The organism is Dyadobacter sandarakinus, assembly GCF_016894445.1.
In the GTDB taxonomy this organism is placed as follows: domain Bacteria; phylum Bacteroidota; class Bacteroidia; order Cytophagales; family Spirosomataceae; genus Dyadobacter; species Dyadobacter sandarakinus.
In genome coordinates this window covers 3,118,276-3,175,946 of the sequence record NZ_CP056775.1, presented here as the reverse complement: position 1 = coordinate 3,175,946, position 57,671 = coordinate 3,118,276, and the positions used below count along the sequence as shown (strand labels likewise).

Annotated in this window: 50 protein-coding genes (2 of these 50 only partly in view); 18 read left to right on the top strand and 32 right to left on the bottom strand. The window is 49.3% G+C overall.

All coding sequences use genetic code 11. The features are described 5' to 3' along the window. The 4 genes in view from HWI92_RS12785 to HWI92_RS12770 are tightly spaced (at most 16 nt apart) and all read left to right on the top strand, a layout consistent with a single transcriptional unit that may run on beyond the window. Positions 1-171, top strand: partial view of a DUF4905 domain-containing protein gene (locus HWI92_RS12785; RefSeq protein ID WP_204655629.1) — the final stretch only. The gene continues 573 nt to the left of window position 1, outside the view; only the last 171 of its 744 coding nucleotides appear in the window; its start codon lies off the left edge, out of view; its stop codon occupies positions 169-171. Beyond that, positions 172-1,155, top strand: a complete 984-nt coding sequence (locus HWI92_RS12780; protein ID WP_204655627.1) for a LysM peptidoglycan-binding domain-containing protein — start codon at positions 172-174, stop codon at positions 1,153-1,155. A gap of 16 nt (positions 1,156-1,171) precedes the next feature. After that, positions 1,172-1,378 (top strand): hypothetical protein, encoded by a 207-nt coding sequence (locus HWI92_RS12775; RefSeq protein ID WP_204655625.1) that lies wholly within the window; start codon positions 1,172-1,174, stop codon positions 1,376-1,378. Further along, on the top strand, positions 1,371-2,183 hold the full coding sequence (locus HWI92_RS12770; RefSeq protein ID WP_204655623.1) for a TIGR02757 family protein: 813 nt from the start codon (positions 1,371-1,373) through the stop codon (positions 2,181-2,183). Before HWI92_RS12775 ends, HWI92_RS12770 begins: the two co-directional genes overlap by 8 nt. An 83-nt stretch (positions 2,184-2,266) precedes the next feature. Here HWI92_RS12770 and HWI92_RS12765 read toward each other — a convergent pair whose 3' ends face one another. The 5 genes from HWI92_RS12765 to HWI92_RS12745 all read right to left on the bottom strand — a co-directional run bounded on the left by HWI92_RS12765 (position 2,267) and on the right by HWI92_RS12745 (position 9,678). Further along, positions 2,267-5,677, bottom strand: a complete 3,411-nt coding sequence (locus HWI92_RS12765; protein WP_204655621.1) for a ThuA domain-containing protein — start codon at positions 5,675-5,677, stop codon at positions 2,267-2,269. 93 nt (positions 5,678-5,770) lie between these two features. After that, positions 5,771-6,823, bottom strand: a complete 1,053-nt coding sequence (locus tag HWI92_RS12760; protein WP_204655619.1) for a sugar phosphate isomerase/epimerase family protein — start codon at positions 6,821-6,823, stop codon at positions 5,771-5,773. A gap of 66 nt (positions 6,824-6,889) precedes the next feature. After that, positions 6,890-7,255, bottom strand: coding sequence for a four helix bundle protein (locus HWI92_RS12755; protein WP_204655617.1), 366 nt, complete (start codon positions 7,253-7,255; stop codon positions 6,890-6,892). Positions 7,256-7,324: 69 nt separating this feature from the next. Then, positions 7,325-8,470: a Gfo/Idh/MocA family protein gene (locus HWI92_RS12750; RefSeq protein WP_204655615.1), complete on the bottom strand. Its 1,146-nt coding sequence runs from the start codon at positions 8,468-8,470 to the stop codon at positions 7,325-7,327. 74 nt (positions 8,471-8,544) lie between these two features. Further along, complete coding sequence (locus HWI92_RS12745; protein WP_204664516.1) at positions 8,545-9,678, bottom strand: Gfo/Idh/MocA family protein; 1,134 nt, start codon at positions 9,676-9,678, stop codon at positions 8,545-8,547. 239 nt (positions 9,679-9,917) lie between these two features. Here HWI92_RS12745 and HWI92_RS12740 point away from each other — a divergent pair, with 239 nt between their 5' ends. Next, positions 9,918-11,168, top strand: a complete 1,251-nt coding sequence (locus HWI92_RS12740; RefSeq protein WP_204655613.1) for an MFS transporter — start codon at positions 9,918-9,920, stop codon at positions 11,166-11,168. A 62-nt stretch (positions 11,169-11,230) separates the two neighbouring features. Here HWI92_RS12740 and HWI92_RS12735 read toward each other — a convergent pair whose 3' ends face one another. Together HWI92_RS12735 and HWI92_RS12730 are read right to left on the bottom strand one after the other, a co-directional pair. Then, a complete protein-coding gene (locus HWI92_RS12735) occupies positions 11,231-13,639 on the bottom strand; it encodes an endonuclease MutS2 (RefSeq protein ID WP_204655611.1) in 2,409 nt (802 codons plus the stop codon). A gap of 17 nt (positions 13,640-13,656) precedes the next feature. Next, positions 13,657-14,175, bottom strand: a complete 519-nt coding sequence (locus HWI92_RS12730; protein WP_204655609.1) for a DUF7935 family protein — start codon at positions 14,173-14,175, stop codon at positions 13,657-13,659. Between the two features lie 147 nt (positions 14,176-14,322). Here HWI92_RS12730 and HWI92_RS12725 point away from each other — a divergent pair, with 147 nt between their 5' ends. Next, positions 14,323-14,619 (top strand): HesB/IscA family protein, encoded by a 297-nt coding sequence (locus tag HWI92_RS12725; RefSeq protein ID WP_204655606.1) that lies wholly within the window; start codon positions 14,323-14,325, stop codon positions 14,617-14,619. 6 nt (positions 14,620-14,625) lie between these two features. Here HWI92_RS12725 and HWI92_RS12720 read toward each other — a convergent pair whose 3' ends face one another. Further along, positions 14,626-15,198 carry an NUMOD4 domain-containing protein gene (locus tag HWI92_RS12720; protein WP_204655604.1) on the bottom strand — a complete coding sequence of 191 codons (573 nt, stop codon included), beginning with the start codon at positions 15,196-15,198 and terminating at the stop codon, positions 14,626-14,628. A 158-nt stretch (positions 15,199-15,356) separates the two neighbouring features. On the opposite strand from HWI92_RS12720, the gene HWI92_RS12715 reads away from it, so the two are divergent. Beyond that, a complete protein-coding gene (locus HWI92_RS12715) occupies positions 15,357-15,716 on the top strand; it encodes a CoA-binding protein (RefSeq protein ID WP_204655602.1) in 360 nt (119 codons plus the stop codon). 53 nt (positions 15,717-15,769) lie between these two features. Here the strand turns inward: HWI92_RS12715 and HWI92_RS12710 are convergent, their stop codons facing one another. From HWI92_RS12710 to HWI92_RS12690, 5 genes are all read right to left on the bottom strand, one after another. Next, on the bottom strand, positions 15,770-16,771 hold the full coding sequence (locus HWI92_RS12710) for a beta-ketoacyl-ACP synthase III (protein ID WP_204655600.1): 1,002 nt from the start codon (positions 16,769-16,771) through the stop codon (positions 15,770-15,772). An 86-nt stretch (positions 16,772-16,857) separates the two neighbouring features. Continuing rightward, positions 16,858-17,556, bottom strand: a complete 699-nt coding sequence (pssA, locus tag HWI92_RS12705) for a CDP-diacylglycerol--serine O-phosphatidyltransferase (RefSeq protein WP_204655598.1) — start codon at positions 17,554-17,556, stop codon at positions 16,858-16,860. A gap of 3 nt (positions 17,557-17,559) precedes the next feature. Beyond that, the gene (locus tag HWI92_RS12700) at positions 17,560-18,198 is read right to left on the bottom strand and encodes an MBL fold metallo-hydrolase (RefSeq protein WP_204655596.1); all 639 of its coding nucleotides are present in this window, start codon (positions 18,196-18,198) and stop codon (positions 17,560-17,562) included. A 92-nt stretch (positions 18,199-18,290) separates the two neighbouring features. Beyond that, positions 18,291-19,004 carry a hypothetical protein gene (locus HWI92_RS12695; protein ID WP_204655593.1) on the bottom strand — a complete coding sequence of 238 codons (714 nt, stop codon included), beginning with the start codon at positions 19,002-19,004 and terminating at the stop codon, positions 18,291-18,293. A gap of 125 nt (positions 19,005-19,129) precedes the next feature. Next, entirely contained in the window at positions 19,130-19,834 is a 705-nt protein-coding gene (locus HWI92_RS12690) for an SAM-dependent methyltransferase (protein WP_204655591.1), read from the bottom strand. Positions 19,835-19,910: 76 nt separating this feature from the next. Here HWI92_RS12690 and HWI92_RS12685 point away from each other — a divergent pair, with 76 nt between their 5' ends. Then, positions 19,911-20,339 carry a hypothetical protein gene (locus HWI92_RS12685; protein WP_204655589.1) on the top strand — a complete coding sequence of 143 codons (429 nt, stop codon included), beginning with the start codon at positions 19,911-19,913 and terminating at the stop codon, positions 20,337-20,339. Here HWI92_RS12685 and HWI92_RS12680 read toward each other — a convergent pair. After that, on the bottom strand, positions 20,332-21,108 hold the full coding sequence (locus HWI92_RS12680) for an alpha/beta fold hydrolase (RefSeq protein ID WP_204655587.1): 777 nt from the start codon (positions 21,106-21,108) through the stop codon (positions 20,332-20,334). The genes HWI92_RS12685 and HWI92_RS12680 overlap by 8 nt on opposite strands. Positions 21,109-21,559: 451 nt before the next feature. Between HWI92_RS12680 and HWI92_RS12675 the strand changes: the two genes are divergently transcribed. Continuing rightward, positions 21,560-24,910, top strand: a complete 3,351-nt coding sequence (locus tag HWI92_RS12675) for a TonB-dependent receptor (RefSeq protein ID WP_204655585.1) — start codon at positions 21,560-21,562, stop codon at positions 24,908-24,910. A gap of 50 nt (positions 24,911-24,960) precedes the next feature. On the opposite strand, the gene HWI92_RS12670 is transcribed toward HWI92_RS12675, so the two are convergent. Next, on the bottom strand, positions 24,961-25,836 hold the full coding sequence (locus tag HWI92_RS12670; protein WP_204655583.1) for a glycerophosphodiester phosphodiesterase family protein: 876 nt from the start codon (positions 25,834-25,836) through the stop codon (positions 24,961-24,963). Between the two features lie 327 nt (positions 25,837-26,163). Between HWI92_RS12670 and HWI92_RS12665 the strand changes: the two genes are divergently transcribed. Then, complete coding sequence (locus HWI92_RS12665; protein WP_204655581.1) at positions 26,164-27,138, top strand: polyprenyl synthetase family protein; 975 nt, start codon at positions 26,164-26,166, stop codon at positions 27,136-27,138. A gap of 116 nt (positions 27,139-27,254) precedes the next feature. Further along, a complete protein-coding gene (locus HWI92_RS12660; protein ID WP_204655579.1) occupies positions 27,255-28,649 on the top strand; it encodes a leucine-rich repeat domain-containing protein in 1,395 nt (464 codons plus the stop codon). Positions 28,650-28,652: 3 nt separating this feature from the next. On the opposite strand, the gene HWI92_RS12655 is transcribed toward HWI92_RS12660, so the two are convergent. After that, positions 28,653-30,827: a DUF5916 domain-containing protein gene (locus HWI92_RS12655; protein WP_204655577.1), complete on the bottom strand. Its 2,175-nt coding sequence runs from the start codon at positions 30,825-30,827 to the stop codon at positions 28,653-28,655. A gap of 32 nt (positions 30,828-30,859) precedes the next feature. Continuing rightward, positions 30,860-31,165: a DUF3817 domain-containing protein gene (locus HWI92_RS12650; RefSeq protein WP_204655575.1), complete on the bottom strand. Its 306-nt coding sequence runs from the start codon at positions 31,163-31,165 to the stop codon at positions 30,860-30,862. A gap of 156 nt (positions 31,166-31,321) precedes the next feature. Between HWI92_RS12650 and HWI92_RS12645 the strand changes: the two genes are divergently transcribed. Then, the gene (locus HWI92_RS12645; protein WP_204655573.1) at positions 31,322-33,874 is read left to right on the top strand and encodes a TonB-dependent receptor; all 2,553 of its coding nucleotides are present in this window, start codon (positions 31,322-31,324) and stop codon (positions 33,872-33,874) included. 121 nt (positions 33,875-33,995) lie between these two features. On the opposite strand, the gene ccsA (HWI92_RS12640) is transcribed toward HWI92_RS12645, so the two are convergent. The 5 genes from ccsA (HWI92_RS12640) to HWI92_RS12620 all read right to left on the bottom strand — a co-directional run bounded on the left by ccsA (HWI92_RS12640) (position 33,996) and on the right by HWI92_RS12620 (position 38,765). Then, positions 33,996-36,602: a cytochrome c biogenesis protein CcsA gene (ccsA, locus tag HWI92_RS12640; protein WP_204655571.1), complete on the bottom strand. Its 2,607-nt coding sequence runs from the start codon at positions 36,600-36,602 to the stop codon at positions 33,996-33,998. Continuing rightward, positions 36,599-37,033, bottom strand: a complete 435-nt coding sequence (locus HWI92_RS12635) for a cytochrome c maturation protein CcmE domain-containing protein (RefSeq protein WP_204655563.1) — start codon at positions 37,031-37,033, stop codon at positions 36,599-36,601. The genes ccsA (HWI92_RS12640) and HWI92_RS12635 overlap by 4 nt, the downstream gene beginning before the upstream one ends. A 9-nt stretch (positions 37,034-37,042) precedes the next feature. After that, positions 37,043-37,267, bottom strand: a complete 225-nt coding sequence (locus HWI92_RS12630; RefSeq protein WP_204655554.1) for a CcmD family protein — start codon at positions 37,265-37,267, stop codon at positions 37,043-37,045. Between the two features lie 72 nt (positions 37,268-37,339). Further along, a complete protein-coding gene (ccsA, locus tag HWI92_RS12625) occupies positions 37,340-38,026 on the bottom strand; it encodes a cytochrome c biogenesis protein CcsA (protein WP_204655552.1) in 687 nt (228 codons plus the stop codon). Between the two features lie 76 nt (positions 38,027-38,102). Beyond that, positions 38,103-38,765 carry a heme exporter protein CcmB gene (locus HWI92_RS12620; RefSeq protein WP_204655543.1) on the bottom strand — a complete coding sequence of 221 codons (663 nt, stop codon included), beginning with the start codon at positions 38,763-38,765 and terminating at the stop codon, positions 38,103-38,105. Between the two features lie 182 nt (positions 38,766-38,947). Between HWI92_RS12620 and HWI92_RS12615 the strand changes: the two genes are divergently transcribed. Beyond that, the gene (locus HWI92_RS12615; protein ID WP_204655541.1) at positions 38,948-39,175 is read left to right on the top strand and encodes a FeoA family protein; all 228 of its coding nucleotides are present in this window, start codon (positions 38,948-38,950) and stop codon (positions 39,173-39,175) included. A 28-nt stretch (positions 39,176-39,203) separates the two neighbouring features. Continuing rightward, a complete protein-coding gene (gene feoB, locus HWI92_RS12610) occupies positions 39,204-41,339 on the top strand; it encodes a ferrous iron transport protein B (RefSeq protein WP_204655539.1) in 2,136 nt (711 codons plus the stop codon). 20 nt (positions 41,340-41,359) lie between these two features. On the opposite strand, the gene HWI92_RS12605 is transcribed toward feoB, so the two are convergent. Further along, a complete protein-coding gene (locus tag HWI92_RS12605; RefSeq protein WP_204655537.1) occupies positions 41,360-42,841 on the bottom strand; it encodes an NAD(P)H-hydrate dehydratase in 1,482 nt (493 codons plus the stop codon). A gap of 217 nt (positions 42,842-43,058) precedes the next feature. Here HWI92_RS12605 and rplS point away from each other — a divergent pair, with 217 nt between their 5' ends. Together rplS and dapF are read left to right on the top strand one after the other, a co-directional pair. Next, on the top strand, positions 43,059-43,418 hold the full coding sequence (gene rplS / locus HWI92_RS12600; protein ID WP_204655535.1) for a 50S ribosomal protein L19: 360 nt from the start codon (positions 43,059-43,061) through the stop codon (positions 43,416-43,418). A 96-nt stretch (positions 43,419-43,514) separates the two neighbouring features. After that, entirely contained in the window at positions 43,515-44,291 is a 777-nt protein-coding gene (gene dapF, locus HWI92_RS12595; RefSeq protein WP_204655533.1) for a diaminopimelate epimerase, read from the top strand. 51 nt (positions 44,292-44,342) lie between these two features. On the opposite strand, the gene HWI92_RS12590 is transcribed toward dapF, so the two are convergent. After that, the gene (locus HWI92_RS12590; protein WP_204655531.1) at positions 44,343-44,651 is read right to left on the bottom strand and encodes a rhodanese-like domain-containing protein; all 309 of its coding nucleotides are present in this window, start codon (positions 44,649-44,651) and stop codon (positions 44,343-44,345) included. Between the two features lie 8 nt (positions 44,652-44,659). After that, positions 44,660-45,802: a DEAD/DEAH box helicase gene (locus HWI92_RS12585; protein ID WP_204655529.1), complete on the bottom strand. Its 1,143-nt coding sequence runs from the start codon at positions 45,800-45,802 to the stop codon at positions 44,660-44,662. A 174-nt stretch (positions 45,803-45,976) separates the two neighbouring features. Here HWI92_RS12585 and HWI92_RS12580 point away from each other — a divergent pair, with 174 nt between their 5' ends. Then, positions 45,977-46,798 carry a hypothetical protein gene (locus HWI92_RS12580; protein ID WP_204655521.1) on the top strand — a complete coding sequence of 274 codons (822 nt, stop codon included), beginning with the start codon at positions 45,977-45,979 and terminating at the stop codon, positions 46,796-46,798. Here the strand turns inward: HWI92_RS12580 and HWI92_RS12575 are convergent. Then, positions 46,776-48,530, bottom strand: coding sequence for a M14 family metallopeptidase (locus tag HWI92_RS12575; RefSeq protein ID WP_204655519.1), 1,755 nt, complete (start codon positions 48,528-48,530; stop codon positions 46,776-46,778). The genes HWI92_RS12580 and HWI92_RS12575 overlap by 23 nt on opposite strands. Before the next feature lie 7 nt (positions 48,531-48,537). Next, positions 48,538-49,662: a lipase family protein gene (locus HWI92_RS12570; protein WP_204655517.1), complete on the bottom strand. Its 1,125-nt coding sequence runs from the start codon at positions 49,660-49,662 to the stop codon at positions 48,538-48,540. Positions 49,663-49,862: 200 nt separating this feature from the next. Here HWI92_RS12570 and HWI92_RS12565 point away from each other — a divergent pair, with 200 nt between their 5' ends. After that, the gene (locus tag HWI92_RS12565) at positions 49,863-51,125 is read left to right on the top strand and encodes a cation:proton antiporter (RefSeq protein WP_204655515.1); all 1,263 of its coding nucleotides are present in this window, start codon (positions 49,863-49,865) and stop codon (positions 51,123-51,125) included. On the opposite strand, the gene HWI92_RS12560 is transcribed toward HWI92_RS12565, so the two are convergent. The 5 genes from HWI92_RS12560 to HWI92_RS12540 all read right to left on the bottom strand — a co-directional run. Continuing rightward, positions 51,116-52,150, bottom strand: a complete 1,035-nt coding sequence (locus tag HWI92_RS12560) for a hypothetical protein (protein WP_204655513.1) — start codon at positions 52,148-52,150, stop codon at positions 51,116-51,118. The genes HWI92_RS12565 and HWI92_RS12560 overlap by 10 nt on opposite strands. A gap of 5 nt (positions 52,151-52,155) precedes the next feature. Next, positions 52,156-54,840, bottom strand: coding sequence for a hypothetical protein (locus HWI92_RS12555; RefSeq protein ID WP_204655511.1), 2,685 nt, complete (start codon positions 54,838-54,840; stop codon positions 52,156-52,158). An 11-nt stretch (positions 54,841-54,851) separates the two neighbouring features. Continuing rightward, positions 54,852-55,595, bottom strand: a complete 744-nt coding sequence (locus tag HWI92_RS12550) for a glycosyltransferase family 2 protein (RefSeq protein WP_204655509.1) — start codon at positions 55,593-55,595, stop codon at positions 54,852-54,854. A gap of 70 nt (positions 55,596-55,665) precedes the next feature. Next, positions 55,666-56,787, bottom strand: coding sequence for an acyltransferase family protein (locus tag HWI92_RS12545; protein ID WP_204655507.1), 1,122 nt, complete (start codon positions 56,785-56,787; stop codon positions 55,666-55,668). A 1-nt stretch (position 56,788) separates the two neighbouring features. Further along, positions 56,789-57,671: the 3' portion of a hypothetical protein gene (locus HWI92_RS12540; protein WP_204655505.1), read on the bottom strand. The gene runs 815 nt beyond the window's last position; 883 of the gene's 1,698 nt are visible here — the last part of the coding sequence; the start codon falls outside the window, past its right edge; its stop codon occupies positions 56,789-56,791.

Sequence of the window (57,671 nt, the reverse complement as noted above, 5' to 3'; positions counted from 1 at the left end):
AAATCAGTTCAGTACTTGCTGATTGTAAATAAAAAGCAGGAACTGGTACTTCACGAAAGGCTTTCCGAGGAACGCCAGGGTATAGGACGTTCTACCATGATGCTGCGCGGCTCAACGCTGGTTTATCTTAAAAATAATAATGAGTTTTCGAGTTTAACTCTTCCCGAATAAATGAAATACTTTTTTTGCCTGACAATTGCGGCAGGTCTTTGTATAGGTGCGGCAAGTGCCCGGGCCATTGGAAATGTTGCCGACTCAGTAGGCGTTGAGAAAGTCGGAGACAGGGTTTTTATCCTGCATAAAGTAAATCCGGGACAAACCATGTTTGCGGTTGTGCGTCAGTACGGGATCACTATTCAGTCGCTCCGTGACGCTAATCCCGGTATCAGTGATCAGATCCAGTCCGGGCAGACCATCCGGGTACCTTACACGCCAAAAGGTGGAAAAAGAGACGCTAAAAAGGAAGAAGCAAAAGCTGCTAAAACGGAGGTAAAGGAAACCAATACCGTAGCCAGTACAACCAATAGTCCGGCTGCGGTAACAAGCGCACCCGCGGCAGCCTCATCCACACCGGCGCCTGCCAATGGCTTGCACCGCGTGGAACCCGGCCAGACACTTTACAGGGTTGCTGTAAAATATGGTGTTTTAATGGCAGATCTGCGCAAGTGGAATAATCTTGCCGATGACAATATCAAAGAAGGCCAGGAGCTTATTGTCAGCGAAAAAGGTGCTGAAAAGGCAACTGCCCCGGTCGCTCCGGCTGCACCCGCCAAGGTCACTACAACTACTGTTGTGAAAGACTCGGTAAAAGCCAAGTCCGCTGTACCTGAAAAGGTGATGAAACCGGTGGAAGAGGTAGTGGCTCCGCCCAAAGTAGTCAAAACAAAAAAGAAGTCTGAGTCCGGACTTGCGGAAGTAATCGAAACGGATGAAAGTACAAGTAAATTCCTCGGTCTGCACAGGACTGCGCCGGTAGGTTCGCTGGTTGAAGTCCTTAATGAATACAATCAGGAGAAGATCATTGTGCGCATTATCGGCCGTATTCCGGATACCAGCGTCAATGATGATATCGTCATCAAGCTTTCTTCCCGCGCATTTGAGAAAGTTTCGCCCAACAGCAAACGTTTTCGGGCCGTAGTAAGTTACCTGGAGTAATCAGCAATACACACCCATGAAACATTCACCGAAATTCAGGTCCAAAAGAGAAGAGGAAAGAGCTGCGTTGAAGAATACAACAGGATACAAGATCTGGAGTGTCATGTTCACGATCCTTTATCCCTTCATTGCGGTATTTACTTTCTTGTTCTCAGGAATCGTTATGTTTTTTTCCGGGATCTCCCGGGTGCTGGCGTACCTGTTTGGAGGGCGGCATGCCTGAGAAGGAACCTGGCGGCCCGAAAGCAGCACCGGTATCTTCCTACATTATCGACCTGCTGGAAGACAGAGCCGACAGGTACAACCGTCCCGACTTCATCGCTGCTGATCCCATCAGCATTCCCCACCGTTTTTCCCGTAAGCAGGATATTGAAATCATGGGCTTCTGGGCGGCAGTACTTGCCTGGGGGCAGCGTAAAACCATTATCAGCAAATGCCTTGAATTATCGGCATTGATGGACCATGCTCCTTACGATTTCGTACGGAACCATGAAGATTCCGATCTAAAACCCTTCCTGAACTTCAAGCATCGTACCTTCAATGCTACGGATACGCTGTATTTTCTTTACTTTTTCAAATATTATTACCAAAGCTATAACTCGCTGGAAGATGCATTTGCCAGCCATATGCAGCCTGGTGATGTTACCATAGAAAATGCGCTGCTGGGATTTCATGATCAGTTTTTCAGCCTGGAAGATTACCCTGCGCGTACCCGCAAGCACATTGCAACCCCTGCGCGGAAATCTTCCTGCAAAAGGTTGAACATGTTTCTCAGATGGATGGTCAGAAAGGATGACTGCGGTGTGGATTTCGGGCTTTGGAATAAGATCAAACCCGCGCAGCTCGTCTGCCCATGCGATGTTCACGTTGATCGCGTAGCCCGTTTGCTGGGACTCATCAAACGGCCGGTTACCGACTGGCAAACCGCCACGGAACTTACCGCCTCCCTCAGGCTTATTGATCCTCATGATCCTGTCAAATACGACTTCGCATTGTTCGGATTGGGCATCGAGGGATATGCAAGCTAGGGTATTTTGATTTCTTACATAAGAAAAGCGCCGCTCAGTAGCTACTGGCGGCGCTTTTTAGCATTTATAGATGACTATCCTGCTTACTGTATGGCACTGTTAAACTGAATCCAGTCCAGCGTAAACAAAGGTTTGTTGCCGGCTGCCGTGTTTCTGAAAACGAATACCAGCGGATGAAGCTTGTTATCAGCGGCCGTCTTCACCGGAATGCTGACGGTACCGGAAGTGCCTACTTTGGCTTCTCCGATTTTCGTGCCGCCGGGAGAATCCAGGTACACTTCAAGTGTTCCTCCTGCAGTCGGGCCTTCCCGGTATCCCGCCGCCACATCAATGGCACTTACACCACTCAGGTCAATGTCATTGAACGTGATATAAGAACCGCTCTTTGTACCCAGCACTACTTCTGCTCCTCCGGGAATTTTGAACTTCGCAACGTCCCTGCCATCGTCGTAAGAGCTGGCAGTGATTTTCGAAGGCCGTAAGGCAACCGTTTTTGCGCCTGTCATAGGACCAATCGTACCATTGCCCTTGTCCGTATAGCTGGCCGTGAAAATGTATGAGCCCTCTTTTTGTTTAGCTTCTGTCACATACGAGCTTTTCAGTGGTTTTTTGTCAACTACCTGCTCTTTGGAAAGTGACAGTACGTATTTCACCATTTCCTCTACTTCCTCGGGCTTGTGCTGCGGGTGGCCCGGCATGGCTTGCTCGCCCCACACTCCGCTTCCGCCTTTCAGTACCTTGTCTGTCAGACGGGCCAGTGAGTTGCGCTCTTTTTCGTATTTTTTGGCTACTTCGCGGTAGGCCGGTCCAATGGATTTTTTGTCGATCGAGTGGCACGCTTTGCAGTCACTGAGTTCAATCAGGCGCTTTCCTGTTTCAAAGCCTGTATTAGCCTGGTGGCCCTGCGCGAGCTGTGTTTTATCAAAACCTTCCAGGTAATTGATGGTCAGGACTACTTCATCTTCCGGAATTTTCTTGTCTGCAAGGCTGCCATCCTCTTTGTCAGATACCATTACCTCGTAGTCGACAGGCTTGTTGTTCCAGTAAAATGATTTATTTCCTTTGATCACTACATCCACTTTGGGTACAGCATTACCTGCTCTCACAACCACCTCGGAAGTATTGCTGTTTCCGGCAGCGTCAGTTACTTTCAGAACAGCTGTGTATTCTCCCGGTTTAGTGTAGGTAAAAACAGGATTGGCAACCGTGCTTTTAGGAAGACCTTTACCGAAGTTCCACTCGTACTTGATCATATCCCCATCATAATCCACTGAACCTTTGGAAGAAAATGTTACTTTCAGCGGCACTGATCCCGTAGTAGTGCTGGCATTTGCAACAGCCAGCGGTGTGCGGTTTCCTGAATTGAAGGTGATGTGCGACAAGCTCGCTTCGTCATTCTGCGCAAACCAGTTGGGGCCATATTCCAGCGTGTACAGTGAGCCGTCTTTTGCAAACTGCATATCAATCGGATGGCTGAACTTCATGTTTGGCAAAAAGCGCTCAATCGTGAGGAGGTCACCCTGCTGATTCATCGTTACAACATTGATGTAATCCCGGATCCAGTCATAGGTAAAGAACTTACCATCGTAGTAAGTCGGAAACTTGTCCTTGGTTCCCTGATAATCAGCTGCGTAGTACACAGGTCCTGCCATGGCATTACGTCCGCCTTTTCCAACGATCGCCCCAAATTCCGGAGAGTCGGCATACGGGTACCAGATGTAAGCCGGCTGAGCGGGAGGGAGCTCCCTCAATCCCGTATTATGCGGTGAATCGTTGATGGGCGCAGCAGGATCAAACGGCTTGCCCGAGGTGCTGTCTGCAAAGTTAAAGTCCACATATGGCTTGTTGTCCGCAATGAAAAGAGGATATCCGAAGTAGCCTGCCTTGCGGGCCTGGTTTACCTCATCGTACCCGCGCGGTCCGCGTTTAGGATCATCATTCGATGCATCCGGACCCACATCGCCCCAGTAGAGGTATCCCGTATGCTGATCTACCGAAATCCGGTAGGGATTACGGGTTCCCATTACGTAGATTTCAGGACGTGCTTTGGGGTTTCCGGCCGGGAAAAGGTTTCCTTCCGGAATGTCGTACAGGTTGGTACCGCCCGGCATGTTTGCCCGTCTGTCTCCATATCGGGGCTTGATGCGCAATACTTTTCCTCGGAGTGAATTCGTGTTGGAAGAAGAGTGCTGTCCGTCCCAACCTTCTCTGCCAGGGCGCTCGTCCATAGGGCCGTAACCATCGGATTGGAAAGGGTTCACATCATCACCGGTCGACAGGTACAGATTTCCTTTCGCATCCCACGCAATGGAGCCGCCCGTATGGCAGCAATCTGTTCTTTTCACAGGCACGGTAAGCAGTACTTCTTCTGTGGACAGAAGCAGCGTGTCCTTCACATCATCGTATTTGAAACGTGACAAATGCTGTGCAGTATCCGCCTCGGAGGATGGGGGCGAGTAGTACATGTACAGCAGCTTGTTGGTCTTAAAGTTAGGATCAACATTAAGCCCCATGAGGCCATATTCCTGCTTGGTGTAAACAGGTACGTCGGCTACAACCTTGGTTTTGCCTGTTTTTGGATTGTACAGTTTCAGCTTGCCTTTTCTTTCAGCAAAAAGAACGCGCTGATCGTCCAGTACTACCAGTTCGGTAGGTTCGTCGAGCTTGGAGGCAAGTACTTTCTTTGTAAACCGGTTTTCTTCGGGCCGTGACTTCGTATAATCCAGCCTGGCAGCCATCACGTAGTTGAGGCCGCCTATGAAATGCTTTACAAAAACAGGATTGGAATAAGTAGCGTCTTCATGCCCGAAGTTGGTGTAAAAAGCTTTACCGCCATCAAACTCGTGGTACCAGGACATCGGGTGGTCATCGCCCATTTTACCATCCTTGTACGATTTCTCGTCTATTTTGACCAGTACGGTTACCTTGTTGTTGAAGTTTTTGAAATCATAAAATTCATCCTTGATCTTCCATTTCTGAGGAAAATCCTTCATGGAAGGATGGTCTGAATTTACTACGTACGCTTCACCTTCCTGTACATTGGGATTACCCGGGTGGCTCATAAACTGCGCACCCGCCAGCTTGTTGTACCACTGCCAGTCATATTCGGTGTCGGTTGCGGCGTGTACCCCCACATATCCGCCACCCGCCTGAATGTAGCGCTCGAATGCATCCTGCTGCATACCATCCAGTATATCACCGGTGGTGTTCAGGAAAATGACGGCTCCGTATTTTCCCAGGTTTTTGTCAGTAAATGCGGCAGCATTTTCCGTAGTGTCCACAGCAAAACCCTGCTCTTTGCCCAGCTTCATGATGGCTGTTTTACCCGTCGGAATGGACGAGTGCCGGAAGCCCGCAGTTTTGGAAAACACCAGTACCCGCTTCTGAGGCGTAACAATTTGCGCAAAAGTGGCTGCACCGGAGCAGGCAAGCAGGACGGCCATCCCGGCCCGGGCTGCACCTCTGCGAAACTTTTGATTTAAAGAATGAAACATTACAATGTGCTGAATGAATGATTATAAACTGCAAAAAACCTATCTCTATTAAGGGAGATAGGTTTTCTATTTACTTGTACTCAGTACCTTTAATTAAAGGCCGAGGACTTTGCGGTTGAATGCTTCGTCAGCACCTGTTCCTGCAAAATCGTCGAATGCTTTTGTAGTGACTTCAATGATGTGGCTGGCGATAAACGGAGCCCCTTCCGCAGCTCCCTGGGAAGGTGATTTGATGCAGCATTCCCATTCCAGTACCGCCCAGCTGTCATAATCGTACTGCGACAGTTTGGAGAAAATACTTCCGAAATCCACCTGCCCGTCGCCCAGTGACCTGAAACGTCCGGCACGATCGGCCCAGCCGGCAAAACCGCTGTAAACACCCTGCTTACCGGTTGGGTTGAATTCCGCATCTTTCACGTGAAATGCCTTGATGCGATCATGGTAAAGGTCGATAAACTGCAGATAGTCGAGCTGCTGCAGCACGAAGTGGCTCGGGTCGTAGTTAATATTAGCCCTGGGATGTCCGTCGAGGTAATCTACGAACATCTCAAAAGTAGCGCCATCAAACAAGTCTTCGCCCGGGTGCAGCTCGTAAGCCACATCCACTCCATTTTCATCATATACATCCAAAATGGGCTTCCAGCGTGCTGCCAGTTCCTTAAAAGCAGTTTCTACCAGACCAGCCGGACGCTGTGGCCACGGATACAGGAAAGGCCAGGCCAATGCGCCCGAGAAGGACGCACTTGCTTTCAGACCCAGGTTTTTGCTGGCTACCGCAGTGTATTTCAGCTGCTGAGTCGCCCACTCCGCACGGGCTTTCGGATTGTTACGAACTTCGGGAATGGCAAAGCCGTCGTACATTTCATCATACACGGGGTGTGATGCAACGAGCTGACCAATGATATGCGAAGCAAGCTCCGTGATTTCCAGTCCTTTGTCTTTCAGCTTTCCTTTGAGCTCATCGGCATACGTCTGCGACTCGGCAGCCAGTTTCACATCAATTACCCGCGGGTCCCAGATCGGAAGCTGAACACCCTTGTAGCCTAATCCGGCCATGTAATCGGCAATAGTATCCAATGAATTAAACGGCGCCTCGTCGCCAAGAAACTGCGCCAGAAATATTCCGGGTCCTTTTATGGTTTTCATATTGTAATGATTGAATGAATCAATGATTGAATGACTGAATGTTGAATGAGTGAATAATTGAAGGTTTCATCTTGTGTTCTTTCGGGCTCTGGACAGAATTTTTACCAGCTCCTGCGCTTCGTTCATGAGTGCACGCAGCTTTTCGACAGGTAAAATGTTCGCTTCCGACATGATTTCCATCCAGAAAAGCGATTCGTCAGCTTCTTCTATGGTAATGCTGATTTTTGCGAAAAATTCATTCTGGCTTCTTGCCCTGCACACCGCCCTGTAATTGGCGCCAACGGATGATGCTGATCGAAGAAACTGTTTTCCCACAATCCGGGCTTCATCAGTAGCCGGCAATGCCTTGAAAACTTTAATGCTCCTCAGTACAAACAGTTTCGTACGGTCCTGCAACTGAGAGACAAAATCCCTCTTGTTATCATCAGCCATCAGTTAGTGTGTTGTAAGAAAGTTAGAACAAGAACCTATTCAATCATTCAGTCATTCACTCATTCAAAATTAAACTTCCACCCAAGCCTGCTTCTTGTTGCTTTCCAGGATTCGCTCGCAGATGAGCAGCTCGCGATACCCGTCTGCGAAGGTTGGGAATGTTGGATTTTCGGGTTGTTTGCCTTCTGCAATGGCGGCGTAAACCTCTTTGAACATTTGTTTTGAAGTATCAGGGAAACCTTCGTTGTGGCCGCCCGGGAAAGTGATCGTGGAACGCACGTCCGGATTAACCAGCGAAGGATCGCGCATCAGGATTTCATTGCTTTTATCACGGTTACCAATCCACATTTCATTGGGTGATTCCGAGCACCAGCTGAACGTTTTCTTTGAACCCGCAATTTCAAGCGACATCCGGTTTTTGCGTCCGGCCGATACCTGGGAAACGGTGATGACACCCTTGCTTCCATTGTCAAAGCGCAGGAGCACATTGGCGTGATCCTCTGTAGTGATGGGGACGTCCGCATAATCCTCAGGCTGCAGCATTTTTCCCGAGTACGTTTCCACCGGTTTGAGCGGCTTCTTGCGCGTTTTATGTACGGTATTGAAGTCAGCAAGTACTTCGGTGGTTTTCAATCCTGTAATGTATTCCAGGATATCCATGAGGTGAGAGCCGATATCGGCAATCGCCCGTGAATCTCCCGACTTGTCCGGTTCCAGGCGCCAGTTGTAATCTGTTTCGTAAAACAGCCAGTCCTGCAGGTAGGAGCCGATGAAGGAGTAAATTTCTCCCAGCTCGCCGTTTTCCCGCATGGATTTCATCTGACGGGCCAGCGGATAATAACGCAGGTTGAAATGCACCGCATTCACCAGCCCCGTTTCGGCAGCCAGGGCCACCAGTTCCTCTGCTTCGGCCAGATCTTTGGCAAGCGGCTTTTCGCAGATTACGTGCTTACCGGCCAGCAATGCTGCTTTGGATTGGGAGTAGTGCAGGAAGTTGGGAGTACAGATGTGGATCGCCTGAATATCGTCCTGTTTGAGGAGTTCTTCAAAAGTATAGGCGCGGGGAATGCCCAGGCTGTCTGCTTTTTGTTGTGCCAGCTCAGCGGTTACTTCGCAAAGGGCAGCAACTTCCACATTCGGGAGTCGTCTGAGAGCTTCAATGTGAGCAGGGCCAATAAAGCCAGTACCAACGACGCCGACTTTGATTTTGTTCATAAACGGGTATGGAAAAATAGGTGGAAAAACAATCCGGTGAGCCGGAAGAAAAACTGTAAAGAGTTAATTGAGTTCTATGCTGAAAAATCCGTCCACTTCGTGTCCGAATTGCTGGAAGCGATCACCGTGTCGATAAACTTCATTCCTCTCAGGCCGTCCTGGGCCGTAGGGAAGTCATACACGGGATCCGCTTTGGTACCATCCCAGTAGGCACGCAGCTGGATGGCGAAGTTGCGGTAAAGGTTCGCAAAGGCTTCAAAATATCCCTCCGGGTGACCGGCAGGAATGCGGGTATGCACCTGTGCGGCTTTGGAAAGATTGCCCACACCTGTGCGGATAATGCGCGCGCCCTGGTTAGTCTTATGGATTAAAGTATTAGGTTCCAGCTGTTTCCATTGCAGCCCGCCCGTTTCGCCGTAAACGCGGATATTCAGGTCGTTTTCTTCCCCATTGGCAATCTGGCTGTTTTGCAGGATACCTTTTGCACCATTATTGAAGCGCAGCAGCACATTGGCATCATCGTCCAGCAGGCGGCCTTCCACGAAGATTGTGAGATCGGCACATACCTGGGTGATTTTCAATCCTGTAATGTATTCAGCCAGGTTTTCGGCATGTGTACCGATGTCGCCCAGCCCGCCGGCAGCACCGGAGCGCTTGGGATCGGTACGCCAGGCTGCCTGCTTGTTGCCGGTCACCTCTACCAGGGTAGCGAGCCAGCCCTGCGGATATTCCACAATGACTTTCCGTATCTCGCCGATCGCCCCTGACGCAATCAGGTTTTTGGCTTCCTTTACCATCGGGTAGCCGGTGTAATTATGGGTAAGACAAAAGACCAGCCCTGTTTTTTCAACCAGCGCGACGATCTCTTCGGCTTCTTCAGTATTCAGCGTGATCGGTTTATCGCAAACCACATGAAATCCATTTTCCAGCGCAAGCTTAGTAGGTCCAAAGTGCATGTGATTGGGCGTCACAATGGCCACAAAATCCATTCTCTCACCCTCCGGCAGTTCCTTCTCCTTTGCGATCATTTCCTCATAGTCGCCGTATACCCGGTGATCCGGAAGATAAAGCGCTTTACCTGTATCTTTCGACTTGACCGGATCGGAGCTGAATACCCCGCAAACAAGCTCTATTTCTCCGTCCATGATCGCTGCACGCCGGTGTACCCCGCCGATAAATGCGTCGAGGGAGCCTCCAACCATGCCCATCCTGATCTTACGTGACATTCGTACTGGTTTAAAGTTTTGAAAAAGATTTTACAATATTAAAGAGTAGTATAGATGACTCTTACTTCTTACAAATATAAATTTCACGCTCAAAAAACATTGGGTCAGGGGCATCCTCATCAGTAGAAATGCCCTTTATTTGTTTTTTCAGGGAATTAATAAAATAAAAACGACTTCCCGTCAGCAGTTTATCATTTAACTTCTTTTAACCCTTTACTCCAATGGCTCAAACCATTAACAGCAGCAGACTTTTTAATGCCAGCTGTCTCGCGATTATCACCACAGCCTTTTCTTTCAGCATCAGGGCGGGTATCCTTCCCCAGCTTGCAACGGAATTCGGTCTGACCGCAGAGCAGCTGGGCTTTATCAACTCCATGTTCTTCTTTGGCTTCCCCATTTCGATGGTGATCGGTGGCATTGTTTACCACTCGATCGGGCCAAAAATCATCATGCAGGTTGCTGTTGTAGCGCATACCGTCGGTATTTTGCTGACCATCTATGCCGGCGGGTACATGGGACTTCTTATCTCGACATTCTTCATCGGTTTCGGTAACGGTTGTACAGAAGCGGCCTGTAACCCGATGATCGCCGATATGTACACCAGCAGCAAGCTGAACAAAATGCTTGGCCGGTTCCACATGTGGTTCCCGGGCGGTATTGTCATCGGAAGCCTTATATCCAAGTTTATGACCGATGCAGGAGCTTCGTGGCAGACACAAATCTGGGTGCTGATGATCCCTACGGTGATTTATGCATTCCTGTTCTTCGGTCAGGCTTTCCCAAGACCAAAAGTAGAAGGTGTTACTTCGCTGGCGAAAAACTTCCAGGCGATGCTTACTCCGCTTTATATCTTCATTTTCTGCTGCATGGCACTGACTGCGATTACGGAATTTGGTCCTAACCAGTGGGTGAACGTGGTATTGAACAGCAGTGGCGCAGATCCAATGCTTGTACTGGCGCTCACCTTTGGTGTAATGACATTAGGACGCCTCTTTACAGGTCCGGTTGTGGATGTAGTAGGTCAAACAGGTGTTCTGCTAGGCGGAGCGTTCCTGGCTGCCATTGGCATCTACCTTTTCAGCACCGTGACAGGCCCTGCCGCCTACCTGGCTGCCGTCATCTTCGGTTTGGGCGTATGTTTCAACTGGCCGACTGTAATTGGCTTCGTAGCACAGCGCGTTCCATTGAGCGGCGCTTTGGGGATGTCCATCATTGGTGGAGTAGGTATGCTTTCCACTTCGATCTTCCAGCCTTTCATTGGTAGCTGGATCGACAAGGCGCATGCGGAGTACGCTGCGCAGGGACTCAGCGGTTCTGCACTGGAATTGGCAGCTGGTCAGGAAACCTTGTCAACGATGCTTACTTTCCCCATTATCCTGATCGTATTGTTCTCAGTGCTTTGGTTCTGGGCAGGAAATCCGAAGGGCGGACATGTTGAAGAAACTCTGGTAGCAGAACAACCGCAGCTGTAATCAGCCACGACATAAAAAAAGGTAGACAGTGCGAGCTGTCTACCTTTTTTGTTTTATGCTTACTATTTCAACTTCACAATCGTGACTCCCGCGCCACCCCGGTCGGGATGCTCGTCGGTCATGCCGGCCACCTGCGGATACGTGCGCAGGTGATTTCTGACAAGCGTGCGCAAAATACCGTCACCTTTGCCATGTACGATCCTGAGCTCATCATACCCGAGCATAATGGCGTTATCCATAAACTGATCCACCAGGCCCAAAGCTTCTTCCCCGCGTTTGCCCCGCATATCAAGATTGAAGCTGAAATTGAGCATGCGCTCATTCAGGTCAATGCCGCGTGCGGCGGTTTTAACTTTCTTTTCGCCTGTGGCTACGCGGTAGGTCTTATTGGATACCTTTTCGAGGCGGTTCAGCTTTACATTCGATTTAAGCTCCCCAATCCGTATTTCAGCGTCTTTGCCTTTGATTGAAAGTACTTCACCTACGGCAGTCTGGCCTGTAATACGGACGTAGCTTCCAGGAGTAATATCGCCAACCTCGGGTTCAAATACTTCTTCTTCCGCCACCGGCGCAGCTACTTCTTCCAGTTTGAGATTTTGTTTGCCGAAGTTTTCAAGTCCTGTGCGGGCAGTGCGGGTCTTTTCTTTCTCTGCCTTGTTCTCCTTAATCTCCCTGATTGTGTTTTCAATGAGCTGGTTTGCATCTGAAATAAGATTTTTAGCTTTCAGTTTGGCTTCATTCACGATCCGCTTTTCATTGGTTTCAAGTTTCTCTTTGAGGAGGGTATAGCTGGCCAGCTGCTGCGCCAGCTTTCGCTCCTTGATACCTGCTTCGATATTTTTTTCAGCAAATACGCGTCGCTCGATATCCAGCTCTTTTAACAGTTTTTCAAAACTTACCTGCTGCGTACCCAGCTTTTCCTTGGCCCGGTCGATCACGGCATTGGGCAGGCCGATCTTTGAGGCTATTTCAAATGCAAAGGAGCTGCCCGGCCGGCCTATTTCAAGCTGGTAGAGGGGTTCCAGGTGCTCGCCGTCAAAGCGCATGGCTCCGTTTACCAGTCCCTCCGTTTTGTCTGCAAGTACTTTCAGGTTGGTGTAATGCGTGTTGATCACACCATAAGCGCCGGAGCGGGTGAGGTTTTCGAGAATTGCCTCGGCAATCGCTCCGCCCAGGCCGGGTTCTGTTCCGGTACCGAATTCGTCAATCAGAAAAAGTGTGCGTTTGTTAGCCAGCGTCAGGAAGTGGCGCATGTTGGTAAGGTGCGAGCTGTATGTACTCAGATCATTGTCAAGCGATTGCTCGTCACCAATATCAATAAAGATATTCTGGAAAAAGCCCATGGACGTATCCTCGGCAACCGGTACCAGTAGTCCGCACTGAAACATGTACTGGATCAGCCCTACGGTTTTCAGCGAAACGGACTTTCCACCGGCATTCGGTCCTGAAACGATCAGGATCCGTTGTTTTTCATCCAGCGCAATGTTGAGCGGCACTACCTTTTTTCCCTGTTTCTGGAAAGACAAATGCAAAAGGGGATGACGTGCCTGGCGCCAGTCGATAAACTGCCGGTTGTAAAATGCCGGGCTGATCGCATTCATTTCTGCTGCCAGCCGGGCCTTTGCCCTGAGAAAATCCATGAGGCCAAGGAACATATACGCCTTTTGAAGGTCGGGTACGAAAGGCCGCAGGTAGCTGGTAAGCTCCATAAGAATGCGGTTGATCTCCCTCCGCTCCTCGTATTCGAGCTCGCGGATCTCATTGTTCGACTCAAATACATCCGTAGGTTCAATAAAAACGGTTTGTCCCGTAGCAGACTCATCGTGAATAAACCCGCGCAACTTGCGCTTATGCTCAGCCGCGACGGGGATAACCATCCTTCCGTTACGAACAGTGAGCGACACGTCATCGCCTACCCAGCCGCTGCTTTTGGCTGAACGTAAAATCGTGTCCAGCTTTTTGCGGATGCCCGCCTGTTCGGAGATCAGCTTCTTGCGGATGCGGGAAAGTTCAGGGGAGGCCGAGTCACGGATTTGTCCGCGCTCGTCGATCATGCGGTCGATGGAATCGGTTACTGCTTTTTCCACACGGATGGTCTTCGCATATTCACCGAGCAAAGGAAAAGCTTCCGGCTCCTGCGACTCAAAAAAGCGGAGGCACATGCGGATGGTCAGCAGCGAAACTTTCAGATCAAAAAATTCAGTCTGCGTGAGCAGCATTCCTTCAATCTGTGCCCTTTTCAGGTAAGGTGTGGCGTCAATGTAGTTCTGGGATGGAAAATTCTCCCCTGTGGAAAGTATTTTCTGCATCTCGGCAGTTTGACTGACCAGCTTCTCAACCATGCCAAAGTTGTCCGAAAATCTTATTTTCTCGACATAATACTGCCCAAGCGGGCTGATGCAGGCTCCGCGAAGCCAGTCCCTGAGTTTGTCGAAACCCAGTTTTTGTTCTATTGTATTGGGATATAACATTTCGTTTTTTTCTGATTTTAGAAGAGCATTCTGATCTCTTCTCTTAGCACGCCGAGTGCGCGCGTTACGGGCTGTGCTTCCTGCCCCATGATTTGTGCAAAAATTTGTTTAGCCAGCTCGGCAGCAGGAGCTTCTGCGGGTACCTGGGCCGCTGCCTGGTTGATCGCGGCCACGGTCTCGTTCATGGCTGCTGTAACCTGCTCCCAGGCTCCCTGACTCATATAAAGCTGCTGGGCGACATTATGGTTGTATTCGTTCCGGATTTCCATCAGCACAATTTCTTGCAGCTCTACCGCAGACGTGGCCGTCACAGTCGTCCTGAGCAACAGGTTATTAGGTGAAATTCTTTCCAAAAAAATACACATGCGTTCATAAGCCTGAAGCCGGAGTGGAAGTGTTATTTCTACATTTTTGCTCCTGATCTCCCATCTTTGTTTTTCAAATATTTTTTCTGCTACCGTTGTAATTGTCAGGTAAGTGCCATAGATCACAGCCACAGCAATAAGCAGAACAATTAGTAACCATAAATAATCCATAAAGCAATCACATTGTTGATTTTGTCTCAAAAACAGAAACAAAATTAAAACGATTACATGTATTTAGGGCAGATTTACAAGAAAAGCGCGAATGGATTACATCCGATTGTTGTTGATGGGAGATAATTGCGCAGGAATTACAAATAAATGGAAAATCCGATCCAGCTGACTGAGAATGCCCGGCTTGAAATCAGGTCTACCCTGCAAGCCAATAAAATCCCCGAAACCTATGGGCTCAGGGTGGGGATGCGGGGTGGTGCATGCAGCGGCACATTTCTTTTAGGCTTTGACACCCCCACAGAATTTGACCAGACTTATATCATAGAAGGAATTAAAGTATTGATCGATAAGCGCCACCTGATGTATGTCATAGGTGTATCGGTAGATTATGAAGAAGGCGTGAACGGGAGCGGATATACGGTGTCCACTGCTGGCCGCTCCTGAGCCGGCCTATTCTTCGATAGTAACGTGCTTCCAGTTCTCTCCCGAGCGGATACGGTTGAGCTGCGTATGGGTAATACCAAACTGCTTTGCAATCATTTTCAGGCGGTTATTGTCATTTTTAAGCAGCTTCTTGATGATTCTCACCTTGCTTTCTGTCAGCTTGTAGTTCTTTGTCCGGCGTGGAATGACCCGGTTGATAAAAGCAGGGTTTTCACGGTTATGCTCGATCATTTCTGTCTTCGTAACCCAGCGCAGGTTTTCATAGTAGTTGTTTTGTTTGTCAAAATCTACATGAATCACATAGTTATGCGTATCGCCGGGCTTGTCTACAAAATGCTCTGCAACCAGCTTATGCACATAGCGGTTAATGGTTTTTCCGCCAGCCACACGTATGTTTAATGATCGGTAACCCTGTATGACTGAGCCCTTTATCACTACACCTTCTTTCGGGTTGTTCTGAAAGCTTTTCAATCTCCCGTAATTGGAAACTTCGTAATGAGGAGCGTTCTCGATTTCGTCGAAGTTGATTTTTGCCCACTTTTCATTCCAGAAACTCCGACTTGCATTTGACTCATTCATTGTGATAAGGATAATAATTAGGTGTAAAAGGTTTTTCCAAATTGATATAACCATGCCTGCCGGCCTGCCGGTGCCGGGACGATCTGGCATTCTTTTGTTGTTGTTTGGTCCTTATAGGGATAGTATTTCTTCTGTTTAACAAAACAACCTTTACGAATATGAAGCGCACGCTGATCATTGGAGCAACCTCAAACCCGTCCAGGTACGCATACCTGGCAGCACAAAAACTCAAAAATTACGGGCACCCGGTATTATTACTGGGCCGCAGAAAAGGATTTGCCGTGCAGGAGGAAATTCACCTGGAGAAGATTGACTGGAAAGATGTAGATACGGTAACACTCTACATTAATTCCAGCCACCAGCCCGAATATTACGACTACATCATTTCTTTGAACCCTAAACGCGTAATTTTCAACCCTGGTACCGAAAATCCTGAATTTGAAAACATGTTGGCTGATAAAAATATCATACCAATAGAAGGCTGTACTTTGGTCATGCTTTCGGTCGGACAATATTAATTTCAAACGTATATACAATGGTTTGTGCCAGGACGTTGCGGCGGCCGGGTACCTTACCAGCGGATCAGCGCAGACGCCCAGGTGAAGCCGCTCCCGAATGCAGCCAGGCACACCAGCCCGCCTTCCTTCACACGACCGGCTTCCCAGGCTTCGGCCAGCGCTATCGGAATAGATGCGGCGGTGGTATTACCGAAACGCTCGATGTTGTTGACAACCTTTGTTTCCGGCAACTGCAGTTGCTGCCGTACATACTCGCTGATCCTGATGTTGGCCTGGTGGGGTACCAGCAGGTCTATGTCCTCTGGTTTGAGCCCGTTTGCATGCAGCGCCTCTATGATAACCTCCCCGAACCGTGCAATAGCGTGCTTGAAAACAGCATTGCCGTTCATATATACATTATAGCCTCCTTCTTCCAGCATTTCATGACTGACAGGCCTGCCGGCACGACTGCTGCCAGGTTCTTTTACATACAATTCTTCTGCAAAACGACCGTCGGCATGGAGGTGGGTAGACAGGATGCGATGGCCGGCATCCTCGCTGGCCACCAAAACGGCTGCTCCTGCACCGTCGCCGAAAATCACCGCCGTACTTCTGCCGGCTGTACTCTTATCGATCCAGCTTGATTGTATTTCTGACCCGATCACCAGAGCCGACCGGTACATACCCGATTTGATAAACTGATCGGCAATGGATAATGCATATACAAAACCGGAACACTGCTCGCGGATGTCGATCACGGGCTTGCCTTCCATACCCAGCTCGCGCTGCATGAGAAAAGCTGATCCCGGGAAAAAGTAATCGGGGGTAATCGTCGCATACACGATCACGTCAATGTCGCCGGGTTGCAGGCCTGCACGGTCCAGTGCCTGGCGCGACGCTTCGGCCGCCATGCTGTAATTGGTATCTTTTCCGTATTCGAAGTAGCGCCTTTCGCGGATGCCCGTGCGCTCCCTGATCCATTCATCGGACGTATCCATCCATTGCTTCAGATCATCATTGGTGACTACGTTGGCAGGCACATAGTAGCCGAGGCCGGTTATTCGGGAGAATGTCATTTTTTGTAAAATCAATGCATGATGTCAGGAATATATAGTGTGCAGCTATACAAATTTGCAATAAAAACGCCGGGCCAGCAGTGCTTTTACTTTTTTCTCAGATTATCAAGGACAGACAGGCCGACATAGAGCAGCATAATAGCCGGAATAGCCAGAAATTGCAGAAATACAAGCAATACCACGGTGAGCGCTATCAGCACGTACCGGGCTTCATTGCCTTTCCAGCCGAAGTTCTTAAATTTCAGCGCAATCAGGGGCACCTCGGTAACCAGGAGGACAGACATGACCACGGTGAGGATCAGCAAATGGTTGGTATCGATGATCAGCGTTTTCCAGTATGCGTCCCGGGTGTGGACGATAAAAGGAAGAGATGAAATCAGCATTGCATTCGCCGGGGTAGGGACACCGATAAACGTATCACTTTGGCGGGGATCGTTGTTAAACTTCGCGAGGCGTATGGCCGAGAAAATGGCAATGATAAATGCGAGATAGGCTTTCCATATTCCAAACAGGTCGGGTATGCTCTGCATCAGCAGCTGGTACATGATAATGGAAGGCAGCAGGCCGAATGTAACCATGTCTGCCAGTGAGTCCAGGTCTTTACCGATAGGGGAAGACGCTTTGAGCAGGCGTGCGAGGAAACCGTCAAGAAAATCAAAAATGAGCGCAATACCTGTCAGTACACAGGAAAGCAGCAGGTTATTATGGAATGCTTCCACGACACCGATGCACCCGCAAAGCAGGTTTCCGCAGGTGAGTGCATTGGGAATGTTACGGCGGATCATGTGCTATCGGAAAAAAGGGTTGTTTTTCTTTTCAAAACCTATGGTCGTAGGCTCCATGTGGCCGGCGTATACCTTATAATCATCAGGCAGTGTGAAAAGCTGCGTGCGGATGCTGCTGAGCAGGGTAGGAAGGTTGCCTCCGGGCAGGTCCGTACGCCCGATACTCATGCGGAACAAAACATCACCGCCGATTACAAACCGGTCATTATCGCTCACAAATGCAACATGCCCCGGCGCATGCCCGGGCACAAAAAGTACTTTCAGCTTCGTATTTCCAAAGGTAACCGGTGTTGACTCGTCCAGGTAGCCATCAATTTCAGGTTCGTCGAAGCGCGCAAAGCCGTAATTGGAAGCATAGGCCTTTACGGCTTTCAGCAGCGGTTCGTCCAGGCGGTGCAGGTAAAACGGGATCTGATACTTTCGCTTGATTTCGGCTACGCCCAGCACATGGTCAATGTGGGCATGCGTGTTGAAGATGCCTGCAGGTTTCAGATTCTCCGCTTTCAGATAGCGGTCGAGCTCATCAAACTCCGCCCGCTCGTAACAACCCGGATCCACGATAATCGCTTCGCCCGTTTCGTCAGACAGTATATAGGTATTTTCAGAAAAGGGATTGAAGACAAACGATTGTATGCGGACCATTGTGCAGGATCAGTAATGTAAAAAGACCGGGGCTAAGTTAGCAAACAGTTTGCAAACCTTAGCTCCGGCCTTTTTACAGCGTTTTTTAACGCTTAATCCTGCAACTGCTCAGTGGCAGTAATGCGAATGCGGTCGTAGTAGAAAATACTCAGGCCTTCAAAGCCCGAGTCGGTACCGACAAAAAACCAGATTTCGCCTGCTGCATTGGCTTTTACAGAGATCGGCTTACCGGCATTAGAGCGTTGTACCAGCCGGTACACGAAATCTTCTTCTCCATTGGCCACATCTCCCAGCAATACGGCATCTTTCCCGGCCTGGGACTGCTGACCTTTATCCAGAGAAAAATGGTAAAACCCTTTGTCGAGCTTTACTACGGGTTCAATGGGTGAAGCGCCGGCTTTGAGGTACACGGAACTGCCCGGAGAACCGCCGGTGCCCATGCTGGCAGCAGGGTACTGTGTGCCAAGTGTGAGTTCAATGTTGATGTTGTAGGTTTGATTGGGTACAAACCCGCTCACTTTCTTTTTCAGAAACATAAACATGTCGTCACTCCCGTTTTGCGCTTGCATCCGCATCGCATACTGGGTTGTATCCAATCCTTTCGGAAGTCGGGCAACCCCGGCGGCTGTTTGAAGGGTGGCACTGTCTGTGTCCGTTGAAAACTCGGAAAAGCCCGGCGTCCAGCCATCTACGCCGGTCTGAAAATTAGCGTCGATGATGGTCGTTGTGTTGATATTTCCGTTGTCATTGCACCCCGAGACAAATAGTGTAATGACCATTCCTGCATAAAGCAACCACTTTCTCATGGCAAAATCATTTAGGTAAAACATAAACGTGAGTCTGCTGATAGGAGCATAATTACACGCGCCGGGTTGGAAAGAAAAATGTACTTTCTGTGTCCAAAATGCGAAAGAAGCTGATTGAATGGGTTTTAACCAATGATGAAAATGGTTGGTTTCTTATGAAGATCGGGTCGCGACTGCTTCCATTTGGTGACGGGTAAGGTCCTGATCAGTTCTTCCTGTCCTGTAATGTCTGCGGCAATGCAGAGGCGGGTGTCGGGCTGGCAGGTTTCCAGCACAGCTTCCAGCAGCTGATTGTTACGGAATGGGGTTTCCATGAAAATCTGGCTTTGCCCGCGTTGTCTTGCCTCTCTTTCCAAGGTTTGCAGGGCTTTCTTTCGCATAGCCTTGTCGATCGGGAGGTATCCATGGAAAGCAAAGGATTGCCCGCTCATGCCTGAGCCCATCAGCGCCAGCAAAATGGATGACGGACCTACCAGGGGTATCACCCGCATGCCAAGATCATGGGCAAAGCCCACCGCCACTGCGCCCGGATCGGCCACGCCGGGGCAGCCTGCTTCGGACAAGATACCTGCATTGTGGGTCAGGCTTCTCAGATTTTCGAAAGTAGTCAGCTCGGGAGTATCTTTTGTCAGTTCTATAAATTCAAGCCCGTCAATTACTTTCCCCAATTTAAGGCTGCTGATGAACCTGCGTGCGGTGCGAATATTTTCTACGAAAAAAGTGTCCAGGTGTAAAATTGTCTCAGCTATTTGGGGAGACAGCACGTTCTGGTGGGTGCCTTCTGCCAGGATGGTGGGGATCAAAAACAGGGATATGCGCTCACTGGTCATAGGTCAGATTATTTTGGCATTATTCCAACCTTCACCGGTTGAATTGGATCATCAAAGCATGACAAAGGTAAAAACAATGAGAACTCTGTTATACGCCAGCCTTGTATTGTGGTGCGCAATTGCATGCCGAGAAAAGAATATGGATACGATACAGTCCTTTACCCAGGCAAACGGCCTGTCGGGCCGGTGGTACCTTAAAGCAGTGGAAAAGGGTGTTACTGCTCAGAAAACCTGGGAAAACGTACAGGCTGCGGAGGTAGATACGCTGGTGTTCAGGAATGACGGGGTGATCATGAGTGCCACAGGGCTTCCCCGGTGTTGTTCACCCAATTCCCTGATTCTGAATGGTAACCTTGTTGAAATCAAACCTACGTCCCCGGTACCGCCCAATCCGATGTGTGCCCGTGTCAACTGCGTATCGTGCTCCACATGGGACATAGAACTGAGCGGCAGCGAAATAGTTGTTACACCCTGTAACATGCCCCGGCTGCGGTACGTCAGATAGGTTTTTCCAGGAAGCTGATCAGTTTTTCTACAAATAGTTTTGGCTGCTCGGCCTGAATCCAGTGTCCGGCGTCGGGTATCGTTTCCAGCACCGCATTTGGAAAAATAGCCAGGATTGCTTCCCAGTCCTCATCCAGGATGTAATCAGACTTTGCGCCCCGCATAAACAATGCCGGGGTTTTTATTTGCACATCGCTTTCAACCGGGGCGCCTACATTGCCCATATCGGTCGTGAGCAGCGGCAGGTTAAAGCGCCAGCCAAATCCGCCGTCGTCTTTTCTGTACAAGTTTTTTAGCAGGAACTGCCGCACTGTCAGCGAAGGCTCATAGCGGCTCAGTACCTCATCCGCCTCGTGCCGGCTGGCAAGTGTAGCCAGCTCTATCGCATTCAAACCACGGAGAATATCGGTATGGTGAATAGGGTAGGACCTGGGCGCTATATCCACCACCACGAGCTTTTCGAAAGTCCCGGGATAGGTAACTGCGTATTGCATCACCGTTTTTCCACCCATAGAATGTCCGACGAGGATCGGATTTTCGAGTGCCTGGTCTTCGATAAATGCTTTCAGATCGGAGGCAAATGTAGGAAAGTCGAGCGGCCCTTCGTGGGGCGAGCGGCCGTGGTGCCGCTGGTCTACCAGAAATACCTGGTAACCATGATCCGCAATGGTTTTGCTGATGGTCAGCCAGTTATCCAGAAACCCGAATACGCCGTGAAGAATGATCAGTGGTTTGCCGGTATCTCCGGTCTTTTTGAAATTAAGCTGCATAGTACCTTAAACGGATTGATTGCGCCTGCCATGTGCAGGCACGTTATTTGAAATAAGCGGCAAAACTGCTGCCAGGTTCACAAGGTGCCTGTTATTTTCAAAATGAAAGAAATACTTTCAGCCAAAGTTAACATACGGGTAACATCATTTTGCGGCAGCACAATCCCCTTCCTCACATCCTGTCCGAAAGCTGAGCCAGCGGCCGGAAAAGGTACCTGGCATACATCCGGCAGGCCTGGTAAAGTTAACAAATCCTTAAAACAGGAATATTGAATTATTGGTACAGTTTCGTGCATTATTTCAATAAATCAGATAGTTACGTCTTTTAGTATTGCATTTTAGTAGGAATCTGGTTTTTGTTTCTAAAAGAAGAATCGTATTATTTTGCAGTAAGTATTATGCATAACCCCCGATGGTCCTACCAACTATTACAAACAAATCACCAAAGTTTATGAACGGGAAAAGTTTACTTTTCAAGGCAGCGTGTTGTGCGCTGGTCATTTTTCTATTATCGTTTTTAGCGCCTGGTGCCATGGCACAGGTCACTTCATCAGCTATCACCGGACGTGTTGCAGACAGCAAAGGAGATGTTCTCCCGGGCGCGACCGTCGTGGCAGTGCACGTTCCTTCGGGTTCCAAGTACGGCTCCATCACCAACGAGCAGGGCTTGTACACCATTCCGGCAGTTCGCGTAGGCGGACCTTACACGGTGACGGTATCCTTTGTGGGTTTTTCGGATAAATCCCAGGAAAACATCTTCGCCAATCTCGGAACTGCGGCCAATGTAAACTTTGATCTGCAGGACGGAAGCAACCAGTTGAGCGAAGTAGTGGTAACTGGCGCGGGCAGCGACATTTTCAGCTCGGACCGCACCGGAGCAGCGACTACATTCAACAAAGGTTTGATTACCAGCCTTCCCACGCTAGGCCGTACCCTGAATGATATCACCAAATACAATGCGTACAGCAACGGTCGCTCGTTTGGCGGGCAGGATAGCCGTTACAACAACTTTACAATTGACGGTTCCGTTTTCAACAACGGTTTTGGTCTGGGTAATGAAGCGCAGGCCGGCGGTCGTACCGGGTCCACGGCAATCTCGCTTGATGCGATTGAAGAAGTGCAGATCAACATTGCACCTTATGACGTACGTCAGTCGGGTTTTGCGGGTGCGGGTATCAATGCAGTAACCCGCTCGGGTACGAATGAATTTTCAGGCTCGGTTTTTCACTTTTTCAAAAACAAGAACCTGGCGGGCGACAAGGCGGATGGTAATCCTGTAAATGTGGCCAAATTCAATGAAACAACTACGGGTTTCCGCCTGGGTGGCCCGATCGTGAAGAACAAGCTTTTCTTCTTTGTCAATGGTGAATTTGTGAAGCGTTCGAGCCCGGCACTGGACTTTGCGCTGAACAGGGGACAGACAGGCAATAATGTTTCGCGTACTACATTGGCCGACATGCAGGATCTGGCTGCCTTTATGCAGGAAAAGTTCAACTACAACGTAGGCGCGCTGGACGGTTTCAATAATGAAAACAAGAGCAACAAGTTTCTTGGCCGCATTGACTATAACATCAGCGACAAGCACAAGCTGACCCTTCGTTACTCGCACCACGACTCGAACTCTGACGTGCTTATCAGCCAGAGCAACAGCAGTAACACGGCGGGATTTGGTAACCGTACCAACTCGCTTTCGGCCATTTCTCCCGAAAATACCGGCTACATCATCCAGGATAATACCCGCTCTTTTGTAGCAGAGCTGAACTCCAATTTCGGCGGTAAATTTGCCAATACCTTCATTGGAACTTTCAACAAGCAGATCGAGGACCGCAAGTACAAAGCGCCGATCTTCCCGACCATTGAAATACAAAAAGACGGATCAACCTACACCACGATTGGTTCCGATCCGTTCACACCGAACAACCGCCTGGATTACTCTACGCTGAACATTACCGACAACCTGACCTACTTTGCAGGTAAAAACACCATTACGGTCGGTGCTTCTTACGAGTATTTCAAATCAAACAACCTGTTCTTCCCGACTTCTAATGGAGTTTTTGTATTCCGCTCAATCCAGGACTTCAAAAATGCAGCCAATGCCTATCTGGCGAATCCTGATCTGACGGTAGCTCCTGATACCCTGGTGCGCTTCAACTATCGCTACTCCCTGCTTCCGGGTGGTGCGGCTCCATGGCAGGTTTTCAAAACACAAACCATGAGCTTGTACGCACAGGATGATTACCAGGCTACACCCAATTTCAAGCTGACCGTCGGCCTCCGTGCAGACTACATCAATATGCCGAATACTTCCAAACAGTATTACAATGCGGAAGTGGCCGGTATCGAGTTCCGTGATCCGGACAATAAACCGTATAATGTAAATACCGGTAATGTTCCAAAGTCACGTATTTACCTGTCGCCGCGTATCGGTTTCAACTGGGACGTAAAGGGTGACCGTACCACGCAGGTTCGCGGTGGAACGGGCTTGTTCCTTTCGCGGGTTCCTTATGTACTGATTTCCAACCAGCTGGGTAACAATGGTGTGAACTCTGCAACGATCGGAGCGAACAACACCGTAGCGTATCCGTTCACACTGAATCCTTCGGTTTACAATCCGACAACTACAGGTCCCCTTCGTGGCTACCAGGTCAATGCATCTGACGAAGGCCTGAAATTCCCGCAAATCTGGAAAACCAACATTGGTATCGACCAGCAGCTTGGCTGGGGCATCATTGGAACTGTCGAGGGTATTCTGAATAAAAACTACAATTCTCTGCGCTACCTGGACGTCAACCTGAAAGCACCTGAGGCACAGTTTGCCGGAGCAGATTCCCGTGATCGTTTCCCTGCATCCGGTCTTTCAGGAGTACCTGCTACCAACGCGCGTCTGGTCAACAATACGGTTTCGAATGTTTACGTACTCACCAACACCAACAAAGGCTACTCGTACTCGCTGACTGCCAAACTTGAAAAGCCGGCTACCCGCGGTTTCGGAGGAATGATCGGTTATACTTACGGCAAAGCGAAAGACCTTGCTTCGGTGTCGAGTACTGTGGAAGGTAACGTTCCTACGGTAAATGGTCTGAACTACCTTGACCTGGCTTATTCAGGTAATGATGTTCGTCACCGCTTTGTGGGTTACGTCACTTACCGTAAAGAATATGGCGGGAAGTTCGGTGGTGCTACCATGTTCACTTTGGGTGGTGTATCATCAAGCGGTACCAAAATATCTTACATCAGCGCCACGGATATGAATGGTGACGGACAGAACAATGACCTGATCTTCGTTCCAAAACAGGCGTCGGATATTGCATTTACTACATTGACGACCCCTGTAAATGGCAAAAGCTACACATTCTCGCCGGAGCAGCAAACCGAAGCATTCCAGAAATACATTGACAATCATCCGTATTTGTCAAAAAGAAAAGGCAAATACGCCGAGCGCAATGGCGGTGCTTATCCGTGGCTGACACGTTTTGACTTTACCGTAGAGCAGGATTTCTACGTACTAGTGGGTGCAAAGCAGAAAAAGAACATCATCCGTCTCCGTGCCGATATTTTCAACGTCGGTAACATGATCAGCAACAAATGGGGAGTTGGCAACCAGGTGACTGTTTCATCAAACAGTACCCAGTCCAACCCGCTTAATTTTGCAGCAGTAACCGCGGACGGCGTTCCAACCTACCGGATGGGTACGCAGGTGATCAATGGAGAGCCGGTACTGGTTCGTGACGCATTTGTAAAATCACAAACGATCAACGACGTCTGGCAGGCACAGATCGGTATCCGGTACATTTTTAACTAGTTTTTTGCCTTTTAGCAAAGAGGGTCCCGCTTGGCAGGACCCTCTTTTTTTTATTCTTTTTTGACAAACAAGCTGTTTACAAAAACCGGATTGTCGGTACAAATGATGTCCGGCCCGCGACTTTCCCATAGCTTCTGATACATAGGCTTTGAAACATCGGTCCTCAGGGTATCTATGTTCCCGTTTGTTCCCAGCGAGGCCACAATGTTCATTTCATGAATTTTGTCATAAAACGGGCTGTCCTGCAGGTCTCTCGGCGTGAGTGCGACAAGGCGCTCAGCCGGCAGGCCCGACTTGGCTACCGCATCAATATGGTCTCGGGAGTTGAAGCCTACTGCAAGCATCAGGTCAGGGGCAAGCCGGTGAGCTGTTTTTGCCTCGTCCAGGGAGTAGCAGATCAGCACAGACTTGGCCAGGTTTTCCGTCGCTCTCAACATTTCAATCGTGCGCCGGATGTCGGTCTCAGGCTTTTTGTCCACAATCAGAACCAGATTTTTATCCCTGCTCCAAGCCAGCACATGCTGCAGGGTAGGGATGGGAAACTCGGTAATAGCCCCGAAAGCATCTTTGAGTTTGAGCCTGCTTGCTGTTTTCCATTTCGTTTTGCTCAGCAGGCCCTTCCCGTTCGTTTTGCCCGACAGCTCGTCGTCGTGCGATATGATAAGGAGGCTGTCTGCGGTCATTCTTACATCAAATTCCAGCAATACACAGGGTACCTTGGCATAGGTACGCTCAAACGTTGCCATGCTGTTTCCGGGAAAGCCGTCTTCGGTACCACCCTGATGTGCCATAATCAGGGGTGCGTTGCGCTGACCGGGTTTGAGGAAGGCCTGCAGCGCGCCCGGCTTTGTAAAATCACAATCCTGCGCGAAGCACAAAGCCGGCAGCATCATGGCGAGGAGGGTGGTTTTTAGGTTTTTGGTCATGGGGGTGGGGGGAGTGAGTGAGTGAGTTGGGGAATGTTTGAATGATTGAATGATTGAATGACTGAATTGTTGAATGGGTAGTGAGTGAATGAGTGAGTGAGTGAGTGAGTTGGGGAATGATGAATGATTGAATGACTGAGTGAATATTTACAGGAGTTCTCTTTTTCTTTCTCCATCCTCCTTTCCTCCCTTCCTCCTTCCTCCTCCTTCCTTCCTCTCCTCCACCAATCTTAAACATTTTCAAAGCAAAATAGGTATAAACAGGAGATTTTGTTCCAAATTTGAAGATTGTAGTCCGGTAGGCGCTGATCGCCTTTTATTTCTAATATGGCCCTTTCGATCAAGGAAATCCAAATTCCTATTGCAGATGAAATGAAGGCTTTCGAGCACAAGTTTCGTCAGTTCATGAAAAGCGATGTAATGCTCCTGGATCAGATCATGAACTATATCGTGCGACGAAAAGGCAAGCAGCTACGGCCCATGTTCGTGTTTCTTTCGGCGGGTGTATGCGGGCAAATCCAGGAATCAACCTATCGGGGAGGTGCATTGATCGAGCTCCTGCATACCGCCACACTCGTTCATGATGACGTGGTGGACGACTCCAATTACCGCCGCGGTTTTTTTTCGGTCAATGCATTATGGAAAAACAAGATAGCCGTACTGGTAGGTGACTACCTGCTTTCCCGCGGACTTTTGCTTAGTGTTGACAATGAGGATTTTGAGTTGCTTAAAATTGTGTCTACAGCCGTGCGGGAACTGAGTGAGGGAGAGCTTCTGCAAATAGAAAAAGCCCGTCGCCTCGATATCAACGAAGAAGTTTATTATCAGATCATCCGTCAGAAAACCGCCTCCCTGATCGCTTCCTGCTGTGCGGTGGGAGCATCTTCCGTGAAAGCCAGCACCGACGATGTAAAGCGTATGCATGCATTCGGTGAAAAGGTGGGAATGGCCTTCCAGATCAAAGACGACCTTTTTGACTACGGTGAAGACGAAATCGGCAAGCCGCTGGGCATTGACATTAAGGAAAAAAAGATGACCCTACCCCTCATTTATGCACTTAATCATTCAGCCTGGCTGGAAAAACGCAGGATCATTAACATTATCCGCAACGAAAGCCACAAGCCCAAGAAAGTGAATGAAGTGATTGCATACGTAAAAGAATCGGGTGGGCTGCGCTATGCTCAGGAAGTAATGCAGCGCTATGTCGAAGAAGCCCGTACCATCCTGTACGAATTTGCAGATTCGCCCTACCGGCAGTCGCTGGAACAACTTGTTCAATATACGATCGAACGTAGCAAATAAGCACAGCAATCGGGTACTCATCTGATTTAGAATATCCTGAGAAAATCAGCAGGCATTTGAAATAATTTGAACCGGCACCGGGTTGTATAGGTAATCTTTACTCATTCCTGACCGTCATGAAATGCTTTCTTACCCTGATCCTGGCATTTTCCAGCGCCGTCCTCTTTGCGCAGCCGGTTGTGATGAGCCGCATAAAAGCAGATTCCCTCGGTCTTCCCAAAAAACAACTTTCTGATTATGCCACGCGTACAGGCGTCATGCTCGAAACGCCATTCAGTGTGCAGGCGCGCATGAAAAGTGCCGTACAGTCTGCTTTGTCCCTCGATCGCATGACTGATCTGAATCTCTGGTGCAGCATTTACCTGAATGCCGAAGGCAGAGTTGACTATGTTTTGTACGAATTTATGCCGGTTGCCGGTGAGGGTAGCATGAAGCCGGCACCCGGCGCAGATTCACTCGGCCGGGTATTGGAAGCGAAGCTGCCGGCTTTTCTTAATGAGGTGATCTCCTCCCGGAATGCCGGTTCCAAATCCATATACCGCACATTTTCAGATGTACAGGCATTTCCCTCCGGTGTAAAAAAAGACAGCACTGTGTTTGGACTTGCCAGTGCGCTGGCTGCCCAGGATACATTAAAGGTTAGTAAGCTGCATTTATCGAGAAGCTTGCTGACCGAGGTTCCGGATGTAATTTACCGCTTCCCCAACCTTCAAATGCTGATGCTGGATGACAATGACCTGAAATCGGCTAGTATCAATATGAAGCGCCTGCCGAAGTTGCGGCACATTGATCTGAGCCGGAATGTGCTGGATTCCAAAGAGATTCGCATTTCAAAAAACACATCCCTGAAATGGCTGAACCTGCAAAAGAACGGAATGCACGACATTCCGGCCGCGGTACAGCGTTGCAAGTCATTGCAAACGCTTTGGCTTGGATATAACCCGGCAGACCATCTTTCCAACAAGAGTTTCAGAAAGTTGAAAAAGCTGCGGGACCTCAACCTGTACCGGGCAGACATCACCGTTCTGCCCAAAGGGATTAAAAAGCTGCGGAATCTGGAAGTGCTGGATTTGTATTACAACAAGCTGGAATCGCTGCCGGCAAGTATTGTAAATTTGAAAAAGCTGACGCATCTGGCCATTTCACACAACCAGCTGAAGGAGCTGCCGGAGCGCATTGACAAGCTTGCCAGCGTGCACACGCTCTATGCGCACCACAATCGCCTGAGTAAGCTGCCACCCAGCATTGTGAACATGCAAAATCTGAAAATCCTGGATCTTGGGTTTAACTGGTTCACTACTTTTCCCTCCGAGCTGACGTCCTTTGTGCGTCTTAGCGAGCTGGACTTGTCTTCCAACAATTTTCCTGAATTTCCTGAGCAACTCTTAAAAATTCAGAACCTCGGCAAGCTGTACCTTCGCGGCAACCCATTTTTGCAAAAAGATTCCGAGGACAAGTACAGCCGCCAGCTCGGCCAGCTTAAAAGCCGCCACATTGAAGTCTTTTACTAAGTTTCAGAGATTCCACCAGTAGGTGAATTTGAGCACTACCGCCCGGTTTTTAACCCTGAAATTCTCAGGCAGGTAATTGTCTGTGTAAACAATAAAAAGGTCGGACGCAGGCTTGTAGCGCCATTGCAGACGGGCATTCAGGTTAATGTTATCAGCCTGGTTGTTGTACTGCATGAAGGTGGTGAAAAACAGGGTATTCGTAAATGTAACATCTACCCGGGGACCTACCAGCCACAGCTGCGTCCTGTTCCAGGGTTCCGGCAGCCTGATGTCGTTATAGTTACCGGCCATCGTAATGGCTACATAAGGCTGCACGCGGTAGCCAAGCTCAGCCCGCAGGTTATTGCGCCGCCCATGCTGGTAATAGCCGCCCAAAATGCCCGATGCTGCGTAGGTAAGTCTGTTTTGAGGACCTGACACAATGTCAAATCCGGTTGCCTTCCAGTTGTGCTCGGTACCGGTTGCGAGCGTGAAGCTGCCCAGGTTGGTAGGGTCAAACGGACGCAGGAGCCGTACATAATTGCTCGATCCCCACACGGCTATAGTGGCGCGGTTGATAAAGTTGAGGTTGTAGGAAAGAATAAATTCACGGTCACTCAGGTCGAACTTCTTATCCCAGTATACATTACTGACCAGCTTGGGCCCGTGACTGATAATCCTTTTTGATTTTACAAAAAACAGGTAGCCGATGTTGGGACTGATTTTGTAATAACCCATCCGCACCGCATTGGGCACATAGCCCACTTCTGCATTGTAGTTTTTGCCTACATACTCATGCTGCCACTGCCAGAAGAAGTTGGCACGATTGAATTTCAGGTCCGCTGCGTGGGTGAAGTCGTCTGACGATTTGCCGGGCGTAAACGATTTGAGCAAAAGTACCTTTCCTGTCCAGAGGTTTTTAGCACTCGCGAGGTTGAACTCCGCACCTATGTTACGGTTGTACTTGTTGGTCTGCGCATATTTCTCGGGAGAGTAGTTGATCGCATCCCGGTTAACAAAAAGAAAGCGAATGTTGGAGCGGGCAAGTACCTGCCTTTGCAGCGCAAATACCGCATAATTGTTGCGGGGCGAAATACTGTCCTGTGACGAAGTTTGCACGTCGAGTACCCCGATGCGCCAGTTCTTGTTGATCTTGCCGCTCATGCGCGCACCGAACTCGATGGGAACTCCCAAACCTATCCTCCGGGAGAAAAAAGGACGAATGGTAGCGTACCCGAAATTGGCGAAAAGGTCGGCGTTTTCCAGGAAGAACTGCCGCCGCTCCGGGAAAAAGAGTTCAAAGCGGTCCAGGTTGGTTTGCTGCACATCCACATCAACCTGTGAAAAGTCGGGGTTAACCGTCAAGTCCAGATTAAGGGAAGGAGTAAGTCCTATTTTGACATCCCCGCCAATGGCAGGCTTGTATTTATTGGGACGATCGTTGGCGTAATCCTTGGTTAAGCGGGTAGCCGCATAGGGAATAACGGAAATGTTGGGGCCCGGATTAGGAGGCGGCACGTCCCACACCAGCACGCCGGTGTAGGCCAGCGACGCAGAGGGAAACTGCCGCGGCACAGGTGCCCAGGCCGATTTTTCAGAAATAGTAAGGTCCTGGCGGCTAAAATTGATGCCCCAGCGTGTAATACCGGGCTTGTACCGGATGCTTTTAAACGGAATTGCAGCTTCCCATACCCATTTGTCGTCATCATTCCTGACGGAGCTCACCCACTTGTTGTCCCAGCTCAGGTCCACGGTACCACCGTCGCCCTGCTGCCCATCCCAGGGAGCACCCGCTGCATTGGCCCCGAACGAAAAACCATTGGTTTTGTCGTCGAAGGTGTCCATGAAGAGCAGGAAGTTATCATTTTTCCCAAATGAAAAATCCCTTTTCAAAGACTCCACGATAATGGATCCCTTCACCGGCTTGTAGTTGACGACCAGGATGTACAGGTTTTGCCTGTCATAGCACATTTTCACGTCGGTGAGCGCCCGTGCGAAGCTGGTATCCATGGGCGTGATCATGAAAAAATCCTTCGCAGTTTCGGCATTGCTCCATGCAAGGTCGTCGGGTACTCCGTCGACGGTCACCTCGGAAGTGGCGCCGTGAATGTGGTACTGGTAGTTTTCATTGGGTTTCTGGGCTAAGCTTTGCAGTACAAGAAAAAAGCACAGGATTGTTAAGGTAAAAACGGATCGCACGGGGTTCAGGTAGTTTTAGGAATCAGGGGTATTTAAATAGAATTTCTGAACCAGCGGGCATCAGCGTAAAAAGTGCCGAAGGGTACCAGTGAAGAAATGAAGGACAGGATCGATTTTTTGAATGACCAGCTGTGCTCAATGGCAACCTGTACCAGGAGGAGCACAAATAAGACAAACAGTACGCCGTGGGCCATGCCTACTACACGTACAGCCTGCGGCATTCCGGCCAGGTATTTCAGCGGCATTGCAATTCCCAGCAGTACGAGGTAGGAGATACCTTCCAGGAAAGCAACAATGCGCAGGCGGCCGAGGGGTGATTTTAACAGGGAAGAAACCATGGGGGTAATTGTAAACAAACTTGGAAATCCGGTTGTAAAGATACGTATTCGCGATTTGGTAAGTAGTGCTTTTTCAAGAATGTTGTTTCGTTGTTCAAAAAGATAATCATCAATTATTTTCTAATTTGCCGCCAGGCTGTTTAAACTTCAATATCAATGAATAAAACTTTAACAACATTACTTTTTGTACTTCTCACTTATTGGTCAGTAGCTCAAAGCATCACGGTAACCGGAAAAGTTACGGACGAGCGCGGCGATGTGCTGGTGGGAGCGTCGGTTGTACAGAGGGGTTCTGGCAATGGTACCATCACCGATGCCGGCGGTACCTACTCGCTGAATGTGTTGGGACCCGCAGCCGTACTTGTGGTGACTTATGTGGGATACAGCACCATCGAGCGTGCCGTAGGAGCCGGTGGTACGCAGGATTTTCAGATGGAAAATGCGACGGTACTCAACCAGGTGACTGTGGTAGGATCGCGTAATCTTAACCGCTCTTCCACAGACACACCTGCGCCTGTGGACGTGATCGACATACGGGAGGTAACCACCCGGCAGGGTCAGCTGGATGTAAACCAGCTTCTTCAGTTTGCGGCTCCTTCTTTCAATTCTAACCGCCAGACCGGCTCAGACGGTGCGGATCACGTAGATCCGGCTTCACTCCGCGGGCTGGGCCCCGACCAGACGCTGGTCCTGATCAATGGAAAACGCCGGCACCAGTCGTCCCTCGTTAACCTGTTCGGCTCGCGCGGGCGGGGCAATACCGGTACCGACCTGAATGCAATTCCTGCCGCAGCCATCGAGCGCATTGAAATCCTTCGCGACGGAGCATCGGCACAATACGGCTCCGACGCCATTGCCGGGGTGATCAACATCGTACTGAAAGAAACCGTAAATCAGCTTTCTGCCAATGTAAATGCAGGTATTTACCAGGCCAAATACCGGTTTGACAATAAAAAGTTTGATGGTTTAAATTATAATGTAAACCTGAACTATGGGGTGGCCATCGCAAAAAAGGGCTTTGTAAATGTGACGGCCGACTACAACTTTCGCGACCATACCAACCGGGCCAATACGGTCAGCAGCGAGGCGGATCTGGCAAGGCGGCAGTACGGCGACCCTAAGATGGGCAATGCAGCATTGTACTATAACGCGAAAATACCATTGGGCAAAAACGTGCAGTTTTACACGTTTGGCGGACTCAACCGCCGCAATGGAGATGCTTATGCCTGGACACGCTTTGCCGACGATGACCGGAATATCCCATCCATTTATCCCAATGGATTTGACCCGATTATTACCAGTAAGATTGACGACCGCGCAGTTACCGGAGGCTTCCGCGGCGTGTGGCGCTCGTGGGACATTGATGTGAGCAATACGTATGGCTTTAACAAGTTTCATTTCGGGGTTGAGAACTCACTCAATGCATCATTCGGGCCGCTATCGCAGACGGAGTTTGATGCAGGTGGTTTTCAGCTCGGGCAAAATGTTTCAAACCTCAATGTGTCGCGCTACTACAAGAATATTCTGCAGGGGCTGAATGTTGCATTCGGGGCAGAATACCGGACGGAGCGCTACAAGATTTTTGCAGGAGAGCGGGCATCGTATTACAATTATGATCCTGCGAAGGCAGGCGGGTCACAGGGATTTCCAGGGTACAGCCCGTCGGATGTGACCAATAAAAGCCGCTCGAATGTAGGCGCATATCTTGACCTGGAAGCAGACGTCACCAAAAACCTGCTGATAGACATAGCAGGACGCTTTGAAAATTACAGTGATTTCGGAAGTACTGTGAATGGAAAGTTGGGATTGAGGTACAAGATCACTGATGCCCTTGCGGCAAGAGGATCGGTGAGTACGGGCTTCCGGGCACCGTCGCTGGCTCAGAAGTATTTCAATTCAACCTTTACCAACTTTGTGAATGGTCAGCCGGTGGAAGTACTGCTGGCAAACAATAACAGCGCTGTGACCCAGGCATTGGGTATCCCGCAGCTCAAACAGGAAACTTCACAAAATGCCAGCCTGGGACTTACTTATACACCCTCGGCGCGATTGTCGGTGACGGTGGATGGTTATTATGTAAAGGTAAAAGACCGCGTAGTATTGACCGGTCAGTTCAGTGATGATGATAAAGAAATAGGTAGTCTGCTGCGTGCATTGCGGGTGGGAAAAGCGCAGTTTTTTACCAATGCACTGGCTTATACAACGACCAAAGGTCTGGATGTGATTGTGGCGCACAATATGCCGCTTGGTGCTGGCAGGCTGAGTTCAACGCTGGCTGCCAACTTCAACTGGATGGAACTGGGTCCGGTCAATACGGTGCCCAAACTTGCCGGTAAGGAGGATATTTATTTCGATGACCGCGAAAGACGCTTTGTACTTTCGTCGGCACCGCCTTCCAAAATCAACCTTACGCTGGACTACTCCGTGGACAAGTGGAGCTTTATGGTGCGTCTGATACACTTTGGTGAAATCCGGCTGACGAACTGGGATTATGAGCAGGATGTATATGCTCCGAAAGTGCAGACCGACGTGACGGTGAATTACAAGTTTACCAAAAACATCTCCCTGTCACTCGGTGCCAGCAACCTGCTCAATGTTTATCCTGATATGTCGCTGCCGGCATTGACAGAGTCGGGAGGTGCCTGGGATCCCGTACAGATGGGTAGCAATGGTGCTTTTTACTTTGCCAGGTTAGGGTTCAGGTTCTGACGGAACAAAGTGTTGTTAAACAAAAAGGGGTTCAGCTTGCTGAACCCCTTTTTGTTTTTAAGAACTATATCATTGCAAACACCGGATTAGATCTGCCGTGAGACTATCCGTAGTGTATGATCTACAAGTCTGCAACCTCAACCCGCATCTTTCCTTTGCTCTTTCCGCCTGCGGGTTTGTTTTCCTTATTGCGCATTTTTACGAAATCGCGGAACCTGCGTACAGTAGCCATAATAAAGCCGATCACCAGCACAAAAGTACCCATCCAGAGTACATTGATAAGGGGCTTTTCGATGGCTTTCATGACAATGAAGTCACGCTGTGTGGTATTTACATTAAAGGTAAATTGTCCGGTTTGCGGGTTAATTTCCTGGAACTGGATCCGCATGCCCAGGTCGTTGCTTACCTCGGGCTTGCGTGCTACCATGCGGTTACGAATCACGAACGATGGTGTGATCACATATTCCTTGTCTTTGTCCAGCACCCGAATGATCGCTTTTACAGCCGCATCACCTTCGCCGAGCGTGACACCTTCCACCTGCTCGGTACGTACAACGTTGTCAAGGATGGCTACATAATCATTTACGAAAAATGTATCCCTGAGATTAACTGTAAAGCTTTCAGTCTGGCTCCACACCGGCTCAGCAGTAGGATTGGTGACCATCGATACATAAGTGTAAAGGTCCTTGTTGACTTTCCGCTGAATGTCCGGTGAAGACACGATCCCGCCCATTGCCGGGTTGATCTGCACCCTTGGAAAAAGGTTGAAGATCCGGCCCGAAGGCTCGCGGTATTCAATGTCATAGTAAAAGTTCTCAGGGAAGATTTCGAGCGTATCACCTTTTGCATTGTACTGTTTACCATCTACTACAATATCGCGCAAGGCCACGGCATGATAGTCGCCCTCGATTATATCCACCCAGCTTTTGGGAAGGTACCCCGGAATATGGCGGGGCTCCACGCGTACATCGCGCCAGGTGAGCATATAGTCACCCATTTTCTCAGGCTTGTTGAGCCAGAGTGTGATATTTTCCTTATTTTCCTTGTTGTCGTCCTTGGTAAATTCATCACTGCGGGAGATCATTAATCCCGAGTTGTTGATCGATACTACCTTGGTATAACCCGAGGAAAACAGGATCCCGATCAGCATCAATGCTACCCCGATGTGCGTAACCGCCCCACCTGAGAGCTTGTAATTTCCCCGGAAGATATCGAACAGGATCGAACCGTTTGCAACCACTGCAAAGACGCCCGCTGTAAGCAGAACAATGTACTGGATATCACGGATACCCTGGTAGGTAATGATTGCCGCAGCGATCAGCAGGGCAAGCAGCAAAGGATTGTATAATGACTGCAGCTTGTCCTTGCCGGCACGTTTCCACCAGAAATACTGGCCTACGCCTGTCACAATGGTGATCAGTGAGAAAAACCAGAGCTGGAACTTGTTATAGTGGCCGATCTGATCAGCAGGCAGGGCCATGTTCAGCACCGTACCAAATGCCTCCGCAATCTTGTTGTAAACCGGGATGGAAGTAGTAGCGATAATCTGGAAACCCGACAGGCAAAGCAGTGTGGCACCAATAAAAATCCAGAATTCCTGCGAGTAGGTGGAGACTTCTTCCTCATCGGAAGGAAGAGACTTCCAGCGATAAACGAGCAGGCCGATGGACGCAAGCGTAAAAGTAAGCAGGTAAACCAGCAGCTGACCGGATAATCCAAGGTCAGTAAATGAGTGTACGGATGCGCTGCCGAGCACACCGCTTCTTGTCATGAATGTAGAATAGAGGACTAAGATAAAAGTAGCAATCGCAAGAATGAAGGATGTTTTCAGCGCCGTCGGGTTCTTGCGGGCAATAATCATGGTGTGAATAGCTGCTACAAGTACCAGCCAGGGCACAAAGGAAGAGTTTTCAACAGGGTCCCAGTTCCAGTAACCGCCGAAGTTCAGTGTTTCGTAGGCCCAGTAAGCACCCATCAGTATCCCCACGCCCAGAATCATGGCGGAAAGCAACGACCAGGGGAGTGCCGGGCGAACCCAGTCCTGAATTTTTTTGGTCCAAAGCCCCGCAATAGCGAAAGAGAACGGAATTAAAGTCGTAGCAAAGCCCAGGAACAGGGTAGGAGGGTGAATCACCATCCAGTAATTCTGCAGAAGCGGGTTAAGACCTTTACCATCCTTGGGAATGAAGTTGGGGTCCATCGCATATACCGGCAGGTCGGGCATTACTTCTTTGAGCAGGAGAAATGGTGTTGAGCCAATTTTCAGATCAAGGCCCGGAATAACCACACCGAGGATCATGGAGGTAAGAAATGCCTGTACAAGTGCAAACACGGCCATTACCGGCGCTTCCCACGACCGGTTGGTCAGGATAAGAATGCAGCCCAGCACCACGTTCCAGAAGATCCAAAGCAAAAAGCTTCCTTCCTGATCCTGCCAGAAACTGGATATGGTATAACCGGTCGGCAGGGACAGCGAAGAGTTTTTCCACGCATAATGGTATTCAAAATAATGATTGCCGATAATCCAGTAAAGCGAGAAAACCACACCCAGCACAGCGGCCACGTGCAGGTAGAACAAGGTACGGGCAAAACGTTTCCACGTTTGTGATTCCTCCACGGTACTACCCGCAATGCCGGCCTTGAAGTAAGCGAAAGTAGCCACCACCGCGGTTACAAACGCAATAATGACAAGCAGGTGCCCTGCACTTCCAATGGTCGTATGGATCATGATTTTGCTGCGGTATGTTCAGTGGTTTCCATTTTCGTATCGTCGTACTTGGACGGGCATTTCATCAGGATCTTATCAGCCACGAAAGCGCCGTTTTTCATTTTCCCGACTACCACTACCTGTTCGGATTTGTCAAAATCCTGCGGTTTGGTGTTTTTGTAAACTACCTTCTGCTCCACATTCTCATTGTCTACCAATGTAAATGTGAAGAAGTTGGGGTCCAGCTCAGGCTGGTATACCATATCCATAATCTGGCCGGAGCCGTCTTTTTTAAGCTTTCCTACCACGTGAATGCTTTCGGCATCGCCGTCCTGCGCCATTTCACGTGCTTTGGTAAAATCTACGTAAGTACTTGCATCACCTGCTGTGGAAACGATAATTCCGATTGCCACTGCAATGATAATCAAACCGAAGATCTGTATCTTTTTCATAGAAGAAGGTTACTTGATGTTGAGGTCTTTTTCAATTTTCCGGAGCTTGGCATCAATCCGCAGCATGTTAATGGCGATGCCGGCAAAAACAATGGCAATGACGGCTACTACTACCCAAATCTTGCCATCTTCACGGAGCTTGTCCGCCATCGGTACCGCATTTTCCGCTGCCTGCGCCATGCTTGTTCCCCCAAGTGACAGGAGCAAAAGAAGTATCAGGGATAATGTTTTCATGCTATTCAGAGGTACTAAAGTCTTAACGAATTTTTGATTTTAAATGTTTGGACAAAGTGGAAAATGAGCAATTTACAGGACTTTTCCCGCGGTTGCCGGCATTTCCTCTTTTACTCTGCTGATCCGCTTTATCCTGATTCTCAGCTCCGCAAGCCATAATCCGAGCAGGATATAACCGATGATAGCTGGGTAAAAAACTTTGCGGATATCATTGTTAAAATCGTATGAGCCGAAAGTACTGTTACCGCCGCTCCCGGGGTGCAGGGAGTCTGTAAGCCGTGGCAGGATATAAATGATCGGGATAAAAACTGCGAAGGCGAAAATGTTATAAACCGAAGAAATGCGTGCTTTGCGCTGTTCATCCTCAAATGAGCTTCTCAGCAGCAGATAAGCAAGGTAAATCAGAATGCCGATGGCTGCACCGTTGAGCTTCGGATCATTGGGCCAGGGATCTCCCCAGGTATAATTGGCCCACACAGAACCTGTAAGGCAACCCAAAATCCCGAAGAAAATAGCGGATTTGGCGATTTCGCTCGCAATATCATCATCCTCAATGCGGCCTTTGTTCAGGTATCTGACCGAAAAAACCATCGACGTAAACAGCAGCATGGTCATGGCCAGCCACAGCGCTACGTGGAAGTATGTATTCCGGATACTTTCATTGATAATGGCGAGATGCGGCACCGGGCCCATCAGTCCCATTACGATCACGTAGAAAATGATCACAATACACAGGATTTTCCACCAAAGCTTTCTCATTGTACTTATTTCAAAACCGGTGAACCCGGATACTTTATAATATTTTTTACTTAAAAATACCGCAAATACTTCAACATCAGCTCTTCCACAGATAAGGAAAAAGCAGGTAGCTGAGCGTAATTACTATGGCATCAATCGATAATAGTGTGGTAATTTCATCCGTACTGACTGACCAGTCTAGACCGTCAAGCGCATTTTTGGCAAGGCGGATCGTCATCAGCAGCATGGGCAGAATGATCGGGAAGCTGAGGACCGCCATCAATGTTGCACTGTTATCGGCCTTGGACGCAATGCCCGCCACGAGCGTCAGCACCGATGCAAACCCGACTGCCGACAGCACGATGCAGATCAGGAACAATCCCATATCCCCCACAGGATTCCCCATGACAAATGAATAGATCACAAATCCGATCAGTGCCAGCAGGAGCATGATCATGGAATTGTAAATAATCTTTGAAATAATGATCGCGTGCGGGCTGCACAGGTTGTAGTAGTAGATCAGCCGTCCGTGCCGCTCCTGGGAGAAACTTTTGGCGATGGCATTTACCGCGGTAAAAAGCAGGATAATCCAGAAGAGCGTGTTCCAGACAATCGGGGTAAGCTGGTTACGGCGCAGGTTGAAGCTCAGATAGGCAACAAAAACAGTACTGACCACATAAAGCAGCATCCCGCTGAGCGCATATTTTTGCCGCCATTCCAGGGTGACTTCCTTCCAGATAAGGGTACTGATCTCGTTCAATTTTCGCGTTCAATCGGCTTTCTCCGCAAAAATACTACATAAAGCCTGAGCGAAATAATAAAACGATCACGATTTTGGATCAATCCGGAAGTGTGATTTCGTTTTATAAAAGTAATGTTTGAATTACGGGCAGTTAGTGCTTAATTTGCATATTATATAAACTCAATCTAAATAAGGTTAACATGTCTGTCCGCACAGTCTCACACCTGAAAAAAGGCGAAAAAGGGGTTATCAAGTCAATTACTGACAAGACGATGTCCCTTAAATTGCTTGAAATGGGCTGCCTGCCCGGGAGTGAAGTGCGCCTGGACGCTGTGGCCCCGTTTGGAGACCCGATTTGTATCAATGTCGGCGGGTGGTATTGCTTGTCGCTGCGTTTGAACGAGGCTGCCGTCATTGAAATCGAGTAGAACCACATTTCGACATTTGACTCCTCCATTGAAACTAGGAATAATAAAAGTTGCACTCATAGGTAATCCCAATGCGGGAAAATCCACGCTGTTTAATGCATTAACCGGCCTGCGCCAGAAAACCGGTAACTTTCCGGGGGTCACCGTAGAGAAGAAGTCGGGCACTTTTAAGATTGCGGGGAGCGGGGATGAAGACGATATTACAGCTTCCATTGTTGATTTGCCCGGCACTTACAGCATTTATCCCAAATCACGGGACGAACGTGTGGTGATGGATATCCTTGCCAATCCCAGGCACCCGGATCATCCCGATCTGATCATCATCGTGGCAGATGCTTCTAATTTGCAGCGGAACCTCCTGCTATTTACCGAAATCAATGATCTGGGCATTCCTACCGTACTCGCTCTGAATATGCTGGATGTGGCAGCAAGCATGAACATGTCTGTCAATGCGGTTCAGCTGGCTATGCAGCTCAATGTACCCGTGGCAAGTATCAATGCACGAACCGGTGAGGGTATCGACAAGTTGAAAGAAGCTGTACGGCACGCAGCTGAAAAAAAGCACAGTACCTCTTTCCATTATTTTTATGAGCCGGTTCAGAGTGACCTGGCCATGATTGAAGAGGTAAAAGAGCTGTATCACCTAGACAATGATTATGTAGCGCTCCAGTATGTTTGCCAGCACGACAATTTTTCTTTCCTCGAACAGCCTGTACGCGCCAAGCTCGACGCATTGATCGAGAAGTATGGTTTTGATGAAAGCCAGTTTCTTGCCTCTGAAACCATCGCACGCTACGAAAAGCTGAAACCGATTGTTTCCCGGTCCATCAAAAAGGAGGGCATCACCGATCAGCCCTACTGGACCCGCAAGCTCGACAGCATCTTGCTGCACCGGTTCTGGGGATACTTCACATTTGCTTTTGTGTTGCTGATTGTATTTCAGGCGATTTTTGCGTGGGCATCCTACCCGATGGACCTGATTGACGAGGGTACAGCCAAAAGCATTGAGTGGGTGAAGAATGCATTGCCGGAAGGTGTCCTCAACGACCTGATCACGGACGGCATCATGGCGGGTATCGGGGGAATCATCATCTTCATTCCACAGATTGCGATTTTGTTTGCTTTGGTAGCAGTACTGGAAGAGTCGGGCTACATGGCGCGGGTGATGGTTATCATGGATAAGTTGATGCGGCGCTTCGGACTGAATGGCCGGAGCGTAGTACCTCTGATCTCGGGTGTTGCCTGTGCGGTCCCTGCAATTATGACCACACGCAGTATCAGCAGCCGATACGAGCGTCTGCTGACAATTCTGGTAACACCATTGATGAGCTGTTCGGCCCGCTTACCTATTTATGCAATCCTAATTGCCCTTGTCGTACCTGAATACAAAGTGCTGGGTATCCTGAATGTACAGGGATTGGCTTTGCTAGGACTGTATACCCTCGGGCTGGTAGGGGCGCTGGGTTCGGCCTGGCTGCTGTCACTGTTTATCCCCAGGAAAGAGCCAAGTTATTTTATGCTTGAAATGCCTTCCTACAAGGTGCCGCGCTGGGGGCATGTAGCTTTTTCGAGCTACGAAAGTGTCAAATCGTTTGTGCTGGAAGCGGGAAAGGTAATTATGGCCATATCCATTATCCTGTGGGTACTGGCATCCTATGGTCCGGGCGACAGCATGGACCGCGCTGAGCAGGCTACCATCGTGCAGGTGAAATCAGGAACGCAGGAGCAGCGGGATGCGGCGGTAGCATCAGCGCGGCTGGAAAGTTCATATGCGGGTCAGTTCGGCCGGTTTATTGAGCCTGTGATCAAACCACTGGGTTATGACTGGAAAATAGGTATTGCGCTGCTTGCTTCATTCGCAGCCCGGGAAGTATTTGTAGGAACCATGGCCACTATTTACAGTATCAGCGGCGACACGGAGGATGTCCCTACTATCAAAGAACGATTGGTTCAGGAGAAAAACGATGTGACCGGCGGACCGATGTTCACACCGGCAGTGTGCTATTCCCTGCTGATATTTTATGTTTTTGCCATGATGTGTATGAGTACCATTGCTGTTGTTTACCGCGAGACTCACGGCTGGAAATGGCCTTTGATCCAGCTGGTATACCTGATGGTACTGGCCTACGTATCCGCATTCGCAACTTACCAGCTACTAAGCTGAGGTTAAAGTTCCTTCTGCATCTACCATCCCAGATACTCCACAACGTCTGACGCGATCAAGGCGCTTTGGCCGCGCCGGGCTGCTGCCCGGTCGCCAGCCAGGCCATGCTCGTAAACCCCCAGGATGGCAGCGTCCTCGGCCGGGTACTTTTGCGCGAGCAGACTGGTAATAATCCCGCTCAGCACATCACCCGTGCCGCCGGTAGCCATGCCTGCATTGCCGGTTGAATTGAAATGTACATCTCCATTGGACAGGATCACAGCCGTATTGGCGCCTTTAAGGCAGATGATCACCTGATGTCTGATCGCAAACTGCCGGCCCGCTTCCAGGCGCTCAAATTCATTGCTGCTATCCCCCGCAAGCCGCTGAAATTCCTTTGGATGGGGTGTCAGGATGGTTTTTGCAGGCAGCTTATCGAGCAACTGCCGGTTTTCTGAAAGAATATTCAATGCATCCGCGTCAATAAGGAGAGGCACTCCGATCGTATCAAGCAACTTTTCCACCAATTCAACAGTAGGTTGCTCCTTTCCAATGCCAGGCCCGATTCCTACTGCCGAGTAAGCATCAAGTTCAGGAAGTTGCGTGTTGATCTTCTCATGCTTGTCCACGGTAGTCATCGCTTCCGGCAGGGAAATCTGCATGATCTCGTATCCGCAGGCTGGTACATGCATGGTCAGCAGGCCCGCGCCCGACCGCAGGCAGGCTTTGCCCGAAAGTACTGCCGCTCCCATTTTTCCGAAACTTCCCGCTACCAGCAAGGCATGCCCGAAAGTGCCTTTGTGCGAAAATTTCTGTCTTGGCTGTATACGCGTTTCTGCTGCTTTTTTTTCTGTGAAATAGTAGGATGCAGGAGTCTGCTGCGCATATTCTTCCGATAACCCGATGGGTACAACGTGCCAGGAACCCGTAAAATGCGCATTCTGCGGCATCATGAAAGACAACTTGGGACACTGGAACGTGACCGTAAAATGAGGCTTGACAATTACATCATCCTGGGCATTACTCTGGTCGGTGTAGAGCCCGCTGGCTATGTCTACGGATACAATCTTGTTGGTTAGAGAATTGAGTTTGACAATAATTTCCGAAAGCAAACCTTCCACCGGGCGCGACAAGCCTGTTCCCAGCAAGGCATCAATGCAAACAACCTGCTCAGGAACTTCCGGAAAGTCGGTAATTGCTGCTATCTGCGTGGGAGTTATATGTGATTTCAGCCTTTCCAGGTTTGCTGAATAGTCAGCGGAGGCTTTGCCGGGATAATCAATCGTATAAACCTGCACATCATACCCGCCGGTGCTGAGGATCCTCGCGATGGCCAGCCCGTCGCCTCCGTTGTTGCCCTTTCCACAGAAAACCCATACGGGCCTGGTCTGGACAAACTGGTTGCAAAACCATTTTACAAACGCCTGAGAAGCGCGTTCCATCAGGTCCAGTGAGGAAACAGGTTCGTGCGCAATCGTGTAGGCATCCCAATCGCGGATCTGCTGTGCATTGAATATCTTCATAAATGCTTGGTATTGTTTATACCCGACCAGTACAAATCTTCATGCCGGCTCATGGGTTCTTTTTCAGGAATGATAAATCTATTGTATTCCAATGCTTTTACTTCCAGCCGAAAAGCACTAGCTTTGCACTCGTTTTTACAAAAGCTGTTTTGAATGAAGGGGCGTCACCCCGTCCGCTGGGAGCAAGCTATCATTTTAAATTATAAAAGCACTCTTTATGAGCGACCTTATCAAACTCGTAGAAGCAACGATTGAAAATCGTACTGCCGAGTTTCCTGAATTTGGTTCAGGCGACACCATTAACGTTCACGTGAAAATCCGCGAGGGTAACAAAGAGCGTGTTCAGCAATTCCAGGGTACTGTCATCCAGCGCCGGAATGTTAAATCCAGCGGTGAGACTTTCACAGTCCGCAAGATCTCCAATGGTGTAGGTGTGGAGCGTGTGTTCCCGATCCTTTCACCAAGTATTGCCAAAATTGAACTTATCCGCCGTGGTAAAGTACGTCGTGCGCGTCTGTTCTTCCTGCGTGGCCGTCAAGGCAAAGCTGCTCGTATCAAGGAGCTTAAAAAGGCTTAATACCAGGAGTTTGTTTTTGAGACAAATTTTTAAAACCCTGCAAGTGATCTTTTCTTGCAGGGTTTTGTTATTTCGGCAGTTTCCTACCAATACAATATGAAGATCCGATTTTACAAATACCAGGGTACGGGTAATGATTTTGTCATGATTGACGATCGCGACAAGACTTTCCCGGTTTCACAGCAGCTGGTTGCTTCTATTTGCCACCGCCGCTTCGGTATAGGCTCCGATGGATTGATCCTTTTGCAAAATGAGCCGGGCTATGATTTCCGCATGGTGTACTTCAATGCTGACGGGGGTGAAGGGAGCATGTGTGGAAACGGCGGCCGCTGCGTGGTACGTTTTGCGCATGATCTCGGGATTTTTACAGGCGATACCCGCTTTATAGCTGTCGACGGTGAACATGAAGCCACCGTTTCCGGCGATACCATCCGGCTTAAAATGTCGCCTGTTTCTGCTATTCAGCGCTTTGAGGATCATGATTTTCTGAATACAGGATCGCCGCACTATGTTACTTACGTTGATCATGTTGACGAAGCTGATGTAACCGGGCAGGGCAGCGAGATCCGCTATGGTTCGGTGTACGGCCCTCAGGGTGGTACCAATGTAAACTTTGTGGAAGTGATCGGAACTGAGCACCTGAGTGTCAGGACCTACGAGCGCGGCGTGGAAGATGAAACTTTCTCCTGCGGTACCGGCGTAACCGCCTGCGCATTATCAGCCCACCTTCGTTACGGCTGGGGCAGTCCTGTCACGGTAGAAACCATTGGCGGAACGCTATCAGTAGCATACAGCGAAACGCCCACCGGGTTTGATCAAGTATTTCTGACCGGTCCGGCAGTCAGGGTTTTCGAGGGCGAGCTTGCGATCTGAGCAATACCGTATTGATAAAATGAAGGCCGGCTTTATACAAGCCGGCCTTTTTTATTCTGCTTCCAGAATGCCTCCTTTTACGTGGAAAATCTTTTTTTCCGCCCACTCGGGAACACGGCAGTAATCCATTGCAGCCACTCTGCTTCTAACTCCATTGGTACAGATCACGATGATGGTGTCACAGTCCCGGACCAGGTCGCGCCTGTTCCTGATTTCGGCCAGCGGAATATTGATGCCACCTTCATTAAATTCCTCAAACTCCCAGTTTTCACGCACATCCACCAGCATCGCGCCGGGATTTGCGGCAAGCTTCCTGGCAGTGGCCAGATCAATGTCAGAGAAAGTCTGTCTTTCGCTCATTGCAACCATTACCTGCTCGTAGCGTAGGGATGATCATTCACGACGGGAATGTTTTTGGCAATCAGCTTGTGAATGTCTTTCAGGTACGGGCGTTCTTCCACGTCACAGAATGAAAATGCCACTCCTTTGGCACCGGCACGACCCGTCCGGCCAATGCGGTGAACGTATGTTTCGGGAATATTCGGAATTTCATAGTTGATCACGTGCGTCAGATCATCCACGTCAATGCCGCGGGCGGCAATGTCGGTCGCTACCAGCACGCGCGTTTCCTGGCTTTTGAAGTTTTTCAATGCAGTTTGTCGTGCATTCTGCGACTTGTTGCCGTGAATGGCCTCCGAGGTCACACCTGCCTTGCGCAATGCTTTCACCACTTTGTCTGCGCCATGTTTGGTGCGGGTAAATACGAGCGCAGTTGCAATGGTTTTATCACTCAGTATGTGTAGGAGCAGCATGTTTTTGTCTGATTTATTTACATAAAAAACAGACTGCCGGATCGTATCTGCGGTAGAAGAAATGGGGGTAACCTCCACTTTTACCGGATTTCTTAATATGGTACCTGCCAGCGTAATAATGGATGGCGGCATGGTAGCCGAAAAGAAAAGCGACTGCCGTTTGGCGGGCAAAAGCTTCAGTATTTTTTTCACATCATGCACAAAGCCCATATCCAGCATGCGGTCGGCTTCGTCAAGAATGAAAAATTCGAGCTGGTTTAACTTGACAAACCCTTGGTTAATGAGGTCGAGCAAGCGGCCGGGCGTAGCGATAAGCACATCTACACCTCTCTGCAATGCATCCGTCTGCGGTTTCTGGCCTACTCCGCCGAAAATAACGGTATGCCTCACATCCGTATGACGGCCGTAAGCACTGAAGCTTTCCCCGATCTGGATCGCGAGCTCGCGGGTCGGGGTGAGTATTAATGCACGTATGCGGCTCCGTTCAAATTTTTCAACAGGATTTTCCTGGATCAGCTGAATAATCGGGATCGCAAAAGCGGCTGTTTTGCCGGTACCGGTCTGTGCACAGCCGAGCAAATCTTTTCTTTGAAGAACAATAGGGATCGCCTTGGCCTGAATGGGGGTGGGAGTGGTGTATCCTTCTTCTTGCAGAGCCCTGAGAACGGGCTCAATGAGCTTTAAATCTTGAAATGTCATTGGATATTGATCGTGGGTAATATGCCTGAGCGGCATTGTTTCCCGAAAGTAAATTTTATTACCCGCAAAGGGCTGCACATATAACAGAAGTAACTTTTTAAACGTTCAGCATGAAATAGTAACTGCCCAAGTACTTTGCCGCATTACCTTATCACTTAACTCTTTCAACGTTTTATGAACAAAGCTTTTACATTAGCCATGCTCTTCATGTTCATGTCCCTGCTCGCAGCAGCCCAGGACGTGCTGGTCAAGAAAAACGGGACTACGCTCAAAGGCAAAGTTACCGAAGTAGGTGTTGACCGGGTTTTTTACCGGTTTAGCGATGATCCGAATAGTGCCGTTTTTGTGATCAGAAAAAATGTGCTCAGCCGCATTGAATTTGCGAACGGTGAAATTGTTGTGCTCGATGAGCGTGATCAGATCAAAGCACGCAAATCTACAAATATGAATACGGATGAGGCTTTCGGGCGGAGTCTGATCAACTTTTCACCCTTTAAGGCGCTCGACAGCGGGCCCGGCTTCGGACTCAGCTATGAGGCAGTGGTTGATAAACGCGGCCTTTTCGGGATTGTGCTTCCGCTGACCTTTACATTTCCCGAAAGCGGCCTGTATCCTTTCGAGGATAATACATCGGGGGCCCACATGTTCTACGTAGAGCCCGGACTGAAAATTTACCCCTTTGGACAGCGCAAGGTTACCTATGCCGTAGGGCCCAGCCTCTTTACCGGTTTTGGTGAGCGCGATAAGTATATCAATAATTATGATCCTGTTACCGGCGTATATACGTCTGATTACGGCCGGGCAAAAACGTTTCGTTTTGGCCTGATCGTTAATAATTACGTCAACTTTCAGATTACCCAGCACTTTCAGCTTGGTTTGAACGGCGGACTGGGCTCCCGGTACATTGAAGACGAGACTTTCCGAGGCGTTAAGCAGAGGCTGCGCGGCATCCAGATCACAGGTGAGTTTAATTTCAATCTGGGTTTCCGGTTCTGATCTCCTTCATCAGACGAAAAACGGGATAACGCATGTACTCCTTTTCGCTATACTCGGAATGCTCGTAAATGTACGCCAGTTGGGCATTACCATCCTTTGCAAAGGTGGTGTCCGACTGGCGTTTTGCTTCCAGTTCCTGCTTCAATGCAGGTCTTTTGTCAAGCAGCTCTGCTGCCAGGTCTTCAAACACGTAACTGGAAAAATGCTCTTTAGCCTGTAAAATGGTATCGAAGAAATTCCACTTGAAAAACGAGTCCACCCCTTTGGGTTCCAGTGTTTCGATGATGTAGCGGTTTGTCCATTGATTTACCGGTATGTACCAGTCTCCCTTCCGGAAGCCAACCTTGCCGGTCTCGGTCCGGAGTGCGACATCCGTATGCCAGTAGTGACCTTCAAAGGGCACTTTCGCAGTTTCTGTGTGCGTAATGTGGTATGTTTCTACTTCCAGTTCCGCATCTTTTTCAAGCTGTTTCATCATCACGCCATTGAGTTGAAGCAAGGCAATCACGTGGTGCCAGCCTTGCGGAACAATGTAGGCAGCAGGCCTGGTAACTTCATCCAGGGGTTTGTAGGTGTCGTAAAAAGGGATTGTTTTTGTAAAAGGTTTTTGCCTGTTGTAATAAAGCCTTTCTGTACCGCTGACCTTGCTCGGAAGGTATTCGGCCTCGTATCCCTTAAAATCGATCTGTGTATTTATACTTTTATCAACCTGCCAGGTGACGGCAAATTTCTCCTGCGTTTTCACAGCCTCTTTCGCCTCTGTTCGCAGCTTCGCCAGCGACCGGCCATGTTCAGCCAAAAAGCGGATATTGCCCAGCAGGTAGGCATAGGTAGACTTTACACGCTGTTCATAGGGTTTCAGCATATGCGTCTCGGTCATCACCCCAATGGTATGAAAGAGCGCCGCGTAGCCCGTGGAGTAGCGCGGCCAGTCAGGGAATTGTACAAAGCCCTTGTCCGGCGTTTGCCCCCACGCATTTACATAAGGTGTCGCCTCATAGCCCGCTGTTTTCAGGTGTTTGTACATAAAAGGTAAAAAAACCTGGTTATTGAAATCACCCAGCTTGCCGCCCAGCTTGTCTTTTTGCGTATAATCCAGGGTCATCACATACTGGTAGTCGGCCCCGTTGCTGACGTGCGTATCGGCCAGCAGGTCGGGATCAAGCTCATGGAAAACAGAGGCAAAACACCGGGCATTGCGCGTATCACTTTTGATAAAATCCCGGTTCAGGTCATAATTCCTCGCATTGCCGCGAAAGCCATATGTTTCGGGGCCGTTCTGGTTGGTACGGGTGGTTGAGTTACGGTTCAATGCACCGCCGATGTTGTAAAAAGGAATGATCGCGATGACGACATTTTTTGCTTCGGGGTACCTGGCAGGATGGATCAGCAGGTCGCGCAGGAGCATCATGGACGCATCTACGCCGTCAGGTTCTCCCGGATGGATCGCATTGTTGATGAGCAGGATGGTTTTGCCTTCCGCTCTGAGTTTTTTGAGGTCGAACACTTTACTGCTGGAATACAGCACCAGGTGCAGCGGCTTGCCTGAGTCGGTAAGGCCCTTTTCCGTCATGCGTACCTGAGGAAAATGCTTCGCCAGTGTTTTATAAAATGCAATGCCCTCCTCATAGGTGGCGGTTTGCCTGCCGCTGCTTTGTTCAAACCGGGTCAGGTACTGGGTAAAAGCAGGAACAGACCCGAGCAGCAGGCACAGGGTAATCAGCAAGCGCATGGTTCAATCAGTATTTAGAGCGTTCCAGCAGGTAAAGGTACGCCTGGGGGTGATGGTGAATAAAAATCTCCTTATCCGAGTCGGGATACTCGGCATAGTAGGCGTCGTCGGCCAGCAGCATAATCGTCGGCCCGATGCGTACATAATTGTTACTCGGGAAGTAAGCCGGCGGCTGGTACCCGGGCAGGTTTTTCACGACCGATTTGGAAGCAAAATTGCCCAGGTATTTCTGGTAGTTCCGCTGCGCTTTTTCACTCGGGTTTTTCATTTGCTTGTAGGCATGCTTTAATGCAATGCGTTTCAGCAGTTTTTGCTCCCTGATAATGCCTTCAATGTTTTTAAACGGATTCGTATTGTTGAAGTCGCTCAGCGTCTGTACTGAGAAAGGAAGTTCGGGTACCCAGTCGGCCGAATTGATGACGTTAAAGCCCCAGCCTCCCGCCACTTTCGCTTCATATTCATAGGCAAAAAATGCATTACCTGCCTTGGGGCTGGCACTGCTGTACGTTTTGAAACGCATGTCGGCAGGCAATCTCCCGTCTTTTTGCAGCTGGTACAAATGGGCGGTCAGCAGGTAAGAGATCGCCCCGCCCTGGCTATGTCCCATGATCAGGTATTCCTTAATTCCGGCCTTGTAGCAGCTGTCTATTTTGGGCACGATTTCATTGGCAAGAAATGCCGTGCCGATCAGCCAGCCCACATGCACGGCTGCGCGCGGGTGGGAGGCCAGCTGGTATTTGAATGTAAAGTTGTCGGCCAGTTTAAGTTCTCCTTTGGCAGGGACCATTGCCGCATAAAAGTTTTCCAGCCAGCCCACAGGGCTTTTTGTGGTACCGCGCAAATTAATGGCGGCCACATTCCCATACTTCCACAGTTCCCACCGGTTATCCAGACCAATTACCTCCGAGCGGTATACCCGCTGAAAATGAGCCGGTAGCGGCAACTTCTTTTTACCCGGAAAGGTCAGCGTGTCGTAGAGCAATACGTGTATCCGCGATAGTTCCACGTACTCTGCCCGGTCAAACCCTGGCTTCAACCCGGTCTGGGCTTGCAGGGGCTGCAGACAGCAGATACATAGCAGGGTGACAAATGCGGCTGCGGCTTTCCGGCCGGCAGTAGAAGTAATATCCATGAAGTGTTGTTTTTACAAAAAGGAGCTGTGTTAAAAGTAGGAAATCCATCCCATTTTTCGGGTACATAAAGGTGTTTGTCTTCCATTGGCAATGCTGCTGGCTTAATATTAGAATACCATTAGACTTGCATGTAAAAGGCCGGTTGCCTCGGATGCCGGCACAGAATTTCTTATTTTTGGTTAGTCTAAAAAATAATTTCATGGAGCTGTATTACTCTTTTTCCGCGCTGATAGTACTCTCGGCTATATTTTCCTACATCAACTCACGCTTTCTGAAACTGCCGTCATCCATAGGCATTATGGTGATTGCGCTCATTGTTTCCCTGGGCCTGATTGCCACAGACAGTGTTTTTCCCAGAACTTTTATCCGGATCAGCTCGCTGATTGAAAGCGTTGACCTCACGGAAATATTAATGGGTGCTATGCTCAATTTTCTTCTTTTCGCAGGTGCGATCCACCTGCATCTGGAAGATTTGCGCGAGCAGCGTGCTCCGGTAATTATCTTCTCGACGGTGAGCGTGGTAATTTCCACGTTTATCGTAGGTACTTTAATGTACTATTTTCTTGGCTGGATCGGGCTGCATGTGCCTATGCTGCAATGCCTGGTTTTTGGTGCATTGATTTCCCCGACCGATCCCATTGCCGTACTGGGGATCTTAAAACAGGCCGGAGTGCCCAAGTCGCTGGAAACAAAGATCGCCGGCGAGTCCCTTTTTAATGACGGTATGGCGGTGGTGGTATTCATCCTTTTGCTGGCACTTGCCAGGGGTGAAGACGTAAATACTTCCCTGAGCGGCATTGCCACGCTTTTTGCCAAGGAGGCACTTGGCGGCATTGCGCTCGGGCTGCTGCTTGGGTTTGTCGGTTCCAAGATGATTTACCGGGTTGACGGGTACAACGTGCATGTGCTGATTACCCTGGCCATTGTGATGGGCGGACACCTCGCTGCACAAGCCATGCACATGTCGGGTCCGCTGGCGATGGTAGCTGCTGGGCTGGTCGTCGGTAACTATGGCAAGGATCCGGGTGCGGTTTCCGATACGGAGCGCGACTACATCGACAAGTTCTGGGAGCTGATCGATGAAATCCTGAATGCAATCCTATTCCTGATCATCGGCTTTGAGCTCCTCCTGATCCCCGATCTGAAACAATACATATGGGTTGGGATTGCAGCGATCGTGATTGTACTGTTTGCGCGGTTCGTATCGATTTACATTCCCGTCCGGCTGATTCCGTTCCGTACGCGTTTTGGTAAAAAATCGATTACCATTCTGGTTTGGGGAGGGCTGAGAGGTGGCGTTTCGATTGCACTTGCCTTATCCATTGATAATGATCTGAATCAGGACCTCTTCCTTTCCGTCACGTATTTTGTGGTGCTTTTTTCCATTATCGTGCAGGGCCTGACCGTGGGGAAGCTTACAGCGAGGATGACCGAGCATGCCGAAGCACTCGCTCAGGAATGAGGGGCTGGCGTAACAAGCCGGCGGATCAATGCATTCACTTTACCCAGCCAGAGATACTGTGCATCGCAGGTCCAGTGGGAGTCACCTTTCAGGTAAGCCGCACGGCCCATTTGCCTGAACTCGGGCAGTACATTAATGTATGGGATTTTTAGTGCCGAATGGTGGTAAACACGATTGATCAGGTTATTGTAAGTTCCATAATCCGGTGCGAGTACTGAAACTTTATTCGGGATTACAGCCAGGATCACGTGGTCAAAACCAAGTTCCTGCGCATAATCAACACTTTTGTTCAGGTTGATCATCATGGTATCAATTTCCGTGTCGCGTACCGCCGAAAATGAAGAGGTGACTTTGGGCGTGTCCGTATCCATATAGTAAACCATATCCTGCGCATGGTTCACCAGGGTGACGGTTTCATTTACGCGCCCAAAAAGGTGATGATTAAAGTCAGCCTTCCATTCTTTTAATCCAAGTATCAGGTCATTCTGAAAAAGGAATGCGTCCAGCCGGTCTTCCGTATGCCTGGACCTCAACGCGTCGTCAAGACGGTGCATGAATTTGGAAGGAGGAGCTGTCGCTACGAAAGTAGCCGTATCAGGGATCAGGACTTCAAATGGTTTTTCCAGTTTTTGCCTGAAATGTCGTTCTACCGATTCGAGCAGCAGGATGTTGATGCTGGAAGTATCTGTTTTCAGATGAAGAAAATTCGCCCAATGCACATAGGTATACGCATCTGCCGCAAAGTCGCCGGGTCCTACCCGCTCTTTTTCCGTGAAGCTGTCACCAATGATGTATAAATGAATTTTCTTTCCCGAAGAAAGCGCAGGTTTTTCCGTGCTCAGGGGCGGGCACTTCCTCTTCGGGTCCCGGAATGCGGACAGGTTCGAGAGCCTGTAAAGGTCGCCATAGTGGTAACCATCCTTAATAAGTCCCCATTCACCTGCTTTCGAAATCAGGAAGGGACTGAGTCCGACCGCCCAGACGAGCACGCCTGCCAACAGGATAACATACCGGAGCCATTTCATGAGCATTACAGAATCTTAATGGACCAAACCTGAATTTTCTTTTCAGACCGGCTGAAAATCAAAAGCTTGTAGTAGCCAGGCTGATAGGTGAGCTGTACCGGCATTTCGGAGGGGATTGCCTTGTCGCCAAGCCTCTTGCCCGTCATGTCAAAAATCGTCGTGTAATTTCCCGATTTAATGGAAATAAAGCGGTTGTCAGCTCCAAAGTAGTGGTACTGCACCACCGCATTCGGAAGTATATCCTTGATCTCAAACAGCTCTTTTCCCTCTTTCGTGATGACTGCCATTTTGGAGTTCAGCGAGCGCAGCATAACCCAATCGAGCGAGTTACGGTCGTATAGCGTGCGGAACCGGGAGCCTGGCTCAGGCCGCAGCAGCTGTCTGCGGGAGGTAATTTTCCCGTCCAGCCCAATGCGGATCAGCTCGCCCGAGACACTCACACCGGCTAGTTCGGGCTGACCGGTAGCCATATCCTGCGTCCATGTAAATGCACCTTCGCTCCGCGTGAGAATATCCACCGGAAAGCCGGGACGCAGGCTGCCGTTTTCTTTCAGCAATGCAATTTTGCCGCTCTGCTCCGTCACGATAAACCCGCGGTTCCCGATCTGGTTCAGCGCAACTACCGGTCCCTGAATGCTTGTAAAGCGCACCGACTGGCTGAGGCGGCGCATGCGTTTGGTCACACCTTCCCAGATAAAAAGCTCCTCTGAGGCATTTTTAACGATAAACCTGTTACTGCCGTCCTCACCGCCGTCAATCGCGTACAATGCCGTGATGGGCGTTGTGGAAGGCAATGAGGCTGTAAAGGTTGAAATACGGGTAGAGTCGTCCTCGTCAAGCACATACACCGTTCGCGCTGTGGCAAAAATGCGCTGCTGACGACCGATATTCAGGAAATCTACCTTGTAGGCAGACGTAACGATCGGCCCGTCGAGCCTGGTGAATACCTGCGTCTTTCCATCGCTCAGGTTATTGGTCCTCAATAAATTGTGCTGGCTGTCTGTAAGCAATACTTCCGAGCTCCCATCAATCGGGTTTTGCAATGCGGTGAGCTCGGTATCGTAAATGTCCGGCCATTCAATGTCAATGTTCAGGAAGGTTTTATTCAAAACATTGCTGGCTGTCTGCTTCTTTTTGGGATAAAGTCCGACGGAAGGATATGCCTTGCTCCCCGAGAATCTGCACTGGAAAACCGCAGTTTCAATCTTGGATGTCAGGTCCGGATAGCTCTTACTCGCCCTGTTTTCTGCCTGTGACTGTACTTTCCGTAAATTAACAATCAGCGAAAGCTGAGCTTCATTGTTTTCCTTCACCAGGATACTGTCGTATTCCGGCGATTGTTTCCAGGTGATCTGGTTTTCATAGTCCATCAGGTAATTTTGGAGCACCTGCGAGTTGTTGCTGATCACCAGATAAGGAGCCACGTAAGTAAGGTAGCTGCGTTGAAAACCTGTAAAGACAGGTCCGTACAGACCCGCAGGAAGCTCCGGAATTGGCACTGAATAAATATCATAACCCTGGTAGCGGTCACTGGACACATTACTTTCCTGGTTGGCAAGCTTGGAAAGCTTTTGCAGCAAAGGGCGCAATTTGTCGTAGTTGGAAAATTCCGCAAGCAGTATTTTCCCGTCGCCGATGCTGTTGTTTTCTTCCAGCTGGCAGAGGATCAGCTCGGAGCCCAGGTTATTGAGGAGCATGCGGCTGTCTTTGCCGATAAAGTAGTTGAGCCGCTTCCAGCCTTCATGCGGATAGGTGTCGTGCCACGCCAGAAACTGCTTCCGGAATGCATCCTGGTCAGAGGCAGAGGAACGGTAAAGCAGGGAAGTTTGCTGTGAAATGTACTTGTGGGCCGTAAAGGGCGTGCCCGGATTGTCCTTCATGATCTCCGTCAGGTAGGATTCAGGCGCATCTGCTCCGGCAGATTCCATCACGAGATCATTCTTTCCTGGAGTGTTGCCAATATGATAATCCTGGTACCGTGGAAAGCTGCGTACAAATTCCTGTAAAAAGCCGCTGGCGCGCTCAGCTGGCAGCACTGAGCTCCATGCATCACTGCGCAGGTACAGGCTGGTACCATAATCCGAGTCATCGATTTTTGAAAAGTGCGACCGCAGCCTGAACGAGGCAATATTCAGTGATGAAGTTCGGATCACGTCTTCAATCAGATCACCATAGTAGCTCAGGATAAGGTAGTTGTCTTTAATCAGATAAGAAAAAAGAGGCTTTGAATTCCCGTCGATCACATCGTTGATGCGGTTATCCTGGAAATTATGGTGCAAGGCACGCACGGCCGTATTATGCGGTGTGGCGAGCCACGATTCTTCCTCTCCGGTGGCTATCGGAATGTACATAATCACGCCCCACTCCGTGTTTGTTCGCGGATGGAAGGAGTAGGAAATACTCTTCCCCTTTAAAAAGCGGTGAATGCGCTGCTTATCGGCAGCGAAGATATGAAACAGGGAAAGGTTGTCGCTTGCAATATCCAGCAGGGGCAGCCTTTTCAGGTCGAGTGAGGCACTGGTTGCTGCATATGACGAGTCCTGCAAATGCTGACTGGTGATGACGACCAGGGCGTTGGACGGAACAAAGTTCCACGCAGCAGATGAGCCCTTCGACCATTTGAACAGGAAGTAACCTGCCAGTGCAAGTACTGGCACCAGCAAAAAAAATAGTACTTTCTTTTTCGACACTAGCTTATGCGTTAAGCACGGATCGCCCTGACTTTCCGATTAAGTTCCAGGCGGAACCGCAGCAATTCTTTAAAGCTCCGGATGCAAACTTTCCAAAGGTTCCACTTCACAATGGATACAGTGCCCGTCTCCCTGTCTTTATGGGTGATCGGAATGTCAAACAGTTGCTGTCCTGATTTTTTGGCCATCACAGCCAGAAAAATATTTGGTGCAAATGGTTCAGGATCAGGAAGCTGAGCCATCAGCTTTTTGAGGAACGAGCCTTTGATCAGGCGAAAGGGGATATTGCTGTCGAGTATATAGGTGCCGTAAACCAGTGCAATGGTACTACGGAGGAATTTAGTGATAAACAGCCGTACGCCGGCATCGTGGCGGATTTCCCGGTAACCAAGTACGAACTCCGACTGGTCTTTGCGTTCCCAGAGCTTGTTGAAATCGGATGTGATAAACTGGTCGTCACTGTCGGTCTGGAAAACGTAATCAGATCCGAGCGCCAGTGCCTTGCGGTAACCATTGACAACCGCATTGCCATGCCCTCCATTTTTCTGGTGTACGACGGTCAGGTTAGGGATTTTGGGAGAAAGCTGGTCCAAAAGTACCTGTGTGTTGTCCTTTGAGCCGTCGTTGATAACGATAAGTGTAGTGCGATCTTCGGGAAATCTATGTTTAAGAAAATCTGTCCAGTTGGTAACTACCTTTTCAATACAATCCTGTTCATTGTAAGCGGGCATTACTATACTTAAAAGGTACGACATGCAAGTCCTATTTGGTAAGTTGGGCGAAATTAATAAATAAAGCCAGTAACCGGGCTATCCGATAATTGAATTAGTAAGCATACTTATCCTTCAATGCATTGATCGGCTTTTCAAAAAAATACCATGATACTGAGGCGACCGCAATCGTGAGTGCAGCCACAATCAGCGCCTCAAATGCCACCGATCCCCGTAGATCCGGCACATACTGGTATATTTTCCGGAACAGCCGCACGGTAGGGTGCATAGGTCCGCTGTGAAAATGATTGTACACGAAATTGTGGTACAGATAGAGCCCGTAGCTGATCTTGCCGAGGTAAATGCTGACCGGATTTTCGAGAAAACCTGCCATCAAACCCTTGTACCCCATCACACCCCGGCCAATCAGGAAAAAGCCGAACACCGAAGAAACAGTCCTTTCCAGAACGACAAAAGCTACATTATATTTATTATCAAACGTTTTTGCCCAAAACTGAAGCGCCATCCAAAGCAGCAAAGCCAGCAACACAGGCCATGATTTGCTGAACAGTTTTTCAAACAATGCCTTGTGATACAGCTGCATCCAGGCCATGAGCCCGCCGAGTGCAAATGAATCCAGGCAGGTAGGCGTACTGACGTAGGTGACGATCCAGTCGTCGGCAGTGAAGACATCCCGTCTGGCAAACAAAAAAAAGCGGAGCCCCAGGCTGAACAGTCCCATGATGCCCAGTACCGGTACCAGCCGGTTTTTGGGTACAAAGAAAATGAGGAAAGGAAAAAATAGATAGACCTGCTCCTCTACCGCCAGCGACCAAAGGTGATCCACGGAGCCCATCCAGGTTTTATGCGAAGCCATGTAAATGTTGGTTCCGTACAGCGCAAGCCAGCCCAGCTTCTCACGCACCGGAGGTACGTTGAAAATGAAAAGGAGTACGATCATTAGGTAATAAACCGGGAAAATGCGTATCGTCCTGCGGATGAGGAACTTACGCAGGTAGTTTTTGAAACCGTCGGGTTCGCTGTAATTTTTTTCCTTGCTTTTCAGCAGGATGCGGGAGATCAGAAATCCGCTCAGTACGAAAAAGATCGTCACCCCCAATGCACCAAAAGGAATCACATTGACCGCCACAAAGAGGTGATCGACCAGTACCAGTGCTACTGCAATGAACCTGATGCCGTCAAGCTGGATGATATGTCCGTCAGATGTAGTGCGCATATTACCAGTTGACTTTGACTTTCGGTCTTTCAATTTGATGAGTGATTTTCAATGTTTTATCACTGAAAAGAATGCCCGTATCATCACCTTCCTGCCTGAGCAGTGCCAGTTTGTAGGTGCCTTTTTCCATGCCGGCATAGGGAATTTCGGTATGATAGCCGGGTGCAAAGTAGTATTGTTTCAGAAAAAGCTCCTTACGGCTTTTGTTCCTCGTCCTGTATGCAGGATAAATGTAAAACCTCTTCGGTGAGCTCAGAACAATGTAGATCCCGCTATCCTGTAAACGCTGGCTTGTGAAGCTGCTGTTGGCGATGCTCAGCGAATTGGAGCCGGGCTTGAAAGTGGTCGCATCAATCAGCTGTGTAAGTCCGCGGGTTGTCCCTGCATAATGCTGCCGGTCGGCAAGCTCGACAAGCGGAAGCCAGTGCTCATACACGACGGGTGTTTTTTCAATGATGTTGGCAGCAAAAGAGGTGTCGGCAGGTGCCGAAAGGTTCTTATTTGCAAATGTCCAGTTAAACTGGTCTGTCACCTGCATTTTACGCAGATTATAGGCATCTACGAGGTGATAGTGATAGCTGAAAACATTGAAAGTTACCGCCAGGAAAACGATGGCAGTAATGTACGGGGATAAAAAGCTGCCGCGGATCGGAATTACCACATACAGGTAGGCAACCAGCAGCAGCAATACCGAGTAGATTTTATACCGGCTCGTTATCAGCCCGTCCAGCCCCGATCCGGCCCGGCTGTACACCACGATCAGTGCGGTACCAAGAATGAATAAAATGGCTCCAAGGCAAAAAAGATCGGTAATGCGCTCGAACTTCTGACTGTACTTATTGCGGACGATCCTGAAAAGGGTAGTGGAAGCAATAGAAACTGCC

Coding starts and splice junctions, on each gene's coding strand:
- HWI92_RS12775 (WP_204655625.1), top strand. CDS start 1,172: ATGAAACATTCACCGAAATTCAGGTCCAAAAGAGAAGAGGAAAGAGCT.
- HWI92_RS12670 (WP_204655583.1), bottom strand. CDS start 25,836: ATGACCAAAAACCTAAAAACCACCCTCCTCGCCATGATGCTGCCGGCT.
- ccsA (WP_204655552.1), bottom strand. CDS start 38,026: ATGAGAAAGCTTTGGTGGAAAATCCTGTGTATTGTGATCATTTTCTAC.
- HWI92_RS12615 (WP_204655541.1), top strand. CDS start 38,948: ATGTCTGTCCGCACAGTCTCACACCTGAAAAAAGGCGAAAAAGGGGTT.
- HWI92_RS12715 (WP_204655602.1), top strand. CDS start 15,357: ATGAAGCGCACGCTGATCATTGGAGCAACCTCAAACCCGTCCAGGTAC.
- HWI92_RS12755 (WP_204655617.1), bottom strand. CDS start 7,255: ATGGCTGATGATAACAAGAGGGATTTTGTCTCTCAGTTGCAGGACCGT.
- HWI92_RS12720 (WP_204655604.1), bottom strand. CDS start 15,198: ATGAATGAGTCAAATGCAAGTCGGAGTTTCTGGAATGAAAAGTGGGCA.
- HWI92_RS12675 (WP_204655585.1), top strand. CDS start 21,560: ATGAACGGGAAAAGTTTACTTTTCAAGGCAGCGTGTTGTGCGCTGGTC.
- HWI92_RS12770 (WP_204655623.1), top strand. CDS start 1,371: ATGCCTGAGAAGGAACCTGGCGGCCCGAAAGCAGCACCGGTATCTTCC.
- HWI92_RS12735 (WP_204655611.1), bottom strand. CDS start 13,639: ATGTTATATCCCAATACAATAGAACAAAAACTGGGTTTCGACAAACTC.
- HWI92_RS12710 (WP_204655600.1), bottom strand. CDS start 16,771: ATGACATTCTCCCGAATAACCGGCCTCGGCTACTATGTGCCTGCCAAC.
- dapF (WP_204655533.1), top strand. CDS start 43,515: ATGAAGATCCGATTTTACAAATACCAGGGTACGGGTAATGATTTTGTC.
- HWI92_RS12745 (WP_204664516.1), bottom strand. CDS start 9,678: ATGGGCATGGTTGGAGGCTCCCTCGACGCATTTATCGGCGGGGTACAC.
- HWI92_RS12630 (WP_204655554.1), bottom strand. CDS start 37,267: ATGAAAACATTATCCCTGATACTTCTTTTGCTCCTGTCACTTGGGGGA.
- HWI92_RS12575 (WP_204655519.1), bottom strand. CDS start 48,530: ATGCGCTTGCTGATTACCCTGTGCCTGCTGCTCGGGTCTGTTCCTGCT.
- HWI92_RS12605 (WP_204655537.1), bottom strand. CDS start 42,841: ATGAAGATATTCAATGCACAGCAGATCCGCGATTGGGATGCCTACACG.
- HWI92_RS12750 (WP_204655615.1), bottom strand. CDS start 8,470: ATGAACAAAATCAAAGTCGGCGTCGTTGGTACTGGCTTTATTGGCCCT.
- HWI92_RS12740 (WP_204655613.1), top strand. CDS start 9,918: ATGGCTCAAACCATTAACAGCAGCAGACTTTTTAATGCCAGCTGTCTC.
- HWI92_RS12635 (WP_204655563.1), bottom strand. CDS start 37,033: ATGAAAAAGATACAGATCTTCGGTTTGATTATCATTGCAGTGGCAATC.
- HWI92_RS12780 (WP_204655627.1), top strand. CDS start 172: ATGAAATACTTTTTTTGCCTGACAATTGCGGCAGGTCTTTGTATAGGT.
- pssA (WP_204655598.1), bottom strand. CDS start 17,556: ATGATCCGCCGTAACATTCCCAATGCACTCACCTGCGGAAACCTGCTT.
- HWI92_RS12560 (WP_204655513.1), bottom strand. CDS start 52,150: ATGAAATGGCTCCGGTATGTTATCCTGTTGGCAGGCGTGCTCGTCTGG.
- HWI92_RS12645 (WP_204655573.1), top strand. CDS start 31,322: ATGAATAAAACTTTAACAACATTACTTTTTGTACTTCTCACTTATTGG.
- HWI92_RS12680 (WP_204655587.1), bottom strand. CDS start 21,108: ATGCAGCTTAATTTCAAAAAGACCGGAGATACCGGCAAACCACTGATC.
- HWI92_RS12580 (WP_204655521.1), top strand. CDS start 45,977: ATGAACAAAGCTTTTACATTAGCCATGCTCTTCATGTTCATGTCCCTG.
- rplS (WP_204655535.1), top strand. CDS start 43,059: ATGAGCGACCTTATCAAACTCGTAGAAGCAACGATTGAAAATCGTACT.
- HWI92_RS12545 (WP_204655507.1), bottom strand. CDS start 56,787: ATGCGCACTACATCTGACGGACATATCATCCAGCTTGACGGCATCAGG.
- HWI92_RS12765 (WP_204655621.1), bottom strand. CDS start 5,677: ATGTTTCATTCTTTAAATCAAAAGTTTCGCAGAGGTGCAGCCCGGGCC.
- HWI92_RS12725 (WP_204655606.1), top strand. CDS start 14,323: ATGGAAAATCCGATCCAGCTGACTGAGAATGCCCGGCTTGAAATCAGG.
- HWI92_RS12685 (WP_204655589.1), top strand. CDS start 19,911: ATGAGAACTCTGTTATACGCCAGCCTTGTATTGTGGTGCGCAATTGCA.
- HWI92_RS12585 (WP_204655529.1), bottom strand. CDS start 45,802: ATGACATTTCAAGATTTAAAGCTCATTGAGCCCGTTCTCAGGGCTCTG.
- HWI92_RS12590 (WP_204655531.1), bottom strand. CDS start 44,651: ATGAGCGAAAGACAGACTTTCTCTGACATTGATCTGGCCACTGCCAGG.
- HWI92_RS12650 (WP_204655575.1), bottom strand. CDS start 31,165: ATGGTTTCTTCCCTGTTAAAATCACCCCTCGGCCGCCTGCGCATTGTT.
- HWI92_RS12570 (WP_204655517.1), bottom strand. CDS start 49,662: ATGGATATTACTTCTACTGCCGGCCGGAAAGCCGCAGCCGCATTTGTC.
- HWI92_RS12700 (WP_204655596.1), bottom strand. CDS start 18,198: ATGGTCCGCATACAATCGTTTGTCTTCAATCCCTTTTCTGAAAATACC.
- ccsA (WP_204655571.1), bottom strand. CDS start 36,602: ATGATCCATACGACCATTGGAAGTGCAGGGCACCTGCTTGTCATTATT.
- HWI92_RS12760 (WP_204655619.1), bottom strand. CDS start 6,823: ATGAAAACCATAAAAGGACCCGGAATATTTCTGGCGCAGTTTCTTGGC.
- HWI92_RS12660 (WP_204655579.1), top strand. CDS start 27,255: ATGAAATGCTTTCTTACCCTGATCCTGGCATTTTCCAGCGCCGTCCTC.
- HWI92_RS12550 (WP_204655509.1), bottom strand. CDS start 55,595: ATGTCGTACCTTTTAAGTATAGTAATGCCCGCTTACAATGAACAGGAT.
- HWI92_RS12690 (WP_204655591.1), bottom strand. CDS start 19,834: ATGACCAGTGAGCGCATATCCCTGTTTTTGATCCCCACCATCCTGGCA.
- HWI92_RS12565 (WP_204655515.1), top strand. CDS start 49,863: ATGGAGCTGTATTACTCTTTTTCCGCGCTGATAGTACTCTCGGCTATA.
- HWI92_RS12695 (WP_204655593.1), bottom strand. CDS start 19,004: ATGAGAAAGTGGTTGCTTTATGCAGGAATGGTCATTACACTATTTGTC.
- HWI92_RS12665 (WP_204655581.1), top strand. CDS start 26,164: ATGGCCCTTTCGATCAAGGAAATCCAAATTCCTATTGCAGATGAAATG.
- HWI92_RS12730 (WP_204655609.1), bottom strand. CDS start 14,175: ATGGATTATTTATGGTTACTAATTGTTCTGCTTATTGCTGTGGCTGTG.